Raw genomic sequence first — 57,671 nt, 5'->3', positions numbered from 1 at the left:
CCACAAATCTGATTCCATAATGTAGTCACCCATCTTAAACCCCCTTCTGATACTGCTCAACTAAAAACTCCAGCGTATCCTCAAGCTTATCCTCGCCGGAATACTGCTGCAAACACCGATAGTACCTGCCCCTATCCTCGAACAGTATGTTGATGGGCGGGTAATCATGCCGTAACAACACATAATTCAGCAGCAGTCTTCCGACCCTGCCGTTGCCGTCCTCGAAGGGGTGGATATACTCGAATTGGTTGTGGACTAGGGCGGCCAGTACCAGGGGCTTCAGGTCATTGGCATTGTCGTTGTACCAGTCTGAAAGTTCCACAAGCTCATTTTCAATCTCTTCCTTTGGGATGCCGCGGTGTACCACTTCACCGTAGGCGTTGCGTATCACCACTTCCACATCTCTCAGGTTGCCGGCAAACTTCTTGGAACCGTCAAAACATATCCTGTGTAGTTTTCTTATGAGTTCCAGTGACAGCTCTTCATCTGTGTTCTGTATGAAATCCACAGCCTTTGCGACATTCAATGCCTCGATTTCATCAGAATTAGTGGCCTCCTCATTGTGACTGAGCAGGTCATGGACCTCTTCCGGGCTGACCATTGAGCCCTCGATGGCATTGGTATTGAAAACGAACTTTTCGGTGAAGGCTTTCCAGCCCGCAACATCAAGATGGACGACCTCTATCTCCCTGTCGTACTCGTTCAGCTTTTCTATCTCTTTTCTTTTGAGGGAGAATTTTAACAGGTCGGTCTTAGCCTGTATCTGCTGCTCTATTTCCTTTTCAGCATCTTCCCTGCGCTCTTCAATTTCTTTCTCTGTCAGGTTAAGGCCCAGGTAGTGCCGTATCTTCTTCGTCTTTTTTCCGACACGGTAGGAGTGGGACAGGTAGTACTTTGTGTTCTGTCCCTGTTTTCTTTTTTCTATATGCATACTAAAATGGGTGACCACATTCTATATAGCACTTTTGTGGTCACCTATGAGGAAAAAATCCTTCTGCCTTCAATCACCAGTTCAATAGCCACTTTCATATTTTCAAGGGCTTCTTTCCTGGTATCTCTATCATTGATGACTTTTTCAGTTGCCAAGCCTTAGTAACAAAGGATAGTTCGAAAAACCCTCCTAACTTTTATCAGGACATGGAACTAAAAAGAAGAGTAACAAGAAAATTATACGGGGAATAATGTGATGAAGAAGGCGAAAGAACGTGTTGAATGTAATTATTGCGGTGAAATTTTCGGTAAAATTGCTATCAAAAAGCATCTGGAGAATTGTAAGGTCAGAATAGAACAAAATCATCCAGGGGAAGAAGTCTATTATTGCATTCAGGTAAGAGGCTACTATAAAAAACAGTATTGTATGTATTTGGATGTGTCTGCTAATACCTCTTTGAAAGATATTGATCAGTTTTTGAGGGATAGGTGGATGGAGTGCTGTGGTCACCTAAGTATGTTCAGGATTGGTAGTGAAATTTACGATTCAGATCCCGATCTCTATCCTGAATTTGATAGAAACAAGAGTATGGAAGTGCAATTGAAAGATGTTCTTTTTGAAGGACTGGAATTCATGTATGAGTATGATTTCGGGTCGACAACTAAATTGGAACTAAAGGTATTATCAATAAGTACAGGAGCAGGTCGGAATGAAAAATTAATACTTATGGCACGGAACCTTCCTTTTGAATTTGTGTGTATAAAGTGTGGAAAACCAGCAACACAGGTATGTATTTACTGTAGTGACGCTGGACGTGTATTTTATTGCGATAACTGTTGCGAAGATTTTGAATGCAGTGAAGAAATGGTACTGCCCGTAGTTAATTCTCCCAGGATGGGAATTTGTGGTTATTGCGGAGAAAAAAAATAGATTTATCCTATAATGCGGAAGAAATGCACATGTATTGATTTGTGGCGGGTTGTATTGATGTCCTATCTTCTATTTCCTTAAAATCAATTACTTAACCTTTATCATCCATAAATACATACTAAATATTTAGAATAACTCAGCTTTAGTGGCTCTTATGAACACAGGAAATCCTATTCCGCAAAAAGAACAATTGCTTCCTCTCCTCAAAGACTTCTTTAAGAAAGAGGAATACGTTGAGCTTGCTTACCTTTTTGGATCAGTGTCAGAGGGGAAAGCCGGTGTCCTGAGTGATATCGATATAGGTGTTTATTTGTCAGAATCAATGACAAAAGCACAGAGAAATCGTAAACGCATTGAGCTGATAGGCAGTCTCACCACTTTACTCAAAAGTGACAATATTGATCTTCTGGTAATCAATGACACATCACCGGTGCTTAGTTTTGAGATAATTAAACAAAACGTCCTTATCCATGCAAGGGACCACAGCCTGAGGGTGGATGTGGAACATCGCATAATGTCAATGTATCTGGACTGGAAATACTATGAGGACCGTCTGAATCAAAACATGCTTAAAAGAATTATGGAAAAGGGGCTGGTTTGAATGCGTGATGATGACAAGATCCTCCGGAAACTGAGTTTCATGCAAAGATGTGTCAGTTATCTTAAATCCGTAGATGCTGGCAGCACCGAGCTGGAGAATAATTACGAACTTCGCAGCGCTGTTGAGCGTAATTTCCAGCTTGCCATTGAAAGTGCAATAGATATTGGTGAAATAATAATCTCAAGAGAAGGATTTGAACGGCCTGAGATGTACAGAAGTGTGTTCCTAATACTTGGCAAAAACAGAATAATTCCAGGTGAATTTGCAGAAGAATTTGCTCAGGCAGCAGGTTTTAGGAATATTCTGGTTCACATGTACGAAGAAGTAGACCTTGATATTCTGTATACGTTCCTAACCGAAAGGCTGGATGACTTCGATACATTTGCCAGATATGTCGCAGAATATCTAAGCACACATTACTAACTCTTCCTGCACTATCTCATGAATTAATGAATAAAATCCACATTAGGGGGCTTGTTACAGGCCCTTCAGCCCTCCTTCATCCGTATGACCTCGCCCTCTTGCATGCCCTCAAAAATGCCCACGTTCTAATCGTCTTTTTGTGGTCACTTCTTATCACAAGTTTTGTCTGGGATACTTCAAGGATACAGATATCCTGTTTCTTTTACACCACAGGATGAAGTACTTACAAAATCAGCATTTGTCAGGTCTTATTGTAGCTGTTCCGACCAGGATGTTTGAGAAATCATCACTGCTGAATCACTTCTGCTTTTTTACTGGATTCAATATCATACGGATGGATAAATGAAATGGCCGTTACTGTCCACCCCTGCTCAATATCATGTAGCTGAAAATAGACCGGTATAACTGAAATATCAGTTTCCTTCCCAAGAATATTAAAACTGGATACAGTACAGTTTACTGCTATAACCGCTGTATCATCTTCGATTTCCTTTGACACAATGTCTATCTGTTTGATGCTATTCGGTTTAATTCCTTCGTTACTGAATAACATTTGAATACTTGCGGGAACAAGAACACCTTCTCCCTGATACATACTAAAAGCAATACTGAACTGACTTTCATTCACTGCATTGAGAAAATTGGTCACTATCAATTCCGTTTCATTGGAATTTGTTCCCACTATTCCATACTTGCCACCTATATTTTCTCGAATTATGGGGATTTGCATTAAGGAACCTGCAACAATGAAAAGAACCATGATGAATAACATCTGCTTGAGGACTTTCGTCTTGCTTTTTTTCTGTCCTTTTAAATTAGGTTCTTCTTTTTTACGCGGTGGGGCTGTGCTGCGAAGAATAGTAAGTTTCTTGTCAGAGGGATGCGGATTACGGGAATACGGAATGATACTATCTTCTCTTTTCTCTTCAGTCTCTCTTTGTTTGCTTTCGATCTCTTTCAGGTATGCATCATACATTTTCGCAATATCTTCATCTTGCGAGTTTTGCTTTTTTTTGCCAGCAACAGTTCTATCTTTTTTTGCATCATTTTCCTTGTTATTACTCTGGTCAATTTCTGAAATCCGGGTTAAATGGGTATTAGATTGCTGTACTTTTTTTGGTCGCATATCAACAATGTGTTTTTCCCATTTTGGGTCACGGTAGATTATGCTTGCTTCGATTTTTTCGTTGTGGATACGCCCCGTTGGTTTCAGGGTGAATTTAGCAGTCAGAGCTGTGCCTGGGGGGATGTTAGCCAGTTTCAGAATTCTGTATTCCTGTAACTTGAAAAGTGATTCATTATAATCAAGAATGACCTGTACATCAGAAATTACCAGATCTGTATTGTTTGTGACTCTGATTCCAAAAGTAACATTATTGTTAGGAAGAATCTCATAACCACGTTTTATGTCGATTTCCATTCCAATCTAAATTTAATTATTTAAAAATATAAATACGTTTTGATTTATGCCATGTATTAATGTTTAAAATGGGAGAAAGATTGTTACAAGGAACGCATCGCAATCCCTGTAATCATTGTCTTATCAGATTTCCTTTACCCGGATAACCACGCCTTCTTGCATAGCCTCAAAAATATCAAAAGCAACCTCCGAATCCGTCCTTACTTTGATATCACCGCGTCTGCCAACAGTTGCTGAGAACAGAAAACCCTCGTCTGCATAGACTTCTACATCGCGGCCTGCCACTTCAGGCACATTAAGAATGACGTGCTTTCTTGTGCGTTCGATGATAGGGTGATGTTCCTTGTTTTCCCGTGGGTTACGCTCCTCTTTACCTTGATATCTGCGCTCCTCTCCTGGTTCGAACTTACGTACATCAATATGAATACCAAGTATTTTCTCAATATCATCGATGGTTTTACCGCTCTTGCCTATCACTCTTGGCATGTCCTTGTCTCTTACACGCACCATAGCCCGGTTATCTGAGGTCATTTCCACTTCAACCGGACCACTGGCATAGTTACCAATGACTTCCTTGACCTGTTCTTCTGCAAATTTCCAGGATGGGTTTCTCTTCTGTTCACCACCAAGGGGCATAACAACTACCTGTTCGCCGTAGGTGTATATCTCAAATTCATTCTTGCCAGTTTCAAGGTCAGAAATAAGGATGACAGGTCTGGCAAGGTCTGCTTCCATCATACCTGCTGGAACCTTCACAGTGAACTCCAGTACCTGTACCTTTGCGATCTCTCCCTTGTCGATGAATATCACAGTATCCACAACCTGGGGGATTACACCAAGCTCAACCCTGCCGATAAGTCTCTGGATAGCGTCAACTGCGCGGTTAGCATGCACGACTCCGATCATGCCAACGCCGGCAAGTCTCATGTCCACAAATATCTCGAAGTCCTTGGTCTTGCGTACCTCGTCATATATAGTATAGTCCGGGCGCACAAGCAGGAGCACATCCGCCGTATTCTCAAGGCTGCCGTCAAGAGGTGCGTACTGGGTGATCTCCGGTGGCACCTGCAGGTCCCGGGGTGATTCCATGGTCTTGACAACAAATCCCCTGCCATTAAGGTATGTAGCAACACCTGCTGCAAAAGTGGACTTTCCTGCCCCAGGTGGTCCTGCAATGAGTATTCCCCTCTGGGATCGTATCCTTTCCTTCAGTATATCGCTCAGACGGTACTCTTCCAGTGACACCGAAGCTATCGGGCGAACAATAGTGATCTCCACATCATCGGAGAACGGAGGATTGGCTATGGCGATTCTCATATTCCGTATCTGGAGTACTGAAGCACCGCTAAAGGACATCTCTGTAAATGACTCCTGGTCAGCACGCGCCCTTTCCAGAAGTTCCCTGGATATTATTTTCAATTCCTGGTATGTGCATGGCTCATTTCTTATCTTCACATATTGCACATTCTTAATTGAACCTCTCTTTGCCATGGGACATACTTTATGTTTCAGGTGAACCGACATTGTGTCAGGCGTGAAAAACTGATCCACAAGCAATGGTCCGAACTCCTCAAAAGGAGGTTTTATAAAATCAACATCAATTCCTTTTGCCTTTGCAACAAGCGATTGTACTCTGTCGCCTGTGACAAAATTTGCATCAAGCTCCTCTGCAACCTCTCTTATTAGTGCATCTATCTCGCCGCCCTTGGCAAGCTTGACTTGATCAAGGTTTGGTCTGGGTCCGGTAAAAAATAATCGAATGATACCCTTCGATGCGTATCTCTGCAGTTCCTGTATCTCTTCAAGGCCTTTGTATCCTATTTCAAGTCTTCTGTTGGCCTGGGCTTCCAGCTCAGCCACCACAGCCTCAGGAATATGGATATCAACGTCCCTCAGTCCATCATTCTGTATCCTTCCGGAAAGGATTCCATCAATGACAGCACTTGTGTCAGGGACTACTTTTTGCCTGTTGTCTGCACATTCTTCCATAATCCTCAATATGTTTGCTGACTATTTAATAGTCGCCACTTATGAATCCGGTGCAAAAAAGAATATGAGTACCAGTGTATCTTCAGTGAAGTCCCTGCTCTTTGGGAATGATCTCAATAGACATTTTCCGGATCAAAGACCTTCTCTCCAATCTCTTTTCCATCGATTGTCCTATAAAAACATGAACGATACCCCGTGTGGCATGCGCCGCCTGTCTGCTCGACCAGCAATAGTACTGCATCCATGTCGCAGTCTATCCTGATCTCAATTACTTTTTGCGTGTGTCCGGAACTTTCTCCTTTCTTCCAAAGGCATTGTCTGCTACGGCTCCAGTAGTGAACTATGCCGGTATCAATGGTTTGCTCCAGTGCTTCCTTGTTCATAAAGGCGCACATCAGGACTTCATTTGTCTTGCTATCCTGTGCAATAGCCTGTATGAGGCCGTTATCATACTTCATATTTTCAGGTTTTACCATGTGAATCACTAATTGCTATATACTATAAAAACTATTATCTTCCATTATTAATATAATTGGTAACAAAATAATTGACTTATACAGGGTGTAATTATGGATTACAGTTTTGATGGTACCGGTGGATACAGAATCCCAACAGGAATAAGTGGGCTTGATGTTCAGCTTGGCGGAGGCGTCCCTCCAGGAGCAACTATTCTAATTCTGGCAGAGCCTGGGGCTAATTCTGATATGTTTGCCCAGCAATTCGTGTATGGCGGTCTTTTGAACAACGAGGATGTATTTTACTTTACTTCAGAACATCCGGCAAACGAGATTGCTAATGAGATGGAAATCATGAAATGGGATGTTGAAAAGTATATAGAGGATGGAAGCCTTGAATTCGTTGATGCATATCTTCCGCGCTTCTATAATGTACTTCCAAAGGAGTTTACAAGCGAGTTGTCTGCAAAGGATTTTCTCAAAAAGGGTACTGACTCCATGGGTCTTCTTAAGGCGACAGCCATACAGAAAAGAGATAACAAATACAGGGGTGTAATTGATTCAATATCATACTTCCTGCGTGCTTATAACCTCAATACGGTGGTCGATGTCATTGAAATGATTTCCTCAATTGGCAAAGCGACCGGGTCTATCCATCTGGTATTAATGACCAGTGGAATGCATGATTCTATCACCGAGAACACTCTGCGTCATATTTGTGACGGTGTAATTGAGTTCAGGATAAGGGAGCGTGGAAGCGAAATTGAACGTAATATCATGATACGTAAAATGCGTGGAATGCTCGTTCCAAACCGTACAATTTCCTATATGGTTACACAAAAGGGAATTGAACTGGAAACCACTACTCGTGTTCTTTAATTATGTTCATGTTTCTAAATATGGAAACATGATTTTTTGTCTTTATACTTTTTATTCACAGAAAACTATTTTACTTAACCGGCAAAATGGGTAATGATCATAATGAAACAGGACTTAGTGCGAATTTTGAGGGACATTTTCACTTCATCAGGTTATGAAGTCACAGAATCTTTCCGGTATGACCTTGTTGCAGAGAAGAATGGTTTGAAAACCATTATTAAGCTTTCATACAGTCCGGATCTTGCTGAGATTAGTGACTTTGCAAGCCAGGTTACAGAGGGGCAGGCTCTCTATGTCGTTGCTGATGACGCAGGCGAAAAAGTTCGTCGTCATGCTATAGCTTCAGGTGTTCAAGTATGGGGCCGTGATGATGTTGCTTTGAAAATAGGAAGGGCTGTACTTGCTGACATGGAAGGAAAAACCGCCGAACTCGACCTGCTTGAGACTGTCATAAAAAAGCCTGTAAGCAAAGTTGATGAAGTTGCAAAGGAGGCTATAAATGCCATATTTGGCACAGGTACATCCTCTCTTGTAGAACAGAGAGCCTTTGAGGACCCGGTTAGACCGCTGGCATCAAAGCCACATGTTCCTTCTGTTGAACGCGTGGCTGAAGTTAAATATTATCGTCCGGGAACTGCAGCATCTGTACAGGTTCCTGAAGATGATGGTGTGGAATTTCTCTCTAATGCCCCGGAGATTCAGGAAGATACTCCAGTAGCAGCATCTCCGGAACCGACTAAAAGTGTAACGTCTAACTCAATTATAATGAGTCTGAATTCCTCCCCGGTCAATATACCAAAGGACCATGCTTTTTCAATAGCAACTCCACATGTCCGTGGAGCTAATGCTGCATTATTGAAATTCGTGCCTTTCTGGAAATACAATTATTCCCTTAATGTTGAGCACCGTTACAAGTCCAAAATAATAGACATATCCGGTGATGGTTCAGGTTGCCTTAATGCACTCAATGGACATGTGGAAAGCATGCATCTGGATGATATTCAAAAGAAAATTGCTGTTCCTGACGTTGAATATGATGTGAAAATGCCTGCAACTACTGAAGATCAAGCCAGGAAGCAGCTTCTTGATATGGTGGTAGAAGAATACACCCGGAACCTTCGTTTTGACGCTACCCAGGGCGATGCTATTATCTCAGAGCACAAACGGTTTAAGCCATCAGCATCAGACATTGCCCTGATAATTGAACTTGTGTATGTGCCAATATGGGAAATTAAAGGTCAGAGAAATTCTGTAGAGATCAATGCATATAGTGGTGAGGTATTACAGAATCCTGTAGATGATGATGTTGAGTTTATATGAGATTTTTTTCTCATTTGATGTACAAACAAGTTCGTATTCATACGAATGGTTTATATATCAAAAAAGCATATAAGGGATTACCCAGTAGTCACCGTACATTTAATTTCAAACATATAACGAGGAATCAATAATGGTAGAAATAACTGACAATGCAGCAGTTGAATTAAAATCACTGCTTGAAGAACAAGATAAGAAAGATGTAGCTCTCAGAGTTTTCGTTGCAGGCATGAGCTGCTGCGGTGTGCAGTATGGAATGTCACTTGAAGATGAGATCAGTGAAGATAAAGATCTTGTACTTGAAGAAAAAGGTCTTAAGATAGTAATGAACAAGGATGATGCAGAAGGTCTTGCAGATGCAAAGATCGACTACGTAGATGGCCCATCCGGCAAGGGCTTTGTCATAGACAATCAGTCCGGCGGTGGATGTAACACATCATCATGTGGCGGCGGATGCTGTTAAATAACTATTTAATAGAATATACTAATTGGGTAATTAATTCATATCAAAGGTGATTACATGTTTCCGGGAATAGGTGGCAGGGGAATGAACCCTGCAAAAGTCAAACAGATGATGAAACAGATGGGTATTAACATCACTGATGTCGATGATGTTGAACAGGTCATTATAAGAACAGCTTCAAAGGATATCGTATTTAACGATGCCAATGTCTCAATAATGAACGCTCAGGGCGTAGATACCTATCAAATAGTCGGTACCCCGGAAGATATCGCCAGGGAATTACAAATACCCGATGATGATGTGAGGCTCGTTGCAGAGCAGACAGGCGTGCCAGAGGATAAAGCCAGGGAAGCATTAAAAGCTGCAAATGGCGATCTGGCAGAAGCTATTCTGTCACTCTCATCATAATTCTTTTTTTTACATTTTCCTGTTCTTATATTCATGAGTTCCTTAATTGGAAATCTCTTCTTCGACCGGTCTTAATACTTTCATTTAAAAATTAGTTCTTTTTGGCATACAAATTCTTTTGAGACCAAAATAGGTATATATTACCATCATTATTATACATGATAATTGAAACAATCCTGTTAGTTTACAGGTATATTTCAGGCCGGTTCCTTTCATGTCCCGGGGTTCTGCCGAATCTTTGTTTGTTCTTCAAAATGACATGATGTGGTTGCCAAAAAGAATTGGTTCGATTGTCCCTGAGATAGCTCAAGGTCATGGAGTGAATATCATAGTTAATGATTATAAATGGTAATAACATGTCTGAGAATTTTGATGTAAAACTGGATAGTAAAAGCTACCTTCCGGATTCTTCTGTAAAGGAAAAGTCATGGATACAGGATTATGAAACTGCTTATAAAGAGTTTCTGAAAGACCCGGAGAAGCACTGGGAGAATGTTGCAGAAGAACTTGAGTGGTTTGAAAAATGGGATGCGGTAAAAGAATGGAACCATCCGTATGCAAAATGGTTCACAAATGCCAAACTGAATATTACACATAACTGTCTTGACAGGCATGTCCTTAACGGAAAAAGGAACAAAGTCGCCCTTATCTGGGTAGGTGATGATGGGGAGGAGCAAATTCTCACATATCGCCAGCTTTACCGCGAGGTTATGAGATTTGCAAATGGCCTGAAGTCCCTTGGAGTTGAAAAAGGTGACAGGGTGTGTATTTATATGCCGCTTGTTCCTGAACAGATTATTGCAATGCTGGCATGTGCCCGCATAGGTGCAGTACACAGTGTCGTCTTTGGTGGTTTTGGTGCCAACGCGCTGCATTCAAGGATAAAGGATGCACAGGCAAAGATAGTCATAACTGCAGATGCAACTCTAAGGCGTGGAAAGCGTATTGATCTCAAGACACTTGTTGATGAGGCAGTGGTCAATTCCTCCTCTGTGGAAAAGATAGTTGTTCTTAGGAGAATGACCCCTCAGCTAGAACTTTTCTCTGAAATTGAAGTTGATTTCTATGAGATTATGGAGAATGTGGAAAAAGAGTGCGAACCGGAGGTAATGGATGCAGAGGATCCGCTATTCATTCTCTATACCAGCGGGACCACAGGACCTGCAAAGGGAATTGTCCATGCATGTGGTGGCTATATGGTCGGTACCTACTACACTACGAAGAACATGTTTGATCTCAAGGACAACGATGTTATGTGGTGTACAGCAGATCCCGGATGGATCACAGGTCACAGTTACATTGTCTACGGTCCGCTCTCAATGGGCGCAACGATCCTTATTTCCGAAACAACGCCTGATTATCCTGATTCCGGTGTATGGTGGAGCATGATAGAAGAGTTCGATGTGACGATCTTCTACACAGCACCGACGGCAATTCGTATGTTCATGAGGATGGGTGAAGAGTGGCCTGAAAAGTACAACCTGAGTTCACTGCGTATTCTCGGGTCAGTGGGTGAACCTCTAAACCCCGAGGCTTTTGAGTGGTACTATCGTGTTATAGGCAAAGAAAAGTGTCCAATCCTTGACACATGGTGGCAGACCGAGACCGGAATGCATATGCTGACAACAACGGTTGGCGAGCCTATGAAACCCGGGTTTGCAGGAAGACCAGTCCCTGGTGTCATTGCAGATGTCGTGGATGAGAATGGTGAACCTGTCCCGGCAGGAACAGGTGGTTTCCTTGTCATAAAAGAACCATGGCCTTCCATGATGAGGACCGTTTACGGTAATGATGAACGATATCGCCAGTACTGGAACACAATAGGGAACTATTACACAGCAGGTGACCTTGCCGTAAAGGATGAGGACGGTTACATAATGATTCTCGGACGTTCAGATGATGTTCTGATAGTTGCAGGCCATAACATCGGCAGTGCCGAGGTTGAAAGTGCCCTTGTTTCCCATGAAGCGGTGGCAGAAGCTGCAGTTATCGGCAAACCGGACCCTCTCAAGGGAGATTCCATCAAGGCTTTCATTATATTGCGTATGGGATTCAAGGCCAGCGCGAAACTCAAGACCGACCTTGTCTATCATGTCAGGATGAACCTCGGTCCCATAGCCATGCCATCTGAGATTGAATTTGTAGAATCACTGCCAAAGACGCGCAGCGGAAAGATCATGCGTCGTCTTCTCAAAGCACAGGAACTTGGACAGGATCCGGGAGATATTTCCACGCTGGAGGACTGATCTCCTCTTTTCATTTTCTTTTTAGTCTGGCCCGTTCTTTGTCACTAAAAACAGCAACTAGTCCAAATATCAGGATTCCAATGGTTGATGTGAACCCCGGTGATTTTTTCTCTTCCTGTTCATCGATGTTTTCGTCAACTTCCTGGATTTCATCTTCCTGTTCATCTACAGGGTCAGTTTCGTCTTCTTCAGTGATTACTTCATAATCCACAAAATCACTGCTACAAGTTTCATCTTGAGCATCATAGTAACCAACGTGCTGAACAGCATCTTCACTGGCAATTAAAGTGATATTGGTTTCATTAGTGATTGTTTCATAGTACCATGATCTTGATTTTGAAGTCGCTGAGAAGTTTTCAGAGTATTTTTCTGCTATCTTTATTGAATCCTGTGTAAGTACATCTTCATAAAAAAAGATTCCAAGCTTTACATCTCCATTCTCTGTTCTTGCCCACTTCGGCACGTTCACTCCATGATTTTTATCTTACTTGTTCTGCACAGGTATCTCCCCCATCCACCTCAGCCCACTCTCTGCCGGCAGGTCGGGTGCTGTCATGTCAGAGGCATTGAAAAAATAAATGTATAATCCATAGCTTTCTCTATATAAATGAGACCATATGAATCTAGTAATCTAATTTGCTCTCCGGTTGTATTTTCGTAAAACTGAAGCAAAACATGTTTTCTTTCTGTTCTATTTTCCTGAGTTAAATTGGCATTAAGATTTGCACCAAACTCCATTGGTTATGGTGTGTAAACCTCACCGCCGTAATTTTGAAAGTGTATTTGTCAGAATCGTTCGTTTGGTCTGCACTTGCAACTAGTGTGAATGATGCCATTATCAATGAAAATACAATGACCAGTTCTATCATTTTTCTAAACATCACACATCTATCCTTTTATTTTTCAAATTCATTCAGCCTGGTCGGGTAATGATAAAGATTAAATAAATCCCATTTGTAAGTATAAAATATTGCAAAATATATTCATTTATATCGTAAGTGGCGTTATACATTATCTATGGGACCATTATCTTATCGATAAAAAACACAAAAATAGCAATGGTTATGAACTATACTTTACCTATATTAACAACAGGTGAGCACCATGATAGACCTTTTTGACCTTTACTTTTCAGAGGATTGTCCTTACGGCGATGAGACTACAGAGTTCCTTGGTATAGAGGGCAGCGGAAGGCTCCGTATAAAATCAAGGGAACATGGGGTTGCAGCATGTATGGATGATCTTGAGGCTTTCTACAAAAAGAACGGTCTTGAAGTCGTTAACATGGTGAAAAATGGTGCTGAGTTCAATTCCAATGACGTGATATTTGAGGCTCAGGGTGATCTTCCCACACTTTTCAAACTCTGGCGAATATCACAGACATTCCTTTCACTTGTATGTTCAATTGCATCAAGTACCCGTTTTGCCGTAGAGCTTGCAAGAAAGACCAATCCTGATATAATGGTAGCAACAAGTCGTAAGACCCATCCCGGTTTTAGGAAATACGAGCTCAAGGCTGTAAAGATTGGGGGCGGTGATCATCATCGCAATTCTCTAAGTGACTCGATCCTTATCACACAGAACCATCTGGATGTCATGGAGAAGCGAGTGATGCTTAAGGCTATGCGTAAGATCGAAATTGAACCACGGACCAGAGAGGAGGCTTATGAGTCTGCTCCGGTTGCGGATGTGCTTCTGCTGGATCATTACAGTCCCGGGGAGCTGGAGACTCTGGTTCCTGAATTACGTGCTCTGAATCCCAAACTTGAGATTGCTGTGGGGGGTATCGATTTGGGAATGATCTCTGAATACGCAAAACACGTAGACTTCATTGTGACAACTGCGCTGTATTATTCCAAGCCACTTGATCTTACGTCCAAAATTAGAAGAGTTTAAGTATATAAGAAGAGCGCAACTCTTAAATAATATAATTGCTATGGTTGTGTGTGTAACTTGCACCACCGCTTAAAAGAGATATATTGTTTTGGGGACAATGTTAATCGGAAACCTCTTTCCTTATATGCGGTGCATGCTTGTATCGATAAGTAAAAATAATTAATTCATTGACTTACAATACAGAGGTATTCATATGAGCAAAGTAGAATTATTAGATTTTAGCGCAACCTGGTGCGGACCATGTAAGATGCAGAAGCCTTTCCTTGAGAAGGTTGAGGCAGAACTTGGTGACAAGGTTGAAGTAAAGGAAATTGATGTAGATAAGAATCAGGCTCTTGCAGCTAAGTATGGTATCCAGGCAGTACCTACTCTTATCATTCTGAAGGATGGAGAAGTAGCAAAGCGCTTTACAGGACTTACCACCGCAGGTATCCTCATCGAAGAGCTGAATAAGGTGCTTTAAGCACTGTTCTTTGTTTTTAAAAATATCTCCGGCGTATTTTTTGAAAAAGCGTAAATACCTTAAGATTAATCCAGTTCCGAGGGTTTAGAAAATTGAAGGAACTGGTCGATCTTGGTGTAATGGTTTTCAGGGAGAAAAACTCCCGGGGTTCCTTTAAGCCTCATCTTTCTGTTAAATTCAGGTCTGTTGAAGGGAACCTTGTCACATTTTCCATAGACACTACCAGAACCCCTGCAAAGTATCAGCAACCTGATGCATATCTTATTACTCATGCCCATTCCGATCACAACGGGAAATCCGCTATGCTTTCCGAACGCGCAGTATGTTCGGAGAAAACCGCCCTTGCACTTGAGATACGCCACCAGCGTAAATATGCAGGCATGACCTTCAAAGTTGGCGAAACCATAGATGTCAGGGGTGTAAAGGTCCAGACTTTTCCGAATTTCCATACCGTTGGTTCAGTAGCATTCATGTGGGAAAATGAACTTGGTACAAAGATACTTGTTACCGGTGATGTAAAGGACGCTTCCATGCTTCCTGAATGTGACCTTCTGATAACTGAGGCTAATTACGGAGACCCCGGGGATACAAGCTGTTATTTTGATGATGATCTCGCAGGGTTTGAGAATGCCTTTAGGGATAATTCATCAATTGCTTTTGGAGCCTATGCATTTGGCAAGGCCCAGAGAGCGGTGGAACTGCTTCGGGGATTTGGTTACCAGGGAACAATAGAGATGGAAGAACAATCTCTTTCACTGACCCGAACTTTGCTTGAGGATGCCGGGGAACTTACCTGTCTTGGTGATAGCTGTGAGGATTGTATAAGTATCGTTCCTCCATGGGACCTGGGCAAACTTCCTTCACACATGTCCAAGTATGTAATGACAGGACGCAGTGATTATCGCTATCCTGCAATACAGATAAGTGATCATCTGGATGCGAGGGGACTTGAGGCAATGGTAAAGAATATCGATCCGCAGTTCACAGTTGTATATCACCCTGGTGGACACCGCCCCGGAAAATTTGCAAAATATCTTGATTCCATAGGTTTTAATGCTCTTTCTATCGACATGATAGAGAATGTGCTGAGCAATGAATTTGTATGATTTTGCTCCCGGCAGGATAAACATTTATATAAGTATTGGTTTTTATAGTACCCACATCCAAGTTGTACCAGGAGATCAGATCAATTGTCAAAATCATCCAAGAAAAAGCAATCAGTAGCGGTATCTAAACCACAACCCACTGATGATGCACAACCAGCTCCTATTTCATCAGGTTCCAGAAAGACTTCATTCAAGGCGAAGACGCCGGAAGAAAGGAAAATAGCTCATATGGAGGGAATCATCAAAACGGCAGTTGCAGCTATTATTGGTATAATAGCAGGTATACTTGTCTATATACAACTTGGTGCAGGTGATGATCCTACAGTGAAGTGGTACGCAATATTGACCATTATTGCTGCGCTCTCTTACTATGCCATGAGGCTTGTATTCCCGCTTTTAAAAATCAAGACGAAAAAATTCGGAGTTAAGGACTGGTTCTATGTTGAGTTCATTGTTATAGATTTTTGTCTTGTAACATGGACACTGCTCCTTAATTGATCTTCTCTTTTTCATCTTTATTATTTACTTTATCACTGACAGGGATTTTAAATGCGAATTGCCATATTGAACAAAGACAGATGTCAACCAAGACGTTGCAGTCATGAATGTGAAAAGTACTGTCCTCGTGTAAGAACCGGGGATGAAACAATTGTTTTCGGAGACGATGGTAAGCCAGTAGTATCCGAAGAACTTTGTGTGGGTTGTGGAATATGCGTCCACAAGTGTCCATTTGAAGCTATAATGATAATCGGTCTTCCCGAAGCTCTCACAGAACCAACCCACAGATACGGGCCCAATGGTTTTGCTCTCTACGGTCTCCCAATCCCTCAGGTTGGAAGGGTCACAGGTATCCTCGGACCAAATGGTATTGGTAAAAGTACGGCAGTCCAGATACTTTCAGGTAACCTTCTGCCAAATTTCTCACAGGAAAGTGGTACATGGGACAAGGTGCTTGAGCATTATGCGGGAACGGCCCTCTATGATTATTTCAGCGATGTGGCAGACGGTAACATCAAAGTATCCCAGAAGCCCCAATATGTGGACATGATCCCCAAGGCTTTCAAGGGTAAGACCAGTGAGCTTCTCGACAAGACTGACGAAAGGGGCAAACTTCCTGAACTGATAGAACGTCTCAACCTTTCACATGTCCTTGACCACAAGATCACAGAACTCAGTGGTGGTGAACTCCAGAGGGTAGCTATTGCCGCATGTGCCGCAAAGGATGCAGATTTCTATTTCTTCGATGAGATAAGTCCTTATCTTGATATTTACCAGCGCATCAATTCAGCACAGCTCATACAGGAAATTGCAGAAGATAAAGCCGTACTCGTTGTAGAGCATGACCTTGCAATACTTGATATGCTTGCCGATGTTGTACACATTGCCTACGGAGAGCCCGGTGGATATGGTGTGGTAACCCATCCAAAGGGTGTACGTATTGCTATTAACCAGTACCTTAAGGGTTACCTGCCCGAAGAGAATGTGCGTGTTCGTTCTGAAGCCATCAAGTTCGAGGTTCATCCTCCGAGGGTGGGTACGGATATCAATACTCTGGTGGACTATGATGGTTTCTCCAAAAAATATGGTGATGCATTCTCCCTATCGACTGATGGCGGCTCACTAAAGCAAGGTGAGGTTCTCGGAATTGTAGGTCCGAATGGTATCGGTAAATCCACATTTGTAAAGATACTTGCAGGAGAAGTGCAGCCTGACGAGGGTGAACTTGACCTTAACATCAAAATATCATACAAGCCTCAGTACATCAAGGCTGACACAGCCATTCCTGTTCGATACTTCCTGAGCAGCGTGTCCAGCAGGTTCGACAGCAGCTACTATCAGTCAGAGATCGCTATACCTCTGCAGATAGAAAGGCTTTATGACCATCTAGTCACAGAGCTCAGTGGTGGAGAACTTCAGAGAGTAGCCATTGCAGCATGTCTTTCACAGGATGCTGATATGTATATTCTTGACGAACCAAGTGCCCACCTTGACGTAGAACAGCGCTCAATGGCTACAAAAGTGATAAAGAGGTTTGCAGAGAACAACCGTAAGACTGCAATGGTCGTTGATCACGATATCTATATGATAGATATGCTGAGCGAGCGTCTCATAGTATTTGAGGGTGAACCGGCTGTTTATGGTAAGGCACATCAACCTTCCAGTATGCAGGATGGTATGAACAAGTTCCTGGCGAACCTGAATATAACGTTCAGACGTGATGAGGACACTTCCCGTCCAAGGGTTAACAAACCGGATTCAAGACTTGACCGGGAACAAAAATCTAAGGGAGAGTATTACTACCACAATCTTATAGATGAGTGATATCTCTTCTTTTTCATTTTTCTTAGTTTTTTCAGGCAAGTTCTTTTTCCATCACCTGGTAAAACTCCTCATGAGCATGTTTTTCATGCCATGGGTAATGTCCGCAGTTGTCCAGAAGGATGAATCTGAAATCGCTGATAACCTTTGAAAGAGGTTCTTTTACTCCTTCAAATGGGTGAGGGTCATGATTGCCGTGAATTGCAACTACTGGACACTTAATTTGTTCTCCCATTCGGAGTAATTTTCCACTCTTTCTCAAAAAACTGGCTTCGCTCCATATGCTTTTATTAATATCATGTCGAAATCCTGAATATACTCCTTCGTATGGCACAAGATCAAAAGAGTCAGCAGCAGAGATAAGTTTTCCGAATTTTGCAAAGACATGGTTTTTATTTGTAACAGATGCATCACCCATACTTGAACTAAGACGAAGGTACTCTTCTATCTCGTTTTCATTCATACGATCAAGTCGTGTTTGCATAATTGTAGTCGCATATCTCTCTTCAAACGGTCCGCTTGAAATTAGTATGAGTTTTTTTACATAGGAAGGATATTGTGCTGCAAGCATAAATGCAAGCCATGCGCCCCATGAGTGTCCAGCCAGTGTAACCGGCAGTTTCCCATGTTTTTTTAGCATCCTTCTTAGTTCTTCTATCTGTCCATCGATGCTCATTGATGTCTGGAGCGGTTCCAGCACTCCATTTTGTTCAGACAGACCACTGGCAAGTTCTGCCACGGTTCCAGATGCTCCGGGTCCTCCATGTATGACTGCTACATTGTAGGGAGCTGCACCATATTTTCTGGGGTTTTGATTCATATTTGACCTTTACTATTTGTCCGGATGATGATTTTATATTTATTTCATTGCTTAAAACAGATATGCTTATATATTATATATCTATAAATATATTATAAACACATAAGGCACCATGTGCCTTGCTACTGTTTTTATTTGGATGTGGTATTATCGCAGAAACAAAATTTTATAACAATATAACTGTCCTTGATAGTGTCGATAAAGGAAACTTTAAAGCAGAGATCCTCCAGTATAATTCTTTAACCGGCAGTAAGAATCCATCTCTTGCAAGGAATCTCTATTATATCCAGAAGGCTGGCATGTCTCTCAAACAGGTAAAGATCACCCTTAATGACAGTGGCGTCATAGTAGAACCAGGTGCTCTTTATTTCCAGAAGGGCAACATCACATGTGATGCTAATATTGGCGGGGTTGGTGGCCTCGCAAAAAAGATGCTAAAGAACAAGCTTACAAATGAATCCGCTTTTAATCCTCTCTACAAGGGGACAGGCGAGGTTTTCCTGGAACCAAGCTTCAGTCATTTTCTGCCAGTGACACTGGATAATGGTTCAATTATCGTTGACAAGGGTATATTCTACTGTTCCGAATCTACTCTGGAAGTTGGTGTTGCAAGCCAGAAGAACATAACAGCAGGATTATTTGGTGGAGAAGGCTGGTTCCAGACAAAGATCAGTGGAACAGGGACATGTATTCTGGAAAGCCCGGTTCCAATGGGGGAGATCTTAAAATACAATCTCGACAACGAAAGGCTTCAGGTAGACGGAAACTTCGCAATTTTAAGATCAGATACAGTAAAATTCAGTGTGGAAAGGTCAGGAAGAGGCATTGCAGGTAAACTAACATCAGGTGAAGGGCTTCTGCAGACTTTTGAGGGAACAGGTGCTGTATGGCTTGCTCCTACGCAACAAGTTTATCATTTTATAGCTGGAGGCAGTGTTTCATCACTTGCTGCTGCACCGTACAACAGGAATAATCCTGCATAAAAAGGAGTTTCAACTCCTTTCTTTTCTTTTTTGATCTCAACCCTGTTTTTTATTCTGATGATTTCTGGCAAAAATAAATGCCTGATATATATTATACAGCCAGAAAATGATCAATATCAGTATTGGGAACAAAAGATATGATGCAACTATCAGTATAAAGGCAATTACAAAATAGTAAGCTCCTCTGCCTTGATCTCCATTGTACATCTGCCCAAGTCCGGGAAACACCATGGAATAGAGTGCAGACCTCCATGGGACCAGCTCAAGCTTCTCATTATCCATTTTATCGATGGAATACTTTTCTTTTTCTTCTGCCAGGACAATTCCTCCTTATGCAAAAAAGTACGTGTTTCATGCATAACAAATTTGCTGCATATCAATTAGCGCTTCAACAAACCATTTTTAACAGTTCCTATTGCAGTAGATGTACTTTCCTGTATAGTTGCAAAGGGATTAGCACTTTTGTTCTTATCTGCACCTTTGCTAATACTTCTTCCTTTTCTCAGGTACCAGGTAAGGAACTCAGTATACAGGATCAACCCAACGAGGGTTGACCAGAGCATCAGCAAGATATGGAAATTGTTTATGGGCACAAGTCCGTCTGCAAGAAGCATATGCCGGTGTGAAAGAAATGAAATTGCAATTCCAGGCATTAACAGGACAGGGATGACAGGTATCAAAAACAGGATAATAAGTGCAAGTCTGGCTGACATCTTTATCAGGACAAAGAGTACTACCAAGGTAAACAATGCGAAAAGAATTGCAGAACCTATAAATGCCAGAATTTCCATGTTATCTTTCTCCATTCAAACATTTTCATTTAGTTATATAGCCGGGATATATATAAATATGCGGCGGCAGGCACAATTGCGACTAGGCAGAAAAGGGTTACAAATGAAGATGCCAGAAAACCCGCAGCACCAAATCTTGTAATTTCAGACTGTTCCGGAGTTTCATAATCATATTCTAAGACATCTTCACCAATGTAGGTATTTTCTTCAGGGAATGTATCACTATCTACAAAAGCACTATCGATGTAAAGGAAAGGTTCACTGGATGTGGCTTTCCCTTTTATTCCATCTTCATCTGTAAAACTCAGTTCAGTTGCTGACAGGTAGAGTTCTCCTATATTTTCTGCCCTGACATTATAACTGAATTCTCGGACATCTCCTGCTTCCAGTGTTCCATGCCATTTATCGTCACCTTTTACAAAAACAAGTTCATCCGGGGTGCTTTCCTGAAATGAAGCTTCAATAGTCTTATCTCCATCATTGCTGATTCTAATAAGGACCGTTATATCCTCTCCAACAAGCATATAACTGGAACTGAGTTCCTTTGCTACTATGATCTTTGAACCACTTACATGGAATGTCTGAGTAATTTCTTCAGATTTGAGGGTGTATGTTTCTCCTCCATCTTTCCACATCACATTTGCAGGGCTGAATGTAAAATCACCTGGTTCTGTGGGGGATGCAAAGTATTCTATCTCCTTTGTTTCTCCTGGCCCAAGTATCACTGTCCATTCGGTGTCATCCAGATCATCTGGAATGAAAGATTCAGTAAGTTCATCGGTCACAGTAACAGCTGTCTGGAAATTTGCTTTGTTTTCAATTGTTAGTATTGTCTGGAAATACTGATTTGTTCCAAATTCCGGATTTTGCGATGATTTATCCTTGGAATATACTTCTTTTGTTATGGAAATATATGACTTGACATTTACTTTAGTTGTATACTCGCTGTCATATTCATTTCCTCTGTAATCGTAACCCTGCAATTTTGATACAACGCTTATGTTCCTGCTAGTGGGTTCTATTTCAGGTTTTACCTTTGTCTGGAATCTTTTTGCCTTTCCCGGTTCAAGTATTGAATGTTGCTGGCTAGATAGTTCTACGTATCCTTCATCACACTCGGTGGTGAGGATCATTCCATGGAGTGGTATCGTACCATTGTTTGTGACTATAAGTTCATACTCCACATATTCATCTGGTTCATAACTGTCTTTCAGGGTTGACACATCAATTTCTATTTTAGGTTCACCTGGTTTCAGTGTCTCAATGAAAACTTCATTTGTATCTCTTTTCAGGTAGACCACATTGATCATGAAATCCTCTGAATATTTCTGGTAATCTCCTGTTTTATAAGTGCCTTCAAAATTTACGCCATCATATTCTACTGCTATTAAAGCACCTTCTTCGTTGATGCCTGTAAGGCTGATCTTATAGTTGTTTTCTGTAAGTGTATCGCCTATTTTGAACGACGTTTTGGGTATGTCAGTTATCCATACAAGTTCTGTTTTTTTCTTGTAGATCTCCATGGAAACTTTATCTTTATTGATGCCAACGACGTTGATCTTGAGCTCATCGCCGTATATGTGCTCATTGTTCAATTCGGCATCTGCCACAAAAGATTCCTTAAACACTGCATTTCTATATATTAGCAGGATGGCAGAGGTTTCGTTCTCAGTGTTTATCTCATGTACCTTGAGAGTAAAGCCTTCAAGGTATGCCCTATCCTCTATTCCAAGCTCATAGGCACCCTGGAATATCCATATGTCTTCTTCCCTTATTCCGTAAGCACTAACAGTAGCTGTGAGAATAAGGAGGATGAATACCAGGAAAAACAGTTTTTTGATTGCCATCAATAATCATCTGTGCATTTTTATGTTTTAAATGTTATTTGGGTCTTGTTTTACAGTCATTATCATTGCAAGGTAAAGGAAAATTCCTGTTAACAGGTAGATACCAATCCATGCCCAGGATTCCAATGTACCTATACTTTCGATAGAAAGACGTGTAACCAGATTCATTGGAGAGTTTGTAAACAGGTAAGATGACATAAACAGGAATATGAGTATGAGTGAATAGAGCAGTTGTGCAACTCCCCTGTCTCTAAACAGCACTGATATTATAGTGCTTGCCATTACAAGGATGAAAGCTACGATTGTTACGAGTAATAGTATTTGCAGTGAGTTGTTTATACTGACTCTGTTTATCGAAAGCAGCAGCATCCACACAAAAGACTGGAACGGAACTATCAGTGTAGCCAGAAAAGCTTTTCCACTGACAATTTCAATCATGGATGCAGGGGACACGAGGAGTAATTCCATTGTCTTACGCTCGTATTCCTCTGTGATAAAGTCAACAATTAGTCCTCCTGATATGAATGCTGGTGTGAATACCAGCAATGGTAGGAGTGCTACATATATGAACTCAAAGTATGTAGAAGTTGTTTTGAGCCCTCTTTTTATAACATTGAATTCGATAGGTGTATATCCGGGCAGTCTCTGTGTTCTTATGTCCCTGACACTTTGCTCGTACTTTTCCAATGGCTCTTTCAATTGAAGCGATACAACAGTTGCTTTTATTTCTGATTTTGGAAGGTATATATCTACATTAAGGAGGTCTGTTCCACCAGAGCTTCCCACGGGAGTTACAATAATCGCATCTATCTTCCGGTCATAAAAGTCTGTATATGCTGGCTGGAAATCGTAGTACAGATTAGTACGGATATTACTTTCCTGCAGTATTTTGAATAGCTCGTCATTTTCGGTTCCAACTACGGCAATCGAAGTTCCTTCCATCTCCACATTTCCAAGTGTGCTTGGGTCGTAAAATGATGTAAGCCCAATAACCAGGAATGTTGAAAATGAAGCTATGAAAAGCTGTATTATTATAGCCAGTATGAATGTTTTTTCCCTCATAAGTTCTTTGAACTCTTTTTTTGCGATAGTTTTCATTTTCCGGCGGGAATTTCGGTGTTTACTCAAAAGAACAACCCCCTCAGAATAACTATGTTATATATGCTGTGGAAAAGAGTTGCCAGCACGACAGATACCAGATAGTAATGTGTTCCTCTTTTGTACATTACAAGTGAACTAATGAGTACTGTCGTAATATGTAGGAACAATGGTATCAACAACAAAGTTCCCATTGTCATTACAGATCCGAATGCTGAACTTGCAATTGGTGCCAGGGTTAGGAAGGCAACGGCTTTCTCTCCTACAAAGAAGCCAGCACCGGATAATATGGAATACTTGATAGCGTTTCTTAATGTGATGTCAGCAATCTTTCTTTTGAAAAGTGTATAGATACCAATTGATTTTACGAGTTCTTCTGCCATTGCAGACAAAAGGATCATGGCAATTATTGAATATGCCAGAGGCAGATTGAAAAGCATGACAATAAGCATTAATTGTGCCATATATACGAAAGGAATGAATATGATACTAAGAAGGAATACAGAACCATATGGGTATGAGAGAAATATTTCAAAGCAATCAACTATTTTTCCACTTATGGCTTTCTGTGTGAACAGGTCTTCCTCTCTGAAAATAAAAGTTCCAAAGGTATACACTGAGATGGCCACGAAGTAGAATGGAAGGGTTGAGAACAGGTATGTGTTTGTCAGGACAGCCTCGTTCTCGATGAGCCTGACGATAAGTGTTATTGGTGAAATAGAGCTTATCGCATGAATGTTTGCAAACATTGCAGGGAAAAATAGGTATCCTGATATGATCACTGACAGGAATACACTTGCAAATGTCAGTTCCTTAAAGCTCCTTGAAAGAATAGCGCTGTAGAATGAAAGTGCAAAGAAAAGCAGGACTACAGGAAATATAGCTGCGAGAACGAGGAATATTCTTTCTATGTCTGCAAAAGTTGAAGGTATTCCCAGGATGTAAATAGTAATAGCTGTCTGGATAATCATTGTGATTAAAAGATATGGTACTGTTTTGCCTATCACAACATCTCTTCCGGTAAGCGGTGCAGCAAGTACAAGTTCTCCTTTCTTGTTTGTACGTTCATCCATGAGGCTGGTTGAGTAGAACTGCGAGATGAAGTAGATAGGGAATATGAACAGGAATGCGTAGAGTATTGCTGTAAATGGTATTGGTGGTGAGAAATTAGATGGTGTGGCTATGGTCTGCTTTTCAAAGAAAGCCCGCCCTTGCATCTCATCAAGGGCTGCAATTTCTTCCGGGGATATTGTTGATGATCCGGTCTTAACTGATCCACTTCTTCCTGTGTATCCTTCTGCACCAGGTATATTTCCCGGGTAAACGGTTGTATTGGCTCCACGTTTTATGTTTTCTGCTGTTTCCTCTGCGCCTGCTAATTGGAAGTCCTGCGGTCTTTCAAGATCGTGAACAGTAATCCATACAGGATGACTATTGTTCACATCATTATATGCAGTGAGGACCAGTTCACGATATGTTTTGAAAGTATTCTCCAGTGCATCGCCTGCAGAAGCCGCTTTACGGGTGTCGCCAAGGTAAACATTGTTCCCTATTATGGCCACATCGGCATTATATTCGTAATAATTACTATCAGTGTACCGGTCAACTAAAACATAGTCAAATCTCTGGTCTGTCTCGATAATAGGCTGGACTTCAGGTTGTGAAACAGCTGCAAGATATATTTTCTGGTTCATGCTCATCCCTGTCTGGGATGCCGCATAGGAGGCTATTATTACCAGTATCAAAGATAATGTTAGCATTATCATCGATCGAATATCGAATTTGAGCTTGGATCTTAAAAGCTCCCATTTTGCAATAGTAAACCAGCCTGCCATCATTATTTTATTATGTACTTATTATATTAATAGATGATTCATAAAATGCAATACAATTGAACATTTTTATATGCAGGCCGCTGTTTGTAAGAAAGTGAATATTTCATAATCACACAAAGGAGTGATAGAATGGCAGATATTTTAGCTCTAACTATACCTTACACAACAATAGCGGTGGCAGACATTGTGTTTGCACTAGTGATATTGATAGCAGGTCTTTTGGTTACCGGAGTTCTTTCCGGTATGTTCAGAAACGGCCTGAAAAAGACAAAGCTTCCTGAACTTGTAATTGAATTCCTTGTACGTTTCCTTCGTGCATTGCTCTATGTAGCTGTATTGCTTGCAGTTGTAGCTACCCTGGGTGCTGATATTAGTTCAGTTGTTGTAGGACTTTCAGCAGTCATAGGTCTGGTCCTTGGGTTTGGTATGCAGGACTCGCTGAACAATCTGGCAGCAGGTGTGTGGATAGCATCTTTAAGACCACTTGACAAAGGTGAGTATGTCACTGTAAGCGGTCTTTCAGGTACAGTTCATGCAGTTGGCATTATGGCAACGGAACTCCTGACCCCGGACAACCAGTTCATTACATTGCCTAACAAGCTTGTATGGGGAAGTCCCATTGTCAATGCAACCCGCATGCCTACGCGCAGGGTTTCAGTTGACGTAGGCGTTAGTTATACAACAGACGTTCCAAAAGCAGTACAGATAGCTATGGATGTCATTAAACAGGATTCACGCGTGCTTGTTGATCCTGCACCAGCAGTTGTCACAACAGAATTGGCGGATTCATCTGTAAACCTGCAACTTCGTGCCTGGGTAAACACGGCTGATTTCTGGGGCGTAAAGAATGATCTTACTATAGCTATACATTCAGTTTTCGGCAAGGAAGATATCGAAATTCCTTTCCCGCAGCTGGATGTACACATGTACAATAACTAAATTGTCTTTGAGCATAGTGTTTTTCAACTATGCTTCATTTTATAATACCATTTATATATAGTAACGAATATAGTCATATTGTGGAACCTGGTATAATCGAAGTTAACGGACTCAGAAAAGAATACGGCGATTTCGTTGCCGTTGATAACCTTTCTTTTTCAGTGGGCAAAGGGCAAATATTTGGTATAGTAGGGCCTAATGGTGCCGGTAAAACTACTACTTTGAAAATGCTCAGTAGTCTTATCAGACCAAGCTCGGGTAACATCTACATGAAAGGTATGGATATCTCCCGGGATGCTGTTGGGATTAAATCTTTCCTCGGATTTCTTCCTGAAGAATCTCCTCTCTATGAGGGTATGGATGTGGAGGATTACCTCATGTTCTTTGCTGAACTGTATAGTGTTCCAAAGGACCGTGCAAAAAAAAGGATACATGATCTTCTTTTTGATCTTGCTCTTAATGCTGAGGGCAAAAAGATAGGTGACCTTTCAAAGGGTATGAAACGTAAGGTTGCCATAGCTCGTTCTCTAATCAATGATCCTGATATCCTTATTTATGATGAGCCTGCCTCTGGTCTGGATCCAATGACTTCCAGATATATTACTGACTACGTGCGGTCATTGAAACAATCAGGGAAAACCATTATATTCACTGCCCATAACCTTTTTCAGGTAGAAAGCCTCTGTGACAGGATTCTCATACTTAAAAATGGAAAGCTTGTAACACTTGGTACTGTCGAGGAAATAAGAGCAGAATATGGCAAGATTCAATATCGACTTGAATTTAAGGTGGATAACATTGGGGAATATACAATCACAGATGTCAAGGGAATGGATGGAGATTATGTGGTTGTAACCAATGATATCGCCATAATTAACGAGACTACCAAGTGGGTTGCAACAAACGGTGGAGATATAGTGGAGATGCGCACCATTGTTCCTTCACTTGAAGAGATATTCCTTGAGCTGATGGGTGTTGAGCTTTTCGTAGACTAATTTTTCTAAAATCCAGCTTACTTGAGAGAATGCTTTTTTATAGAATAGTTGCATATGCAACAATTGCATACGCAACAAATTGGTGATAGTCCTGACATATTCCTTAAAACATGAAAGTCTTTGTAGCATCAAAAAGCATGAGTCTATAGGCCGAGATATATCTCATCTTTTCAGGTCGATTAACATATATCTTACAAATGAAATGGAACCATATGGTATTGGAAGTGGACAATTCCCTTTTTTTATGCGTTTGATGCATCATGAAGGAGTGAGTCAGGAATCACTTGCCAGTTCATTGAAATATGACCGTGCAACTATCACTCGTTCTGTGAACAAACTCGAAGAAATGGGTTATGTTACACGGAAAAGGGACCCCTGTGATAAACGCGCCTATTGTGTTTATCTTACTGACAAAGGGCGTGAAATGAAGCCTGTGTTGCTCAGTATTAGCTCTAGGATAAATGATGTACTTTTGTACAGTTTTAGCGATGAAGAAAAGGCAATGTTCATTTCCATGATGGAGAAGGCTGCCAAAAATATAGCATCTGAAAACGAAATGAAGAAGGATTCAAATGAATAATGCTACAAATGATGAAAAACCGGATCCTTCATTAGGAGCCCCAAAGACGACCGCAGGTATGAGGGCTCTGCTTGGTGACCCAAAAAAAGCTATCATTAAACTGGCATTGCCAATGATGCTTGGTATGTCTGTTCAGACATTGTATAATCTCGTAGATACTTTCTGGGTTTCCGGACTTGGCTCAGATGCTCTTGCAGCAGTTGGTTTTGTATTCCCTTTCTTCTTTGTGATCATTGCGTTGTCAAACGGTCTGGGTGTTGGTGCCGGTTCTGCCATAGCACGAAGGCTTGGCTCAAAGGACAAAACAGGTGCGGATAATGTTGCAGTTCATACGATGATACTGATGCTTTTGATGTCTGCTGTTTTCACTTTGACACTCTTCACATTTGCAGAACCGATATTTGCCATTATCGGCGCCGGAAAGACGACTGCAATGGCAACTTCCTATGGTCGTATTATCTTCGGAGGCAGCATTCTGCTGTTCTTTACCAATGTTGCGAATGCGATACTTCGTAGTGAAGGCGACACAAAAAGGGCTATGAATGCCATGATATTCGGTTCTGTCCTGAACATAGTACTTGACCCTATTTTCATCTACCAGTTCAAGATGGGCGTTGCCGGTGCTGCCTGGGCTACGGTTCTATCAATGGGAGTTACCGCAGTTCTCATGTCCAACTGGTTATTCTTTAGAAAAGATACCTACCTTTCCTTTGATTTTAAGGATTTCCGGTTCGAAAAGGGTATTCTCAGGGATATATCCAATGTTGGGATTCCTGCTTCTGTTCAGCAGGCATCCATGGCTCTTATGATGCTTGTGATGAACGTGATCGTAATAGCAGTTAGCAATACTGATGGGGTGGCAGTTTACACTGTTGGATGGCGTGTTGCAACCATTGCTCTTGCTCCACTCATTGGTGTTTCTACGGCTGTTGTCACCATGACTGGTTTTTCCTATGGTGAAAGTTCGTATGACAAAGTATCTTTTACTCACATATACGCAATGAAGATGGGTCTTCTTGTAGAGACTGTCATCGCTGTTTTTACCTTTGTACTGGCTCCCCAGATAGCTTATGCATTTACTCTCTCAGAAAGTGCTTCTCATATCACGGACGACCTTATTATATTTCTCAGAATAATCTGTATATTCTATCCCACAGTCTCCCTTGGAATGATTTCATCCTCTCTTTTCCAGGGTGTAGGTAAAGGTCTTTATGCACTTATTGCAACGATACTGCGTGCTGTCATATTCGTGCCAATATTCGCTCTTGTTTTCGCTTTTAATTTGAAAATGGGTCTTATAGGTGTCTGGTGGGGAATGGTTGTAGGCAATATTCTGGGCTCGCTCTTTATTTTCGTGTGGGCAAGAGTTTATGTCGGTAAATTGTTGAAAACCAGTAATCTTGCGGATGTCTCGCATAAATTATCCGATAATGAGAAACTAAATGTGTGATCAATTGGTTTCATATTTATTCTCTATCCTCTATGTATCCACTATTTACTCCTTAATTATACTCCCTATTTATTCAATAGTGTTGTGATATTAGCTTGACAACTCTCACTTCGCTAAAATTCAAAAGATATTTAATACACACCGGGATATATTCATTAATGTTCTTTGATGTCCTGTCTTTTTTATGCGGAGATTGTTTCAGGGCAACGAGTTATAAAATATTGAGGATTCTATGGTGGCAAAATCCCGGAAAGCAATGGTTCAGGATAATAAAGCTGAATCTTCTGACAGAAGTACAGACGAAAAAGGGCTTCTTCTTTTTGAAACAACGGGCAAGGAGAAAGTCTACAGGCACAAGGATTCGATCGTTCTCAATCTGCCTAGTGGGAGGAAAACCCTTACAACTTCCTGGTTAAATGGCGGTTACAGGGAAGACCTTAAGACTATTTTCAATCACAGGGTACCAAAAGGCAAGCATGCTCCAAAGGATCTGGATGGTGGAAGCATTCCTGCCTATCTTTCTATTATTGCAAAAAGACTTGGTGCAGATCCAGATACATCTTCCGGGCTTCTGACGGCTGCAAATATGGAAAATGTGTCAATTGTTACAAAATCCTTCCGTGGTGTGGAAGTGACTGCTGTCATGACTGCAGGTATTGAAGTTAATGGTGGAAGAGTTGGTGATCCTGCTTCATATTATCAGGAAGATGGTTCACATCAGTTCATCCAGGGGACCATAAACACTATACTGATAATAGGTGCGGACCTTCCTGCTTATACTATGACAAGAGCAGTCATCACTGCCACTGAGGCAAAGACCGCAGCTCTGCAACAATTAATGGCTCCCAGCCGCTATTCAAATGGTATTGCCACGGGATCAGGGACTGATATGATTGCTGTGGTTGCAGATGGCACAAGTTCTCTTTTGCTAACGGATGCCGGGCAGCATTCCAAACTCGGAGAACTTATAGGGACTGTCGTAATAGAATGCACCCAAAAAGCTCTTGAAATACAGTCTGATCTGACATCTCTCTCCCAGAGGGATATGCTTGTAAGGCTTGAGAGGTTTGGAATCGATGAAAGTAGTTTTTGGAAAGTGGCATCGCACATGGATGGGGACAACCGTAAAGCTGCTTTCTTTAAAACAATGCGTGAAATGTCGAAGAATCCTGTGCTTGTCGGTGCAACAGGTTCAATACTACATATAGTTGACGAGATCTCATGGGGACTTATTCCGGAAACTGCCGGACGTAAGGTGGCTGTTTCTGTAATGAAAAGTCTTTCTGGAATGCTTGGTATTGAAGTTTCCATACCTTTTGATGAACTGACTGATGAAAAAGATAGTATTATTGAGAATTGGATTCGTGTTGTATGCTGGATGGCAAAGAATTGCAGTCATCAAGGGCTTTGTAAATCTGCTTAATGATTCTCAACAGGTGTAAAAATGAAAGAACTGATTAATTTTTCTCTTTACGAGAATGACATGAAGATGTTTGAGTCTGACTGGGGGCTAATGCGTAATTTTCTTGTCAGGCATGACCTTGACGGATTGGAGCTCTTTGTGGATTCATCTCCTCTTCCAGATGTACCTGTGGATTTGATTGAAGGTGTGCATCTTCCTTATTGGATGGGAAGGCACAGAGCCTGGGCTGATCCTTCTGCTTTTTCAGAGGAAATGGAAGAATTCGAGAAGGTCTATGTTTTTGGCGGAGGCAACCGTGAAGAAGTCATTGATAATTTCAGGAGATCACTTGAGAACGCTGCACAACTGGATACATCCTATGCAGTGTTCCATGTTTCTTATGCTGAATTGGAACAGGTTTTCACACGCTGCTTTGATTGTACTGATAATGATGTGCTGGCAACAACTGCTGAATTTCTGAATGAAGCAGTATCTGTATACCCTAATGGTGAACCACCTGTAAGGATATTCTTTGAAAATCTGTGGTGGCCTGGTCTTACATTCCTTGAGCCAACAAATGTAGAATATTTTGCCAGTCTGATCGATTTTAATAACTGGGCTTTTGTGCTTGATACGGGGCATCTGATGAATGCAACGATGAAGTGTGATGATGAGAATTGTGCTATAGATGTTGTACTTGATCTTCTTTCAACTCATTCCGATGATTTTATCAAACGAATTGAAGGGATGCATTTCCATTGCAGTCTTTCAGGAGATTATATGCGCAGTTCACTGGAAATGGAAGCTCCTTCAGGGTTTGATGCTAAGCCTTTCCATGATCGTCTCTCTTCTGTTATGACCATTCTTGAACAGATGGACCAGCATATGCCTTTCACTAGTGGTAGATGCTCTGAGATTGTTGAGTTCGTATCACCTGATTTCCTGACTCATGAATTTATTTCAACTGATCTGCGCTCTTTTGATGAAAAGATATCCATACAAAAGAGGGCGTTACATGGTTAATATCATTTCAGTGCAACCTTTTTTTATTGTACGATTTCTAGTATTTGATTTTTATATATCTGTTAAATGACTTGTTTTATGAACCGTTTGTGTGGGAAGATATATATATAACTCGACAATTACTTCTATTTATGAGCACTATCGATAACAATGATTCCGAGAACCCAGAGAATACTGATCGTTTGAAATTGTTCAGTGCCCTTGGGAGTGAAACAAGACTCAGGATGCTGCAAAAGCTTACCGAGGGTGAGATGCATATATCCGAACTTGCCAGGGAATTAAGTATTTCTGTCCCAGTTGCTGCAAAACATGCAAATATACTTGAAGCCGCAGAGCTGATTCTACGGAAAGTTTACGGTAAAACACATGTCTTGCAATTGAACAACAGGAGTATTTTCAATGCGTTGGACATATTTGCACCTTCAAGAACGGTTGAAGTAGAAAAGGGTGCTACTCTTTTGGAAGCACTTAAAAAAGCTGCCGTGGTGGAAGTTAAGAATGTCCATGGTCAGGACAATATTGTATCCACCAACGGTGAGGACGGTTTCTTTATTTATGAGGTGAACGGTGTATTCTCTGATCAGAACGTCAACGAGTATAAATTTAACAGTGATTCAACGGTCATGTGGAAGAAACTGGAGCCAATAAGCATCTTAAAAGTGAAGGTAAAAATCAAAAAGGAGTGATCTCTTTTTTAGTTTCCAGTACTAATTATTTATTATTTTCTTCTCCTCTCTTTTTTTATATTTTTTTTCAGGTTTTTGCTCTGCTTTTTTGTTATGGGAATACTTTCACTCCACTTGCTAGTTGCTTATATTCGTGTCATGCGTATTGGTCACTGATGACCTATAGAAATCCTGTTAATGAGCACCATATGACGCTTATGGAAAGGATGAGAGTATTGTCCGAGGGCACTAAATATGACAGTTGCAATCAGAGTGCTGTCTGTCATGCTTTCGGACCGGATGGCCGTTGTATTCAGCTCTACAAGACGCTGATGACAAATGCGTGTTCCGGGGAGTGTACGTATTGTCCTAACAGGTGTGGCAGGGATTCTGTGCGTGCATCATTGACCCCTGAGGAAATTGTAAAGATAACCTGGTCATTCTATCGAAGGAATTCAATAGAAGGCCTGTTCCTGTCATCGGGTGTTATAGGGGATGCTGAAAGGACGGCAGAGAAACAACTGGAGGTCGCAAGTCTTCTGCGTGGTCAGGGATTCACAGGTTACATACACATTCGTGTGATGCCGGGAACTCCAAAATATCTTCTTGAGGAAATAGCAGATTATGCGAACAAGTTTGGTGTGAATGCGGAAACAACGAGTTCACTGAACTATTCTGAAATCTGTCCTAATTTTGATTACAAGAATGATGTTCTCCAGCGTTTACAATGGACACGTGATCTCATAAATAAAAAAAGACAGGAAGAGGGTTTCAAGGGGCGAATAATTGGTGCAAACGATACACAATTTGTAGTGGGTGCACTGCAGGAACCTGACCGGGAGATCATCGGAACCGTTGAGAAATTCATGGACAGGTATGAACTGAGAAGGCCATATTTCATGAGTTTCGACCCGGTTCCATCTACGCCCCTTGAAAACAATGAACCTTCCCCTTTGTGGAGAGAAGTGAGGCTTTACCAGACTTCCTATTTATTGAAGGACTATGGTCTGACTGCCAATGATTTGGATAATGTTCTTGATGATAATGGTTTTCTCCTTGATGCAGATCCTAAGATGTTACTTGCATCATGCAGTCCTGACATGTTTCCGGTAAATGTAAATACAGCAAGCAAAGATGATCTTCTCAGGGTGCCTGGAATTGGTCCGGTTGGCGCCAGCAGGATTCTCCAGTCAAGGCCGATAAGTTCTGAAAAAGAACTTGCACGAATGGGTGTTGTACTCAACCGCGCACGTCCTTTTATTGAGATTAACGGGAAAAGGCAGACAAATCTCTTTTCATTTGCAGGGGTGAGCGCATGATAGTGGCTTTCAGGGAAAATGTAGGTGGTGTTCTTCTTGCCTGCGCAGAACTTATGGTGAATCCCGACTGTGATCTTATATCTGCAAAGGACAGTGATGATCTGAAGCAAAAGATGGACTTTACGGGTATCGATGACGTAAAAGTCCTTGGTTTCAGGGGTACAACAGATACCACAAAGCTTGTAAAATACATCTTTGGAAAACAGCTTCCAAGGATGTTCCAGGGTGATCCGGATGTAGAAGGATATGTATCAATGATACTCAGGCACCGAAGTTCAAGACCAATTGAACTGGTCAGTTTTCTGTATTCCTGTCAGGGCAATGTTGAGTTACTTTACTCCGGCAAGAGTGTTACAGGTAAGAAATATTACAATTATATGCGTGACGTTAATCGTTCATATCATCGTTTATGCATGTTTGCACGTCCTTATTTTGTCAACGGTGTTCTCTCTGTAAAAGTGGATTCTCCACACCGTATAGGTGACATGTTCTGTCGTTGGCTTGCACGAAAAAATCCCGATATTCCTATTTCGGTTATTGAAGGGAATATTGCCTGGATAGGTAATGGTGGTCATGTGGGGCTTGAACATTATACTCAGGTTCCTTCTTCACTGGTAGGCAGTCTGGAGTTCTCTAATGCATGTGATGATATTGATGATATGTGGGATATGTATTATGATTCACAATTCATCCCTAAAAGGAGAAACAAAAACCATGCCAGACAATTACAACCCAAAGCTTCGGCATCTATGAGTAAGATGTCGGAAAGAGACAGTTACAAGGTTGAAAGAGGTATTGCAAACTGTACTCTGGATAATTTTGTATCTCAGTCGGAGGTATAATGTTAGCTGATGTAAGGACTTTACAGGATATTCCTCGTATAGGGGATAAGATGTCAAAGCGTTTTGTTGAACATTTTGGTAGTGAGGACCAGGCACTTAGCGCTATACTTGCAGGTGATATTGCAAGTATTTCTGAGGTAGAAGGGATTGGGCAGCGCTATGCTATATCTCTGATACAGGATGTGGCTTCCAGGGTTGAAGGTGTTAATGTTTCCGACTTTTTGAGAACCAGGGAATCCACAGATATCTACGAAAAACTGCTTGACATTATCAAAGATTTTGCTCATACCCGTTATTCCAGGGATAAATTGCATGTGTTTTTTCCGTATCCTTCTACAAAAACTGAAAAAATATTACAAATACGAGAATCTGTTTCATATTACATGGAAACTGCCCATATTCTGGAAGGGGACAAAACAATTGCAGATCTGCTTCCAAAGATAGCCCAGCTCAATTTCAAACATCAGTACCCCAAAACCCGTGACAGGGTGATAGTAACCTCTGATCAGGATAGTTATGAGTATGCCAGAAAACGCTTTTCAGGATTAATAGATGTGCATTTTTCACGTTCCCTTTCGGAATTCATTGATATATCCAGAGGTTTTTCCCAGGTTATTGCTGTGGGGGATGATTATCTTGCATTTGATCTTCCGGAAGATGTGGAGCCGGAATTCTTTACAGATCTTCAGGACCTGGATGACTTTAAAGTAATACCGGAAAAGGAAATATTTGCTTTTTCCCGAAATTTGAAATCCCTGGAATCATCTATTGAAGTTGTAAGATTGCTGCGGTCCAGAGGTATTAATTTCTTTGACAGAATGGATGAGGATACACTTGAATTACTTGCTTCAACGCTGTCTTTGATAGATGAAGATGGTGATATTGTTCATGGAACTGACTTAGAAGCAGACCGGATTTCTGAAGCAATGGACAATCTTAGTTCCTGTGTAGGAGAAACTGTCGGTTTTGTCAATGATAAACTGAATTCCTGCCTGGAAAAAAGTCAGATGACGTTAAGCGGACAGGATATGCTGAAGGTCATGAACGGTTCCATTGAGATTAAAGATATGCTCGGGAAAACCTTGCATAAAAGTTATCAGTCCATTATTAAAGAGGGTGTTGACAGGATATGCAATGAACTCCAGCTTGAAAAGAAAGAGCGGTTGTTGGTTGATTCTCTTTTTCCGGAAGAAATAATGCATCCAGTTGAAGCAGATGTTGATAGTCTTGGTTCTTTGAAGCAATATCTTAATAAAAAAGTCCAGAATAAAAAGTTCAATCATAAACGTGAGGTTTCACGTATATTGTCTTCATATAGGGAAATAGCCGGGGAGATGGTGCGTGAGGTGCTTGATTTTGATGTGGGTTTCGCCATCGGTTCTTTCGCACTCAAATACGATCTTATCATGCCTGACATTTTGTATAGCACAGGTATTGGATTTAAAGGGGGGAGGAATCTTTTCCTGCTATCTCGGCATGGGGAAGTAGTGCCTGTTGATTATTCTATAGGTGAGAATAGTTTCAGTCCAGAAGGTGAAGAAAGCAAGGTTGTTCTTTTGAGTGGTGTGAATTCAGGAGGTAAGACCTCCCTTCTGGAGCTTCTTGCCCAGAGTATCATCCTTGCTCATATGGGTTTTCCTGTTCCTGCGCAGCATATGGAAATCTCTCTTACGGAGTCGATGTACTACTTTGCCAAATCCAAAGGTACGCTTGATGCGGGTGCATTTGAAACGACCCTTACTGAGTTTTCTGTAGTTGCTGATGAATCTGCAAAATTTGTTCTGGCAGATGAGCTTGAATCAATCACAGAACCGGGTGCTTCTGCAAAGATCATGGCAGGTATACTTGAAGTACTCAGTGAGAACAATGGTACTATGTCTGTATTTGTTTCACATCTTTCAGAACAAATAATGGAGAATACTGCTTGTGATATCAGGGTTGATGGAATAGAGGCAAGTGGTCTGGACGCCGATTTGAACTTGATAGTTGACAGAAGTCCTCGTTACAATTATGTTGCAAAAAGTACTCCTGAACTTATAGTAGAAAGACTCTCAAAAAAGACAAAAGGAAAAGAACAGGCTTTTTATGATAAACTGAGAAGCAAGTTTCAGGATTAAAGCACACCTTTTGTGCTTTTAATTCCTTCCCCTTCAATATTCACTGCTCTTCTAAGGGCATAGGCGAATGCCTTGAAAAGTGCTTCTATCTTGTGGTGGTCATTGTCACCATAGACATGAGCATGCATATTTGTTTTTGAGTTCTGTGCAACAGCCTCAAAGAAATGATCTACCATCTGTGTACTGAACTCTCCTACTTTCGGAGCCTTAAAATCTGCTTCCATCACAAGATAGCTGCGTCCACCCAGATCAAGTGCTACGGTGGCAAGTGCTTCATCCATTGGTATGCGTGCTTCTCCAAATCTTGCAATACCTGCTTTATCGCCAAGTGCTTCTGCTATAGCCCGTCCAAGGACAATTCCTGTATCTTCTATAAGATGGTGGTCATCGACTACGAGGTCTCCAGTGGCCTTAATAGTAAGATCAAAGTTCCCATGTTTTGTGAATGCAGTGAGCATATGGTCGAAAAAACCAATGCCAGTGCTTATGTCTGCAATACCTTTTCCATCAAGTTCCAGCTTGAGAGCGATGTCTGTTTCGCTGGTTTTGCGTGATATATTTGCTTTTCTCATGGGTGCACCTGGTTACTATGTTCTTTTATAAATCCGAACTGATAATATTTATTGCTTCTGGAAGTGTGAACTTTCCTGTATATAGTGCACTTCCAACAACAACTGCTTTTGCACCGGTATTTTTCAGGGCAACAAGGTCATTCAGGCATGTAACTCCTCCTGATGCTATCACAGGGATGTTGACGGATTCGACCAGTTCTTCTGTAGGCTTTGTGTTTACTCCCTGCAACAATCCTTCTGTGTCTATATTTGTAAAAAGGATGCTTCCAGCTCCGAGTTCTTCAAATCTGGTCCCCATTTCAACAGCTGTGAATTCGGATTGTTTTTTCCATCCTTCTATGGAAACCTTACCGTTCTTGGAATCGAGGGCAACGTTGATATGCTTGCTTCCAAAAGCATCCGCAAGCTCTTTGACAATTTGTGGGTTGTTTATGGCAGCAGTGCTGAGTATCACTCTGTCAACGCCGAGTTTCAGGAGTTCAGCTGCATTTTCGAAAGAACGTATTCCTCCGCCAACCTGTATTTCAACTCCAAGAGGTTTACATTCCTTTACTATTTTTTTGATGATGGGTGCATTTTTTTGCTTTCCATCGATGGCACCATCAAGGTCGATAAGATGCAGGGTTTTTGCACCCTGGGCTATCCAGTCTTTTGCCACTGCCACCGGGTCATCTATGGAGATCATTTCGCTGCCAGGTATTCCCTGGACCAGCTGTACACATTTCCCATTTCTCATATCAACGGCAGGGATTACTTCAAAGGTCATACTACCTCAGGGCATCATTCTTTCGATAGGCACTACCAGTATATCTTTGGCACCTACCTTTCTGAGTTCATCCACCGTTGCAAATATGGTGTTCGCATCAACAACAGCGTGAACTGCAAGTATTGACTCATTAGATTCTACTTTCATTACAGTCGGACCTGCCATTCCAGGCAGAACACTTTTGACGGTTTCGAGAGAATCAGCAGGTACATTCATCATAAGGTAACGTTTTCCTTTTGCTCTCAGGACACTTTCAACAGCAGTCTGGATCTGCCCGATCTTATTGTTGTTTGCCTGTGTCTTCTTGTTTGCAATGAGGTATACTGATGATGTGAATACCTTCTCTATCATTTTCAGATGGTTGGTTACAAGGGTTGTACCTGAGCTGGAAATATCTACAATTGCATCAGCAATTCCGACATGTGGTGTCATCTCGCATGCACCGCTGACTTTTATTACTTCGATGTTAACGCCAAGGTTTTTGAAGTACTTGGCAGTGATATTCGGGAATTCTGTGGCAACACGCATTCCTTCAAGTTCCCTTGCAGAGGTTATAGTTGAGTCTTCCGGAACCGCCAGCACAAGGTTTGCACCGCCGAATTTAAGGTCAAGCAGTATTTCCACATCAGATTCGGTTTCATCAATGAGGTCAAGTCCGGTGATACCTACATCTGCGGCACCATCCTGAACATACTCCGGAATATCTGCGGCTCTTGCAAAGAGATAGGTTATCTCAGGATCAGTTGTTTTGGCAAACAGTTTCCTTGTCCCCCCTTCAAGTACAGGTAGTCCTGCTTCTTTGAGGAGGGTTACGGTGGGCTCATGTAGGCGCCCTTTGTTGGGTATTGCAATACGTATCATGGGGATCCTTCTGTGAAATTATAAATCAGTATCAATTGAACGTTCTTTCAAAGACTTTTATAGCATATAGATTTCACGCTGAACTTTAATTTTAAGTTGTTATTCCAATAAAACTAATAGAATAACTATGGGTTATAATTCTGACGGGTAATATTATATATTTTATGGGTACATGTTACAGCGAAGGATACATACATAAACCTTAATTATCTATTCTTACCTTTCATTTGTCAGTTAATTATTCCAGAGGACTAGTAATGATTCGAAACATCAAAGTCGAACACCTGATTGAAACGCCGGTGGAGAAACAGCAGATTGAGCTTGTGGAGAGAAAAGGTGTGGGTCACCCTGACAGTATCTCCGATGGTCTTGCAGAAGCAGTAAGCCGCGCATTGTGTAAAGAGTATATAAAAAAATGTGGTGTAGTTCTTCATCATAATACTGATGAAACACAGATCGTGGCCGGAAGATCTAACCCGCAATTTGGTGGCGGAGAAGTTACCCAGCCTATTTATACACTTCTTGTAGGAAGGGCAACCAAGGAGTTTGAAGGAGTGGAAATTCCTGCTGAAGCTGTTGCTCTGCGGGCAGCAAGGAACTATATCAGGAATACTATCGTAGATATTGATCTTGAAAGTGATATCATAGTCGACTGTAAACTTGGTACGGGTTCATCTGATCTCAGGGATGTTTTTCAGCGAGACAGGGTTCCTGTTGCAAATGACACTTCTTTTGGTGTAGGTCATGCTCCATTTTCAGAACTTGAGCAGATTGTCTATGAGTCAGAAAGGAAGCTGATAACTGATCTGAAAAAGAAGATTCCTGGCATAGGAACTGATATCAAGGTAATGGGTCTGAGGGATAATGAGGATATAACCCTTACAATATGCTGTGGCATGGTAGGAAGGTATGTTGATGACATGGACCATTACATAAACATCAAAGAAGAGATGGCAGATTATGTCACGGACCTTGCGCTTAAACGTACAGAGCGCAATGTTAAGACTTTTATCAATGCAGCAGATAACGTGAAGTGTAATTCTGTGTTCCTGACCGTGACCGGTACTTCTGCTGAGATGGGTGACGATGGTTCAGTAGGCCGTGGTAACCGTTGTAATGGGCTTATTACTCCTAACAGGCCAATGAGTATGGAAGCAACCAGTGGTAAGAACCCAATCAATCATATAGGTAAGATATACAACTTGCTTTCCACCCAGATGGCAAGGGACATAGTAAAGGCTGTTCCAGAGGTTCAGGATGTTTATATTAAGCTGCTTTCCCAGATAGGGCAGCCAATAGATCAGCCACTTGTGGCAAGTGCGCAGATCATTCCTGAAGACGGCGCAAACTTTGCCTCTGTAAGGGCTGAAACAGAAGTTGTTATGGATGACTGGCTCGCTGATATCACAAAGATCACCAAAATGGTGATTGGTGGCGAACTGGATACTTTCTGAATATTGATATTGAAGTCGGTCCCGGGAATTCCGGGATGGTCTTCAGTTATTTTTGTTTATTCATTTTTTCGTATTTTTCTTTACTAACTTCTCTTTTGTACTAACAGACGGTGTGTTCTGTCTCCATTCTTTATATGCTTCCTTTTTCATGTGCTCTTCACGGCGAAAGAGCTAAGTATGATTGTGCGTATTGGAGTGTTGCTTCGTACGGCAACGTCGTGCAGGAGCATGATTTGTTAGACCCGCCTTAACTCAGTGGTAGAGTGCGCGGCTGTAGTTTGATTCATGTGACATGATCACATTACGCGCAGGCACCGCGATGTCCCCGGTTCGAGTCTGGGAGGCGGGACTTTCACAATCAAGAAAAAGCTTTATATACAAGAGCGGCCTTTTAGGGGTGCTCACAAGCGAAATATCATAATATGTCCGAATAGTGTAGAGGCCTATCATGGAGCCCTGTCGAGGCTCCGACCCGGGTTCGAATCCCGGTTCGGGCGTAAATTCCTAAATCCCGGTTTATCCGGGATTCTTTTCTCTTTTTGTTTTAGTTAAGATTGTTACATATATCTTCATTTATATCCTTGGGTTTGTATGCTGACTTTTTAATAAATTATCAATTTTAACTAGCTATTTATATCTTTTTTTGCTATGTTTTATCATTGTATGTATGGATGATTGCGGTGTTTCAAGCACATTTAAAATTCGAGTAATCGCATCGCTATATCTGGTGCTGTTATTGAGTGCATCTCTGCTTGCAGCTTATGCAAATGTGTGATTTGCTTCTCTGATCTTTTCCTTATTGTCTTTGCAAAAAATCAAAATTAGCTCAAAAACAACTCTTTTAACACTTATTTAGAGTTTGACAGTTATTATATAGGGGTGAGTTAATTAGGGTGTTGCAAAGCCAGATAATCCCCCACCAACTATCCCTTCTCATTGTCAGTATATTAACTTTAATATCTGCATTAATTGTTCAATTTGGCTTTGCAGATAACCCAAAACATTAACATCGCAACTTATGGGTGTAAGTTTGCCATGCTAGGAAATCTATTTATATCCAATATGTGTTTCTGTGGACTGTTATGTTTGGCAAGTCTGGTAATTCAATTGTGTCGAAAATTGTACTTCTGGTGTCTGTATATGCCCTTCTCATGTTATCTATTGGTCTGTTTTCAGCTCTTGTCAGATAATATCTTTGATACCGCAATAATTTCAAAAAAAGCTGTCCATAACTATTAATTGTCTGACTTCAATTATATGATATTGCCTGAATGAAAATGCGAATTTAGATACAATAAAGGTACTATTTGTTTTTATGTTGTATCTTCTGATGATAGTATCAGTTGGCATGCTGGCAGGGATAATGATTCCGTAAATTAAAAAGAGGAATCTGAAAAAAGAGCTGGATTTGTAATCTCTTCCTGTCTTTTTATTAATCTATGCTTTAATCTGCGTTAGCTTGGGAGATCTTAGTATCACAGATAAAATTATAGACAACAAGTTATCCTTTGAACAAAAGATAATAAAAAGTTGGGATAAAAAATAAATGGTGGATTTCCGTTTTTAACGTCGTTTTTCAATCCCGTTTTTCCGTTTTTAACGCCGTTTTTGATTTCGTTTTTCCGTTATTAATGCCGTTTTTTGATCTCGTTTTTCCGTTTTTAACGCCGTTTTTGATCCCGTTTTTCCGTTATTAATGCCGTTTTTGGTTAAAAGGTCATTATATGGATTATCTGCAGTAAGCTACATTCCATGAAATGACCATCAGATTGTTCACCACCAGGAACAACCCCACAAGCGCAATACTCTTTCTGGCAGTGACCCACAGAAGATCCGTCCATTTTGAATCTGAATCCTTGAGTATTTTGTAATTCCAGTAAACAATTACCAGGAACAATGTCTTCAATATAAGAAGAGAGCTAACACCATAGTCCTGTATTACTGCTGCAAGAAAATCATTTTCCTCGAATCCGTAATTAAGGGCGTGGGCGGTTGTCAGAAAGTCTCCAAGTACATAAAACACAATAATATATTTTATATCTCTCAGGAAATCTGAGATATTTGTTAATTGTGAATTGTACAGGTTTGCGTTGTGCATAATACTTACTTTTCATGGAGTTGTATATAATAGCGATGTGAGTATCTAGTATGTTTGTGTACATAAAACATGGTTAAATGTACTAATATAAGCAAAGTTGTGTACACAGCACTTCCTATAATATCATAAATATGTGACAATCCAGGATATCCTGTTGCTTTTTTAATCCATACATTTGATAACAATTTTGTACTAGTAACTACTAGGTACTAGTATGGCCTCATCAACAGTTCCCATTGACATTTCCAAATCACTGGAAAACCACAGGTCAGATGTATATCTGATGGTAGGGAATTCGAACAATGCAGACATCTTTTACGCAACCCATTTCTTTGCTTCAGATCAGTTTGCCTACTTCCATACAAAAGAAGGAACAGAAACACTGCTGATATCTGATATGGAAAAAGGACGGGCAGAGCTGGAATCAAGGGTGTCTGATATCCGGACATTGCAGGATTGTGATTACAGGTCAAAAGTAAAAGAAAGGCAGGACCCTGCACTTGCTTATTGTGACTGCATTGCAGAGATCTTGCAAAAAGAGGGTGCAAAAAAGGTGGCAGTACCACGGGATTTTCCATATTTCATTGCTCAGACCCTCAAAGAAGAAGGTTTTTCAATCGATTCTATTAAAAGTCCTTTTGCACAGGCACGTTCCAAAAAGTCTCCTTCGGAAATTAAAATCATAAAAAATGTTCAGGACGCATGCAACACCGCAATGAAAGCAGCTGTGGAAATGATAAGAAAGTCAGAGGATGTTGAAGGCATTCTTAATTATCGTGGTTTTGCCCTGACATCCGAAATGCTACGTAAGGAAATAGACATCACACTTCTTGAACATGGTTGTGAGGCAGAGAGCACCATAGCTGCTAACGGTACAGGTTCTGCAAATCCGCATTGGGAGGGCACAGGTCCACTCAAGGCCAATGAGCCTGTAGTTATCGACATCTTCCCGCGCAGCAAAAAGGAAAGATATTTCGCTGACATGACAAGAACCGTCCTTAAAGGGGATGCATCTGAAAAGCTCATGGATATGTACAAGGCTGTACATGCGGCACAGAAAGCTGGCATAGAAATGGTCAAGCCCGGTGTCAAATGCAGCGATATACATAACAAGGTATGTGACGTGTTCAAAGAAAATGGGTATGAAACCATCAGGGAAGGATCAAGTGTAGGTTTTATCCATTCCACTGGGCATGGGGTCGGACTTGAAATTCATGAATTTCCTTTTGTAGGCAACAGTGACATTGCTTTGGAAGAAGGAAACATTATTACCATAGAACCAGGACTTTATTATCCTGATGTAGGTGGTATACGCCTCGAGGATTTGATCCTTGTAACATCAGATGGTTTTGAGAACCTCACAGAAATGGAAAAGAAATTTGTATATTAGTCCTGAAAAATAACTTTCAACGGAGATTTTAAATGGTGGACAAAGTTCAGGAGATCGAAGAGATCATTGGCAAATATGTCAAAGCAGGAAAGATACTATCACAGGTAAGAAGCGAGGCAAAAGATCGGATGAAGGTAGGTGGTACCCTGCTTGAAATAGCTGATTTTGTTGAGAACAGGGCCATCGAGCTTGGAGCGGACGGTTCTGCATTCCCCTGTAATATTTCCCGTAATGACGAGGCGGCACATGCAACTCCACTCGCAGGTGATGAAACGGTTTTTGGTGAAGATGTAGTAAAACTAGACATTGGTGTTCATGTGGATGGATACATTGCAGATTCTGCCATCACAGTCGACCTTTCTGGAAATTATGGGGACCTTGTCAAAGCTTCTGAAGCAGGACTTGAGGTTGCAATTGATACAGTCAGAAACGGTGTAAACACCGCAGAGGTTGCTGCCGCCATAGAAGATGCAATAATTTCCTACGGTTTCAAACCTGTAGGAAATCTCACCGGGCATGGACTTGCACAGTATATCCCCCATGCACATCCCAGTATACCTAACAGAAGGGTAAGCAAAGGTGTTGAACTTAAGACCGGAGATTTCATTGCCATAGAACCTTTTGCTACAGATGGTGTCGGGAAGGTCGTAGATGGTACACTTACGGAGATCTTCCAGGTTGTAAACAAAAAACCTGTGCGTTTGCCTGCAGCAAGGGCTCTTCTTAAGGAACTCGAACCATACAGGACACTTCCGTTTGCAAAAAGATGGCTTAAGACCCCACAACTGGATTTTGCCCTTATGCAGCTTGAAAAGGCTGGAATTATCCATTCATACCCTGTTCTAAAAGAAGTAGGTGGCGGAATGGTTTCCCAGACCGAGCACACGGTAATTGTTACAGACGACGGGTGTGAAGTAACAACTAGATAAGCAATAACGGGATGAGATAATTTGAGAGTTGGATCTATATTTCTGTCAATCGTGTTATTTTCAATGTTATCCTTCCCGGCAAGCGCTGCCTATGAGTGGAATAATGAAATTACGTTGCACACAGAAGGCATGATATGGGAATACACCGAAAAATATTCAGATAACAGGTCCATAATATTCAAGGCTTTCATTGATGCTGAATTTGGGGATAATGATGGATTTGTCAGCGCATGGGAATTACTGAAAACAGATGTGCAGACAACTAAAGCCTTTTTCAGTTCAATAGAAGATAAAATGGACGTGAAAATTGATAATTCCTCGAAGAATATTACTCTTTTGAGTGTCGAATCCAATATGTCTTCTGAGCTTATAGGACCCATTAATGAAGAAAGAGACATAGTTAACAATTACCAGGTCTTTTATGATTTCAAAAAACCACTAAAAGAATCCGATTCAAGTATGTGGTTCCAGGGTGAACCTGAGACAGATGTTACAATAAATCTTCCTTCAGAAATCAATTTCATTTCCATAGATGGTATTGATGATGAGTTCATAATAGAAGATTCATATGGCACTCATATCTCTGGAGAGTTTGGTTTTATAGGTGAAATAACAATGAATATTTCAGCAGAGGCCCTACCAGTTCAGGATAAGGATGTTACAGAACTTTTTCATCCATGACATCAGAAGAAGACAGCAAATCTTTGCTTGACAAGGTATTTCCGGGGCTTACAAACTATCTATTTGGTAAGTAAAAGTCCGATACATTTAATATCTCTTAAACTTACTAAAAAATAGGTGATTAGTTATGCTGGTCGAAAAAATAAAACTTGAAAAAGGTTCGGCTATGGGTATGAGTTTCCATATGCAGAAAGCTCCATTGCTTGTAATCAGAGCAGACCGGGGGTTTGTGATGTGTGGTTATCTTGATATGGATATGGCAGGTGTCCTTGGTGATGTTGCAGTCAAAGTAAAAGGTGTCAGCACCTTTGATGACGTGCTTAATGCCCTGGTAGTTGGTGCAACACAGGAAGCCACTAACCTTGGTATCAAAGTAGGTATGACAGGAAAAGAAGCGCTGGAACTGATGTTTTGATCTATTCTCTCTTTCTTTATTTTTGTTGTCATTTATACGTTCATTGAAACGCTTTAAATAGTACTTCTATTCTCTATTGCAGTATTATGCTGTATGCCTTTGAGTTATCCGGGGAGCACGATTTCCTGCCATGCAAGGAAGTTTTTGCATGTCTTTCAATGGAAGGACTTGAGTACAGAGAACATGCCTTTTATGACCAATGTCTTGTGCTTGATATTGAAGGTCATTCCATCGATGAAAAACTAGTTTTCATCGCAGGCAGGCTTGCCATGTCCCATCACATACTGAAAGTAGTGGGTATCTGTGAAGTGAAAACAGATCAGATCATTGAAATGTGTGATAATTCTGATCTTTCCAGTCATTTGTCTGAAGGACAGACGTACGTTGTCCGGGCAAAAAGGGCGAGACACCATGGTGAAGTAAACCGGGAATTTATTGAAGGCAGACTTGGGGGGAGTATTTTTCGCAAAGGTTTCAGGGCAAACCTGAAGGATCCGGATGTGACTTTCCGTTTTATAATGACAAATATGGCAGTCCTTGGTTCAATCGTCGCTTCTGTTGACAGGGGTGCATATGAACACAGGGCACCACATAGAAAACCATTTTTTTATCCCGGAGTGCTCATGCCAAGGGTTGCAAGGGCACTGGTCAACATCTCTCAAGTGAAAGAGGGGCAGATTCTCCTTGATCCATTCAGCGGTACTGCAGGTATTCTGGTTGAAGGTGGTCTGGTAGGCGCTCATGTCATCGGTATCGAAGTGCGCAAAAAAATATCCCATGGTGCCAGAATGAACCTTGATGAGTACAATGCAGATTATTCCCTGCTGGTAGCTGATGCCTGTCATGTTTCTCTAAAAGACTCCTGTGTAGATGCAATCGTCACTGACCCTCCGTATGGACGTTCAGCAGCTATAAGGGCAGAATCCCTGCAGCATCTATATACTGATTCTTTTGCAGAGATGTACAGGGTACTCAGGCAGGGAAAACTTGCGGTTGTGGTTTCAGAGCTCAAGGTAGTTGAGTTTGCAGAAAAAGCAGGGTTTACAGTTGTTGACGTTTTCACCCAGAAGGTTCACAAGAGCCTCACCAGGACTTTTACAATTCTCTATAAGGGCTGATGTGCTGTTTTTGTATAAGTGACCAGTATGCTGCAAGCATAGTTTCAGCATCCTTATAGTTAGGGAACCGTTTTTTAATATGGTCCCAGAATCGTTGGCTGTGGTTTAGTTCGATTAGGTGTACCATCTCGTGGAACACAATATACTCTATCATCCTGTCTGGCAAATGCTTCATATAGATGTTAAAGTTCATGTTTCCTTTTGAACTGCAGCTTCCCCATTTTGTTTTCATCTTCCGGAAACTTGTTTTTTGATGTTTAACTCCCAGTTCATTTTCTGTTTTGGTAATCAGAGAATATATCAGTTCTTTTAGCTCTCCGATAGTTCTGTCTGTTACCAGTTCAATGTTCTGTGATAGCTCTTTTAACCTTTGTACCCGGGAATATCTGTTATAGATCCATCTGCGGTGCCTGTAAATTACTTTTTCATGATATTTATAAGCATGTGGGACTATAAGGTACAATTGTTTATCCCTGAATTCAAGCCGGGGATTTATCACATCTCTGCGGATAATTTCATAGTCTATTACTATGTCCTTGATATTTGCCTGAAAGTGCATTTTCACTAAAAAGGTAAGTGAAGAGTTTATTCTCTGGGTACTAGATGGTCCATTACTTCTGCCATTACTCGGTGTCGTACCATGTAATCATGCACATTCTCATCTGCTCTGCGTATAGCATAAGCATCTTCGCACCATTCAATGGGTTCCGGATATTCAACTTCCATAAGTGTCAGACCATATGCCGCAGCAGATTCCAGTCCCTCCTCATAAGATTCAGGGTCTAACATCTGATTTAACCATTCCTCATCTCTTACTCCACTTCCAACCATTGTAAGGGCAGTGACCATTTTCCTGACCATGTTCCAAAGGAAACTGTTTGCCTGGATGTCGATTTTTGTAAGAGTTCCACTGACTCGCACATCTATTCTTTCTACATTTCGGACTGAGCTCTTGTCCTCATCTTTGCTGCAGAAATTCGCAAAATTATGTTCTCCAACGAGTACTTTTGAAGCCGCTCTTATCTTGGAAAGATCATATTGTTCCCCGCTCATAATGTATCTGTACTTGCGGCTGACAGCCCATCTTCTTGGGTCAAAGTCATCAGAGACTTCTGCATGTGCCCATGCCCAGATAGAATTCGGGAGCTTGGAATTGATCACTCTTGGTATTGCAAGATTAGGCTTATCGGTATCAAATGCCACAATCTGTTCTCTAGCATGTACGCCAGCGTCGGTTCTTCCTGAACTTGAGAAACGTGCAGACTTTGGATCTCCGATGATCTCAAGGTCTGTGAGTGCACTGAATAGTTCGCCTTCTATCGTTGCAACATCAGGTTGGACCTGTGATCCATTATAACCTGTGCCTACGTATGCTATTTTTAGAGCAACTCTCATACCATTCACTCAGGCTTCATATGTTCTTTTTTCTATAATACATTTCTCTTACAAATAGCAAAGTGATAACGAAAAGACCTCCGAACAAGAACCATACACTGGCATGTGAAAAAATATTGTTCTGAATAATTCCATTTACAGGCTCGGCAACAGCAGATATATTATTGGCGGCAGTGTGCGACATCAAAGCAGGCTGGGTCTGTTTTGTCACAGTTGCGTTGAATCCCTCTCTAAGTACGTCCCCTGCTTCACTTCCGTTAGGGGCAGATGCAGTCAGCATTTCCGGTCTGGCAACGCCTGTAGGCACACTATCCATGCTGACATTTCCGTTTCCTGCAAATGTATCAGGTATACTTGTCTCCTGGGGCATATCCTTGCTCATGGCTGCCATAGGTCCCTCATTATACAGTGGTGCAGTAGCAGTATCCTGTGCAATTAAAGGCCCTGCTCCACCACCCAGGCTTCTTATTATGGCTTCCAGTCCGGTTGCGGCAAAAACAGCACCGGCTACAAGTCCGAGATACTTTTTCAGCATGCTTATGATAGATGTTCTATCGCCCTTCATACTTCCAGGAGCGACAACAATGAACTTCTGCACAGGCTCGTATATCTTAACCTCTCTACCTTTACGGCTCCACTTTGTTTCTTTCACCTTAATAAGGTCTACTTCAATCAGACCATCAAGATTATATTTAACAGTGGTAAGTGGAAGTTCAAGTGTTTCAGCCACATCGCTGGCAGACATGGGTTTGTCTGCAAGTATCTCAAGCATTTTCATTGCTTTTTCATTGGAAAGTATCTGAGTGATCTTTTTTGAGTCCTCATTGAGGGGTACAATGAGCACCTTGTCGGAATTTGTACTCTCGTCGTTCTCTCCCATATAGTGCAGTATATAAACATTGGCTTATATTGTTTCCTTTAACTTCAATTCTGTTTGAAGTCTTCATGATTGCAGGTATAACTCGTAAAGTTAAAGAATAGCTAGAACAATATGGGGTAAATTCTAGGGGTATTACAGTATGATTACTAAAGAACGAATAATGGAAATTGTTGAGAAATATGACCATAATAATCTGAGCATTGCCACTGTTTGTTCTCATTCAAGTCTTCAGATATTTTACGGGGCAAGGAAAGAAGGCTTTAGAACTATAGGAATCTGTGTAAAAGAACCTCCGAGATTCTATGATGCTTTTCCGTTGGCAAAACCGGATGAGTTTATTATTATAGATAGTTACAAGGACATACCAAACATTCTTGATGCACTCAGGTCCAAGAATGCAATTATAATTCCACACGGTTCCTTTGTAGAATACATGGGTACAGATGCATTTGCCGAGATGGCTATTCCTACTTTTGGTAACAGGGCGGTTCTTGAGTGGGAATCTGACAGGGAAATGGAACGTGAATGGCTGGAAGGTGCAGGTCTTGAGATGCCAAAGGTCGTCAAACCCGAGGACATAAATGGTCCTGTTATGGTCAAGTATCATGGTGCAAAGGGTGGACGTGGTTTTTTTGTTGCCAAGAACTATGAGGAGTTCAAGGAGCATGTTGATCCCAACGAGAAGTTCACCATTCAGGAGTTCATTGTAGGTACAAGATATTACCTTCACTTTTTCTATTCTCCTCTGAGGGAGGAAGGCTACAAACTGAGTACAGGTATTCTTGAGATGCTCAGTATGGACCGCAGGGTTGAGTCAAATGCGGATGAGATTTTCAGACTCGGTTCTCCCCGGGAGCTTGAAGAGGCAGCTATCATTCCAACCTATGTGGTTACCGGAAATGTTCCTCTTGTTGCAAGGGAATCACTTCTCCCTAAGATATTTACTCTCGGGGAGAAGGTAGTTGAGCAGTCCCTTGAGCTGTTTGATGGTATGATTGGTCCTTTCTGTCTGGAAACTGTAGTAACCGATAAGCTTGAGATCAAGGTATTTGAGATATCTGCCCGCATTGTTGCAGGTACTAACCTATATCTCGCAGGCTCTCCTTATTCTGACCTTATTGAGCCCGATCTTTCCACTGGCAAACGGATTGCCCAGGAAATTAAGATTGCAAGTTCCACCGGTCAACTGGATAAAATCTTATCCTAATACTTACAATATACTCATGTTCCTCTCTTTCAGGCGAGGATCATGGGTGTGTTACTATTTTCGATGCAACAGATGATTATGACGTTGTAATTGTGGGCGCAGGCCCAGCAGGGCTTTTTGCAGCTTACGAACTTGCAGTATCCGGTCAGAAGATACTTGTAGTGGAGGAAGGTAAGGATATTGATAAGAGGTATTGCCCGATGTCATCTGTTCTATCGTGTGAACATTGCACACCATGCTCCATTCTTTGTGGAGTGGGGGGAGCAGGTGCTTATTCTGATGGGACATTGAACCTGAGGCCTGACATTGGTGGTGATCTGGCAGAACTCACTGGTGATGAAAGGACTGCCTGGGAACTTGTGGGATATGTTGATGGTATCTATCTGAAATACGGTGCACCTCAAAAAGCCCACTCTGCTACAGGTGCAGATGCAGAGATGCTAAAGCGGAGGGCTGCTTCGGTAGGTGCCAGGTTCATAGATATAAAGCAGCGCCACATCGGTTCGGATAATTCTACAGCTCTGATTAACTGCTTGAAAAAAGATCTAGAATCCATGGGAGTTTCTTTTCTTCTTGAATCGAAGGTAAAGGATGTCCTTGTGGGTGAAGGGGAATGTAAAGGTGTGCTTCTGGAAAACAGGAAGATAAATTCAAGGTATACTATACTGGCTCCGGGGAGAGTGGGATATCAGTGGATGAATTGCCTTGTGAACCGTCATTCCATAAAATATTCATACAGCGGAGTTGACATTGGGGTTCGTGTGGAAGTTCCTTCCATAATCATGGATCCAATTACCCGGATAAACCATGACCCTAAGTTCCACATATATACTCGTAGATATGATGATTTTGTTAGGACATTCTGTACCAACGAACGTGGATTTGTTGTAAAGGAGGAGTATGGTGGATTCGTTGCAACAAATGGGCATTCAATGCATAGTAAGGAGTCTGACAATACCAATTTTGCATTCCTTGTGCATGTGGAACTGACACGTCCAATGGAAAATACCATCAAATATGCAAGGTCGGTGGCAAAACTTGCAACGACAATTGGTGGTGGGAAGCCTGTCCTGCAAAGGCTTGGAGACCTGAAAAGGGGACGACGGTCAACAGCAGAACACATTTCCAGAAATACAGTTATAAACACCCTCAAAGATATCACTCCCGGGGATATTTCCATGGCAATGCCTCATCGAATTGTGATGGATATAATAGAAGGTCTGGAAGTGCTAAGTAAAATCATTCCCGGTGTTGATTCGGATTGCACTCTTTTATACGCTCCGGAAGTGAAATTCTACTCACTTAAAATAGATGTTGACAGCACAATGCAGACAAATATTTTCAACCTATTTGTTGCAGGAGACGGTGCAGGTCTTTCACGTGATCTGGTAAATTCTTCGGCAACCGGAGTACTCGCTGCTAGGGGTATACTATCACATATCAATAAGAAGTAATGAGGAACCTCGCACAACGATGGTTTGGGTGAAGTTTGGGGTATGATACATTTCTTAAAAGAATCAATGCATCAGAGGGGAATGATGTGATGACGGAGATTCCTCGTCCACCTACATATGAATAGCCATATATATAATTTTTCAATTTGTTTGGCACTGTTTTTTTATTTTGCAATGTCTATTGTTCTGTGCGACGGTAAAGCGGTATAATGGATTGCCTTTGGAATGAGGTTATGGGATTCGTTCCCCGTATCCCCATTGTGACATGCGATACTATTTCAGACATAGTGTGGTATGAAGCTCACATGGAATGTGGCGAACCTGGTACCTTAATCCAGCTAGCTGCTAGGGAAAGATGGCATTGATGAACGTAAGTGAATCGTTGGTAAATCCATACAGGCGTCGTTATGACAGACAAGCGAAATAAGGTGATACGCTTGGGCCAAAAGGCAAGGAATCCGGATGTGGTAACCAGAACAGTGCCACATCGAATGAACATCGCATTCTCGGCGTAAAGACGGCATCTAAACCATCACTATCTATCCATCATACTGAAACCGGTAAGCCTGATATGCTCCAAACTACTTTGTAGATGGTGGGGGTCTGACCTAATGCATAGCAGGTAAAGGATTTGACATTAAGCGAAGGCTCGGGTGTAATGTCTGAGATAGGGACTATTATCCTAACCTGAAAGGGTGCTGACTTGTCAAAGGTGTGTCAAAAGCAAAGGAATAAGATTTCGGTGTATGTAAAAGAGCCAAAGACACTTCGGTGAGGCATTTACAAGTTGAAAGACTATCCGCCTACTTATTCATCATGCATGCGACATGCGTGAGCGTACTGCGGTGAAAATTGCACGGTGCGTTCTTGGAAGACGGAGTGGGAGTAATCCCACTCTGTTATTCGACTATTTTTAAATCTTTTTATACTAACTATTTTACAATTTAATGCCAAATGAAAAAGAATATATATTGTGGTATCGCTTTCCACATCATTATGTCAGGTTCTTTAAATGCAGGTGTTTCAAAACAGCAATATATCCTTGGTGGAAATGGTGAGGATGTTCTCCTTTATCTGGGAAGGTATCTTGCACGCGACAGGTCTTCAGGTTCCCATGTGTCCCTTGATGTGAATAAACCCCATGCAGTATTCATTGCAGGGAAAAGAGGCTATGGAAAATCATATACTATGGCGGTTCTCATGGAAGGGCTGATGATGCTCCCTGATAATATCAAAAATAGCGTTTCTTCAGTTGTCATTGATACCATGGGGATTTTCTGGACGCTTGGAAAGAGCAATGAAAAACAAAGTTCAGCCATTAATGAGTGGGGAATGGAGCCAAGAGGCTTTGACATAGATGTTTTTGTACCTGCAGGAAGTCTTGAAAGTTATCAGAAGAGGCACATTAAAGTAAAACCGCTTTCCATGCCAATATCCCAAATAGATGGGTATGAGTGGTGCAAATTATTTGGTATAGATGCTATTTCTTCATCTGGTGTACTTATTATAAGAACAATCGATATCCTCAAAAAGAACTCTGTTTTCTCCTTTGATGATATTCTTGCTTCTGTAATGGAGGACGAACGTTCTGATGCAGTCACAAAAGGTGCTGTAGAAAATCATTTCAGTACTGCTTCATCATGGGGTGTGTTTGCTGAAAAAAGTGAAGGCATAGAGGAAATAGTCAGAGGCGGTTCTACATCCGTTATTGATGTCAGTACTATCAAAAGCGAAGCTGTAAGATCAGCACTTGTCAGTTCAATTACACGGAGTATCTATCATCTTCGACTTGAAGCCAGACGTTCCCATGAGAGGATAATGATGGGGGATGAAAATGTCGAAAAAGGCATCCCTATGGTCTGGTTGTTTATTGATGAGGCCCAGCAATTTCTGCCTTCAGAGGGTAGAACTCTTGCTTCGGATGTCCTGTTAAATGAATGGCTAAAACAGGGGCGTCAGCCTGGTCTGTCGCTGGTGCTTGCAACCCAGCGTCCATCGTCCATACATCAGGATGTGCTTTCACAGTCTGATATTGTAATATGTCATCGCCTTACATCACAGGACGATATCAGTGTTCTTGAATCTGTTCGGCCAACGTACATGAAAGAGAATTTTGGTGATTCTATCATGAAAATGGGCTCTGAGAAAGGGGCAGCATTTGTTGTGGACGACAACACAGAAGCTTCTCATATAATAAGGATGAGACCACGTCTTAGCTGGCATGGTGGCGATGACCCGGCAATCATCTCTTAATTCTATCTTTTATTTTTTTTCTGCACAAAAAAGTCTATATATCTGCGGAATCATCAGATAACTATTATATCATTATAAAAGCTTCTTTATGAAGAACCAGGCATGTATCTATAGATATAGAAGATCAACCACTGGAAATTGTTTGTGGTGAACAATTGTTCCCAAGATTGGAACTATTTATTCTGTGGTATTCTGTTTTTCATTATCTTCTGTAAAGTAAAATCCTATATTGATAAGTGATTCGATGAAATCATACGAAACAAGACAACAAAACATTGTAGATAGAATTGATTCTGAGGAACCCCTCACAAAATGGAATGACTGGAAATGGCAATTGAGACATTCAGTCACAGATATTGATACATTTGAAACGCTTCTTAACATCAAATTTGAAGCAGATGAAAGGGAAGCACTTGAGAAGACGTTGGATACATTTCCTTTATCTATTACTCCTTACTACCTTTCGCTCATTGAAGTAGAAGATTTCAGGAATGATCCTATCTTCATGCAATCCTTCCCTTCACCTAATGAACTAATCCTTTCTGGCGATGACATGGAAGATCCGTTAAGTGAAGACCACGACAGCCCTGTACCGGGAATTACACACAGGTATCCTGACAGGGTGCTTTTCCACATCAGCAACGTATGTTCTATGTATTGCAGGCACTGCACCAGAAAAAGAAAAGTGGGTGATGTGGATTCCATCCCTATAAAAGATGAAGTTCTCAAGGGAATTGAATATATAGCCAACAATCCGGAGATAAGGGATGTTCTGCTCTCAGGTGGTGACCCTTTCATGCTCTCAGATGATTATCTGGACTGGATTCTCACAGAAATTCGGGCTATTCCACATGTGGAGGTCATAAGAATTGGCAGCAGGATGCCTGTTGTTCTCCCATATCGTGTGACCGACAACCTTGTGAATGTATTAGAAAAACACCATCCTGTGTGGGTAAACACTCATTTCAATCATCCACGTGAAGTCACTGCTTCTTCAAGGGAAGCCCTGCGAAAACTTGCAGACGGAGGAATTCCATTAGGTAACCAGACCGTCCTGCTTGCGGGTGTGAACGATTGTTACAGGATACTGAAGAGACTCTTCCATAGGTTGGTAGAAAACAGGGTCCGGCCATATTATCTGTACCAGTGTGACCTTTCAGAAGGTTTGACACATTTCAGGACATCTGTTGGCAAAGGTATGGAGATAATGGAAAATCTGATTGGTCATACCAGTGGTTTTGCGGTTCCTTCCTATGTGATAGATGCTCCTGGTGGTGGGGGAAAGATCCCTGTTATGCCAAATTATCTCATCTCCTGGTCCACGAACAAGGTTATCCTGAGAAACTATGAGGGTGTGATCACTTCATATGCGGAACCGGATTCATACGAAGCTGTGTATTGTGATCGAAAATGTGATAACTGCAAATTACAGTTAAAACTTGATGAGGCAAAGGAATCAAAATCAGTGGGAATTGCAAGTCTGCTATCTGACTATGATGATGCATTGAGTCTGGTGCCTGAAGATACCGCGCGCATGGAGAGAAGGAACGTTGTGTGACCAGATCGAAAAGATCGCAGGTTCCCTGATACAACATGGTCCATTCAATGACCGTGTTTATCTCATGAAGCTTGCGACAGATGACTTTGGGTATTTGCCATCCACGATTGAAGAAATTGCGCAGGAAAATAATTATTCTAAGATATTTTCCAAGATACCTATATCTGCCAAAGAATATTTTCTTAACAGAGGTCACATTGAAGAAGCTCTTATACCTGGCTTCTTCAATGGGAGTGAAGATGCCTGTTTTATGGCAAAGTATCTTTCTCAGTCACGTATGCAGGAGCTGACTTCTCACGAGAATACTTCAGTTTTGAAAGCGGCTGTCTCAAAGTTCAATGTTTCCAAAGATGTGAAACTCTCAGATGATGAACAATTCATTGTTTGCGGAGAGGCTGACACGCCCGAGATGGCCGATCTGTACAGGCAGGTATTTCCAAGCTATCCTTTTCCAATAAGTGATGCCACTTATCTGCTTGAAACAATGTATGAGAATTTTGTTTATTTCGGAATAAGAAAAAACGGAAAACTCGTTGCTGTTTCTTCATGTGAGATGGATACTGCCGACAGCAATGTTGAGATGACTGATTTTGCAACACTTCCTGAATTGCGGGGAAAAGGCTATTCCTATTATTTGTTGGATGAGATGGAAAAGAATATGAGCGACACCGGCATCAAAACAGCATACACCATTGCAAGAGCAAGGTCATATGGCATGAATACGGTTTTTTCACGCCATTCCTACATCTATGCCGGAACGCTTGTAAATAATACCAATATTTCCGGGGGTATTGAAAGCATGAATGTATGGTACAAAAAGCTTTGATCAGACGTAATAGATACTGTCCTTAATACTTCTGGTTATAATCTCTACACTGTAGTTCTGCACAGGTATCTCGTAGAGAAGATGATTGTTTATGAAGCTGGCCAACTCTTCTTCATCATTGAAAAGACCGAATGCTTTGATAGAGTATTGGCCAGTTGTCTGGTATATTTTGATGAATTCATCGATCTGCATGAGTTTCTTTATGCTTTCTTTTGTTTTTTTAGGCTCCATTTCCAGATTGAATATAGCAAAGGTATGTTTGCCAAACTTTTTAGGGTTCAATAACACGGTATAATTTTTGATATATCCTTCTTCTTCCAGTTTTTCAAGTCTATATCTTACTCCGTTCTCGCTGAGATCCACTTTCTTAGCTATCTCTGTTATTGGTGTCCTTGCTCCTTTTTGCAGCATGGAAAGTATGACTTGATCTTTTTTGCTGACCATCTACTTAAACTTGGGTTTGTTATTACTAATGATTTTTCGTTATGGCATTTTCTTACACATTTACAGTTTACTATGTGTGATATTTATGTAACTCTCAATTTGCCAGTAGTATTATTTAGTATAATGATATCTAAGGTATAGTTTCAACTATTAGTATTGATTATCATTAATATTCTTAATCAGGTGGAAATATGAACGGAAGAGTCTGGAAATTTGGAGATGACGTTGATACGGATGCTGTGATTCCGGGAAGGTATCTTATCATGAATACCCCCAAAGAACTTGCAGCACATGCTTTTGAAGGTGTAAGACCTGAATTCCCTACAGAGGTCAAAGAGGGTGACATCATTGTTGCCGGTAACAATTTTGGTTGCGGTTCTTCAAGAGAACACGCCCCAATTGCACTGAAAGGAACAAAGATAAGCTGTGTGATCGCTAAATCATTTGCACGTATCTTTTTCAGGAACTCCATTAATATCGGTGTGGCACTTCTCGAGTGTCCTGACACTGATAGAATAGATGATGGTGATGAGCTATCTGTTGATTTTGCTTCAGGTGAGATTACCAACGTCACAAAGAATGAGAAATATCAGGCGACACCTCTGCCGGACTTCGTAAGGGGAATTATGGATGCTGGTGGCCTGATTGAATACACAAGACAAATTATATGATCACATTGTAATCTCATATATTTGTTATTATTAAGAAGATCTTATCTTAGGAGTAATTATGACACAGTATAAAATACCTGTAATTCCAGGTGACGGTATAGGGCCTGAGATCATTGCCGAAGGTCGCAAAGTAATCGATGCTGCAGG

At 41.3% G+C, this 57,671-nt stretch carries 58 protein-coding genes and 2 tRNA genes (1 of these 60 only partly in view); 41 read left to right on the top strand and 19 right to left on the bottom strand.

What is annotated here, in order from left to right:
• Positions 1-34 precede the first annotated feature (34 nt).
• The gene (locus tag QZZ23_RS11555) at positions 35-931 is read right to left on the bottom strand and encodes a Fic family protein (RefSeq protein WP_292470265.1); all 897 of its coding nucleotides are present in this window, start codon (positions 929-931) and stop codon (positions 35-37) included.
• Positions 932-1,186: 255 nt separating this feature from the next.
• Between QZZ23_RS11555 and QZZ23_RS11550 the strand changes: the two genes are divergently transcribed.
• The 4 genes from QZZ23_RS11550 (at position 1,187) to QZZ23_RS11535 (ending at position 3,103) form a co-directional block, all read left to right on the top strand.
• Positions 1,187-1,861 carry a hypothetical protein gene (locus QZZ23_RS11550; protein ID WP_292470263.1) on the top strand — a complete coding sequence of 225 codons (675 nt, stop codon included), beginning with the start codon at positions 1,187-1,189 and terminating at the stop codon, positions 1,859-1,861.
• 154 nt (positions 1,862-2,015) lie between these two features.
• Positions 2,016-2,462: a nucleotidyltransferase domain-containing protein gene (locus QZZ23_RS11545; RefSeq protein WP_292470260.1), complete on the top strand. Its 447-nt coding sequence runs from the start codon at positions 2,016-2,018 to the stop codon at positions 2,460-2,462.
• Positions 2,463-2,885, top strand: a complete 423-nt coding sequence (locus tag QZZ23_RS11540; protein ID WP_292470258.1) for a DUF86 domain-containing protein — start codon at positions 2,463-2,465, stop codon at positions 2,883-2,885. It abuts the gene before it with no gap.
• Positions 2,886-2,911: 26 nt separating this feature from the next.
• On the top strand, positions 2,912-3,103 hold the full coding sequence (locus tag QZZ23_RS11535) for a hypothetical protein (RefSeq protein WP_292470256.1): 192 nt from the start codon (positions 2,912-2,914) through the stop codon (positions 3,101-3,103).
• Between the two features lie 68 nt (positions 3,104-3,171).
• Here QZZ23_RS11535 and QZZ23_RS11530 read toward each other — a convergent pair whose 3' ends face one another.
• The 3 genes from QZZ23_RS11530 to hisI all read right to left on the bottom strand — a co-directional run bounded on the left by QZZ23_RS11530 (position 3,172) and on the right by hisI (position 6,770).
• Complete coding sequence (locus QZZ23_RS11530) at positions 3,172-4,305, bottom strand: hypothetical protein (RefSeq protein WP_292470254.1); 1,134 nt, start codon at positions 4,303-4,305, stop codon at positions 3,172-3,174.
• Between the two features lie 123 nt (positions 4,306-4,428).
• A complete protein-coding gene (locus QZZ23_RS11525; protein ID WP_292470252.1) occupies positions 4,429-6,294 on the bottom strand; it encodes a PINc/VapC family ATPase in 1,866 nt (621 codons plus the stop codon).
• A 113-nt stretch (positions 6,295-6,407) separates the two neighbouring features.
• On the bottom strand, positions 6,408-6,770 hold the full coding sequence (hisI, locus tag QZZ23_RS11520; protein ID WP_292470250.1) for a phosphoribosyl-AMP cyclohydrolase: 363 nt from the start codon (positions 6,768-6,770) through the stop codon (positions 6,408-6,410).
• Positions 6,771-6,863: 93 nt separating this feature from the next.
• On the opposite strand from hisI, the gene QZZ23_RS11515 reads away from it, so the two are divergent.
• The 5 genes from QZZ23_RS11515 (at position 6,864) to acs (ending at position 12,062) form a co-directional block, all read left to right on the top strand.
• Positions 6,864-7,628, top strand: coding sequence for an ATPase domain-containing protein (locus QZZ23_RS11515; protein ID WP_292470248.1), 765 nt, complete (start codon positions 6,864-6,866; stop codon positions 7,626-7,628).
• 117 nt (positions 7,629-7,745) lie between these two features.
• A complete protein-coding gene (locus tag QZZ23_RS11510; protein WP_292470245.1) occupies positions 7,746-8,948 on the top strand; it encodes a hypothetical protein in 1,203 nt (400 codons plus the stop codon).
• 130 nt (positions 8,949-9,078) lie between these two features.
• On the top strand, positions 9,079-9,408 hold the full coding sequence (locus QZZ23_RS11505; RefSeq protein WP_292470243.1) for an iron-sulfur cluster assembly accessory protein: 330 nt from the start codon (positions 9,079-9,081) through the stop codon (positions 9,406-9,408).
• Positions 9,409-9,465: 57 nt separating this feature from the next.
• The gene (locus QZZ23_RS11500) at positions 9,466-9,816 is read left to right on the top strand and encodes a nascent polypeptide-associated complex protein (protein ID WP_292470241.1); all 351 of its coding nucleotides are present in this window, start codon (positions 9,466-9,468) and stop codon (positions 9,814-9,816) included.
• A gap of 356 nt (positions 9,817-10,172) precedes the next feature.
• Entirely contained in the window at positions 10,173-12,062 is a 1,890-nt protein-coding gene (gene acs / locus QZZ23_RS11495) for an acetate--CoA ligase (RefSeq protein ID WP_292470239.1), read from the top strand.
• A gap of 10 nt (positions 12,063-12,072) precedes the next feature.
• Here the strand turns inward: acs and QZZ23_RS11490 are convergent, their stop codons facing one another.
• A complete protein-coding gene (locus QZZ23_RS11490; protein ID WP_292470237.1) occupies positions 12,073-12,525 on the bottom strand; it encodes a hypothetical protein in 453 nt (150 codons plus the stop codon).
• Positions 12,526-13,166: 641 nt separating this feature from the next.
• Here QZZ23_RS11490 and QZZ23_RS11485 point away from each other — a divergent pair.
• The 5 genes from QZZ23_RS11485 to QZZ23_RS11465 all read left to right on the top strand — a co-directional run bounded on the left by QZZ23_RS11485 (position 13,167) and on the right by QZZ23_RS11465 (position 17,849).
• Positions 13,167-13,958: a nicotinate-nucleotide pyrophosphorylase gene (locus QZZ23_RS11485; RefSeq protein ID WP_292470234.1), complete on the top strand. Its 792-nt coding sequence runs from the start codon at positions 13,167-13,169 to the stop codon at positions 13,956-13,958.
• Between the two features lie 193 nt (positions 13,959-14,151).
• The gene (locus tag QZZ23_RS11480; protein ID WP_292470232.1) at positions 14,152-14,421 is read left to right on the top strand and encodes a thioredoxin domain-containing protein; all 270 of its coding nucleotides are present in this window, start codon (positions 14,152-14,154) and stop codon (positions 14,419-14,421) included.
• 119 nt (positions 14,422-14,540) lie between these two features.
• Positions 14,541-15,527, top strand: a complete 987-nt coding sequence (locus QZZ23_RS11475; RefSeq protein WP_292470345.1) for an MBL fold metallo-hydrolase — start codon at positions 14,541-14,543, stop codon at positions 15,525-15,527.
• An 84-nt stretch (positions 15,528-15,611) separates the two neighbouring features.
• Positions 15,612-16,025, top strand: coding sequence for a hypothetical protein (locus QZZ23_RS11470; RefSeq protein WP_292470230.1), 414 nt, complete (start codon positions 15,612-15,614; stop codon positions 16,023-16,025).
• 51 nt (positions 16,026-16,076) lie between these two features.
• Positions 16,077-17,849 (top strand): ribosome biogenesis/translation initiation ATPase RLI, encoded by a 1,773-nt coding sequence (locus QZZ23_RS11465; RefSeq protein ID WP_292470227.1) that lies wholly within the window; start codon positions 16,077-16,079, stop codon positions 17,847-17,849.
• A 31-nt stretch (positions 17,850-17,880) separates the two neighbouring features.
• Here QZZ23_RS11465 and QZZ23_RS11460 read toward each other — a convergent pair whose 3' ends face one another.
• Positions 17,881-18,666 carry an alpha/beta hydrolase gene (locus QZZ23_RS11460; protein WP_292470225.1) on the bottom strand — a complete coding sequence of 262 codons (786 nt, stop codon included), beginning with the start codon at positions 18,664-18,666 and terminating at the stop codon, positions 17,881-17,883.
• Positions 18,667-18,785: 119 nt separating this feature from the next.
• On the opposite strand from QZZ23_RS11460, the gene QZZ23_RS11455 reads away from it, so the two are divergent.
• Complete coding sequence (locus QZZ23_RS11455; protein WP_292470222.1) at positions 18,786-19,649, top strand: AIM24 family protein; 864 nt, start codon at positions 18,786-18,788, stop codon at positions 19,647-19,649.
• 36 nt (positions 19,650-19,685) lie between these two features.
• Here QZZ23_RS11455 and QZZ23_RS11450 read toward each other — a convergent pair whose 3' ends face one another.
• The 5 genes from QZZ23_RS11450 to QZZ23_RS11430 all read right to left on the bottom strand — a co-directional run bounded on the left by QZZ23_RS11450 (position 19,686) and on the right by QZZ23_RS11430 (position 25,223).
• Positions 19,686-19,931, bottom strand: coding sequence for a hypothetical protein (locus QZZ23_RS11450; RefSeq protein ID WP_292470220.1), 246 nt, complete (start codon positions 19,929-19,931; stop codon positions 19,686-19,688).
• Between the two features lie 98 nt (positions 19,932-20,029).
• Positions 20,030-20,455 carry a hypothetical protein gene (locus QZZ23_RS11445; RefSeq protein WP_292470217.1) on the bottom strand — a complete coding sequence of 142 codons (426 nt, stop codon included), beginning with the start codon at positions 20,453-20,455 and terminating at the stop codon, positions 20,030-20,032.
• A 14-nt stretch (positions 20,456-20,469) separates the two neighbouring features.
• Positions 20,470-22,287, bottom strand: coding sequence for a hypothetical protein (locus QZZ23_RS11440; protein ID WP_292470215.1), 1,818 nt, complete (start codon positions 22,285-22,287; stop codon positions 20,470-20,472).
• Positions 22,288-22,314: 27 nt separating this feature from the next.
• Entirely contained in the window at positions 22,315-23,415 is a 1,101-nt protein-coding gene (locus tag QZZ23_RS11435) for an ABC transporter permease subunit (RefSeq protein WP_292470213.1), read from the bottom strand.
• The gene (locus tag QZZ23_RS11430) at positions 23,412-25,223 is read right to left on the bottom strand and encodes an ABC transporter permease subunit (protein WP_292470211.1); all 1,812 of its coding nucleotides are present in this window, start codon (positions 25,221-25,223) and stop codon (positions 23,412-23,414) included. Before QZZ23_RS11430 ends, QZZ23_RS11435 begins: the two co-directional genes overlap by 4 nt.
• Before the next feature lie 126 nt (positions 25,224-25,349).
• Here QZZ23_RS11430 and QZZ23_RS11425 point away from each other — a divergent pair, with 126 nt between their 5' ends.
• The 10 genes from QZZ23_RS11425 to QZZ23_RS11380 all read left to right on the top strand — a co-directional run bounded on the left by QZZ23_RS11425 (position 25,350) and on the right by QZZ23_RS11380 (position 36,552).
• Positions 25,350-26,159, top strand: a complete 810-nt coding sequence (locus tag QZZ23_RS11425) for a mechanosensitive ion channel family protein (protein WP_292470209.1) — start codon at positions 25,350-25,352, stop codon at positions 26,157-26,159.
• 80 nt (positions 26,160-26,239) lie between these two features.
• The gene (locus QZZ23_RS11420; protein ID WP_292470206.1) at positions 26,240-27,154 is read left to right on the top strand and encodes an ABC transporter ATP-binding protein; all 915 of its coding nucleotides are present in this window, start codon (positions 26,240-26,242) and stop codon (positions 27,152-27,154) included.
• An 82-nt stretch (positions 27,155-27,236) separates the two neighbouring features.
• Complete coding sequence (locus QZZ23_RS11415; protein ID WP_292470204.1) at positions 27,237-27,734, top strand: MarR family transcriptional regulator; 498 nt, start codon at positions 27,237-27,239, stop codon at positions 27,732-27,734.
• Positions 27,727-29,184 carry an MATE family efflux transporter gene (locus QZZ23_RS11410; RefSeq protein ID WP_292470202.1) on the top strand — a complete coding sequence of 486 codons (1,458 nt, stop codon included), beginning with the start codon at positions 27,727-27,729 and terminating at the stop codon, positions 29,182-29,184. The genes QZZ23_RS11415 and QZZ23_RS11410 overlap by 8 nt, the downstream gene beginning before the upstream one ends.
• Before the next feature lie 232 nt (positions 29,185-29,416).
• A complete protein-coding gene (locus tag QZZ23_RS11405) occupies positions 29,417-30,607 on the top strand; it encodes an adenosylcobinamide amidohydrolase (RefSeq protein WP_292470200.1) in 1,191 nt (396 codons plus the stop codon).
• A 21-nt stretch (positions 30,608-30,628) separates the two neighbouring features.
• Entirely contained in the window at positions 30,629-31,609 is a 981-nt protein-coding gene (locus tag QZZ23_RS11400; protein WP_292470198.1) for a TIM barrel protein, read from the top strand.
• 131 nt (positions 31,610-31,740) lie between these two features.
• Positions 31,741-32,295: an ArsR family transcriptional regulator gene (locus QZZ23_RS11395; protein ID WP_292470195.1), complete on the top strand. Its 555-nt coding sequence runs from the start codon at positions 31,741-31,743 to the stop codon at positions 32,293-32,295.
• A gap of 155 nt (positions 32,296-32,450) precedes the next feature.
• On the top strand, positions 32,451-33,593 hold the full coding sequence (locus QZZ23_RS11390) for a radical SAM protein (protein WP_292470194.1): 1,143 nt from the start codon (positions 32,451-32,453) through the stop codon (positions 33,591-33,593).
• Positions 33,590-34,435, top strand: a complete 846-nt coding sequence (locus QZZ23_RS11385; protein ID WP_292470191.1) for a DUF4130 domain-containing protein — start codon at positions 33,590-33,592, stop codon at positions 34,433-34,435. The genes QZZ23_RS11390 and QZZ23_RS11385 overlap by 4 nt, the downstream gene beginning before the upstream one ends.
• The gene (locus QZZ23_RS11380; RefSeq protein ID WP_292470188.1) at positions 34,435-36,552 is read left to right on the top strand and encodes a helix-hairpin-helix domain-containing protein; all 2,118 of its coding nucleotides are present in this window, start codon (positions 34,435-34,437) and stop codon (positions 36,550-36,552) included. The genes QZZ23_RS11385 and QZZ23_RS11380 overlap by 1 nt, the downstream gene beginning before the upstream one ends.
• Here QZZ23_RS11380 and hisB read toward each other — a convergent pair.
• Genes hisB through hisG form a run of 3 tightly spaced genes read right to left on the bottom strand, consistent with a single transcriptional unit; the run spans position 36,549 to position 38,751 of the window.
• Positions 36,549-37,124 carry an imidazoleglycerol-phosphate dehydratase HisB gene (gene hisB, locus QZZ23_RS11375; RefSeq protein ID WP_292470185.1) on the bottom strand — a complete coding sequence of 192 codons (576 nt, stop codon included), beginning with the start codon at positions 37,122-37,124 and terminating at the stop codon, positions 36,549-36,551. The two genes, QZZ23_RS11380 and hisB, sit on opposite strands and share 4 nt — an antisense overlap.
• A 25-nt stretch (positions 37,125-37,149) precedes the next feature.
• Positions 37,150-37,890: a 1-(5-phosphoribosyl)-5-[(5-phosphoribosylamino)methylideneamino]imidazole-4-carboxamide isomerase gene (hisA, locus tag QZZ23_RS11370; RefSeq protein ID WP_292470183.1), complete on the bottom strand. Its 741-nt coding sequence runs from the start codon at positions 37,888-37,890 to the stop codon at positions 37,150-37,152.
• Positions 37,891-37,896: 6 nt separating this feature from the next.
• The gene (hisG, locus tag QZZ23_RS11365) at positions 37,897-38,751 is read right to left on the bottom strand and encodes an ATP phosphoribosyltransferase (protein ID WP_292470181.1); all 855 of its coding nucleotides are present in this window, start codon (positions 38,749-38,751) and stop codon (positions 37,897-37,899) included.
• Positions 38,752-39,008: 257 nt separating this feature from the next.
• Between hisG and QZZ23_RS11360 the strand changes: the two genes are divergently transcribed.
• From QZZ23_RS11360 to QZZ23_RS11350, 3 genes are all read left to right on the top strand, one after another.
• Positions 39,009-40,205 carry a methionine adenosyltransferase gene (locus QZZ23_RS11360; protein ID WP_292470179.1) on the top strand — a complete coding sequence of 399 codons (1,197 nt, stop codon included), beginning with the start codon at positions 39,009-39,011 and terminating at the stop codon, positions 40,203-40,205.
• Positions 40,206-40,446: 241 nt separating this feature from the next.
• Positions 40,447-40,554: transfer RNA gene (locus tag QZZ23_RS11355), tRNA-Tyr, on the top strand.
• Positions 40,555-40,629: 75 nt separating this feature from the next.
• Positions 40,630-40,702, top strand: a tRNA-Asp gene (locus QZZ23_RS11350).
• A 1,232-nt stretch (positions 40,703-41,934) separates the two neighbouring features.
• Here the strand turns inward: QZZ23_RS11350 and QZZ23_RS11345 are convergent.
• Entirely contained in the window at positions 41,935-42,228 is a 294-nt protein-coding gene (locus QZZ23_RS11345) for a hypothetical protein (RefSeq protein ID WP_292470176.1), read from the bottom strand.
• Positions 42,229-42,517: 289 nt separating this feature from the next.
• On the opposite strand from QZZ23_RS11345, the gene QZZ23_RS11340 reads away from it, so the two are divergent.
• The 5 genes from QZZ23_RS11340 to QZZ23_RS11320 all read left to right on the top strand — a co-directional run bounded on the left by QZZ23_RS11340 (position 42,518) and on the right by QZZ23_RS11320 (position 46,836).
• A complete protein-coding gene (locus tag QZZ23_RS11340; RefSeq protein WP_292470174.1) occupies positions 42,518-43,693 on the top strand; it encodes a Xaa-Pro peptidase family protein in 1,176 nt (391 codons plus the stop codon).
• A 32-nt stretch (positions 43,694-43,725) separates the two neighbouring features.
• A complete protein-coding gene (map, locus tag QZZ23_RS11335) occupies positions 43,726-44,622 on the top strand; it encodes a type II methionyl aminopeptidase (RefSeq protein WP_292470171.1) in 897 nt (298 codons plus the stop codon).
• Positions 44,623-44,685: 63 nt separating this feature from the next.
• The gene (locus QZZ23_RS11330) at positions 44,686-45,303 is read left to right on the top strand and encodes a hypothetical protein (RefSeq protein ID WP_292470168.1); all 618 of its coding nucleotides are present in this window, start codon (positions 44,686-44,688) and stop codon (positions 45,301-45,303) included.
• A gap of 127 nt (positions 45,304-45,430) precedes the next feature.
• The gene (locus QZZ23_RS11325; RefSeq protein ID WP_292470166.1) at positions 45,431-45,718 is read left to right on the top strand and encodes a DUF1805 domain-containing protein; all 288 of its coding nucleotides are present in this window, start codon (positions 45,431-45,433) and stop codon (positions 45,716-45,718) included.
• An 86-nt stretch (positions 45,719-45,804) separates the two neighbouring features.
• Positions 45,805-46,836 (top strand): TRM11 family methyltransferase, encoded by a 1,032-nt coding sequence (locus QZZ23_RS11320; RefSeq protein ID WP_292470163.1) that lies wholly within the window; start codon positions 45,805-45,807, stop codon positions 46,834-46,836.
• On the opposite strand, the gene QZZ23_RS11315 is transcribed toward QZZ23_RS11320, so the two are convergent.
• Genes QZZ23_RS11315 through QZZ23_RS11305 form a run of 3 tightly spaced genes read right to left on the bottom strand, consistent with a single transcriptional unit; the run spans position 46,814 to position 49,111 of the window.
• Positions 46,814-47,395, bottom strand: coding sequence for a M48 family metallopeptidase (locus QZZ23_RS11315; RefSeq protein WP_292470160.1), 582 nt, complete (start codon positions 47,393-47,395; stop codon positions 46,814-46,816). The genes QZZ23_RS11320 and QZZ23_RS11315 overlap by 23 nt on opposite strands.
• A gap of 26 nt (positions 47,396-47,421) precedes the next feature.
• Complete coding sequence (truA, locus tag QZZ23_RS11310) at positions 47,422-48,231, bottom strand: tRNA pseudouridine(38-40) synthase TruA (RefSeq protein WP_292470344.1); 810 nt, start codon at positions 48,229-48,231, stop codon at positions 47,422-47,424.
• Positions 48,232-48,247: 16 nt separating this feature from the next.
• Positions 48,248-49,111: a helix-turn-helix domain-containing protein gene (locus QZZ23_RS11305; protein WP_292470157.1), complete on the bottom strand. Its 864-nt coding sequence runs from the start codon at positions 49,109-49,111 to the stop codon at positions 48,248-48,250.
• A 139-nt stretch (positions 49,112-49,250) separates the two neighbouring features.
• Between QZZ23_RS11305 and QZZ23_RS11300 the strand changes: the two genes are divergently transcribed.
• From QZZ23_RS11300 to ablB, 6 genes are all read left to right on the top strand, one after another.
• Positions 49,251-50,318: a formate--phosphoribosylaminoimidazolecarboxamide ligase gene (locus QZZ23_RS11300; protein ID WP_292470152.1), complete on the top strand. Its 1,068-nt coding sequence runs from the start codon at positions 49,251-49,253 to the stop codon at positions 50,316-50,318.
• A gap of 56 nt (positions 50,319-50,374) precedes the next feature.
• A complete protein-coding gene (locus tag QZZ23_RS11295) occupies positions 50,375-51,772 on the top strand; it encodes an NAD(P)/FAD-dependent oxidoreductase (RefSeq protein WP_292470343.1) in 1,398 nt (465 codons plus the stop codon).
• A 209-nt stretch (positions 51,773-51,981) separates the two neighbouring features.
• Positions 51,982-52,137 carry a hypothetical protein gene (locus QZZ23_RS11290; protein WP_292470149.1) on the top strand — a complete coding sequence of 52 codons (156 nt, stop codon included), beginning with the start codon at positions 51,982-51,984 and terminating at the stop codon, positions 52,135-52,137.
• A 631-nt stretch (positions 52,138-52,768) separates the two neighbouring features.
• On the top strand, positions 52,769-54,025 hold the full coding sequence (locus tag QZZ23_RS11285; RefSeq protein WP_292470146.1) for an ATP-binding protein: 1,257 nt from the start codon (positions 52,769-52,771) through the stop codon (positions 54,023-54,025).
• 244 nt (positions 54,026-54,269) lie between these two features.
• Complete coding sequence (gene ablA / locus QZZ23_RS11280) at positions 54,270-55,583, top strand: lysine 2,3-aminomutase (protein ID WP_292470143.1); 1,314 nt, start codon at positions 54,270-54,272, stop codon at positions 55,581-55,583.
• Positions 55,576-56,409: a putative beta-lysine N-acetyltransferase gene (gene ablB, locus QZZ23_RS11275; RefSeq protein ID WP_292470140.1), complete on the top strand. Its 834-nt coding sequence runs from the start codon at positions 55,576-55,578 to the stop codon at positions 56,407-56,409. Before ablA ends, ablB begins: the two co-directional genes overlap by 8 nt.
• Here the strand turns inward: ablB and QZZ23_RS11270 are convergent, their stop codons facing one another.
• Positions 56,410-56,853 carry an Lrp/AsnC family transcriptional regulator gene (locus tag QZZ23_RS11270; protein WP_292470138.1) on the bottom strand — a complete coding sequence of 148 codons (444 nt, stop codon included), beginning with the start codon at positions 56,851-56,853 and terminating at the stop codon, positions 56,410-56,412.
• 191 nt (positions 56,854-57,044) lie between these two features.
• Here QZZ23_RS11270 and QZZ23_RS11265 point away from each other — a divergent pair, with 191 nt between their 5' ends.
• Positions 57,045-57,524 (top strand): 3-isopropylmalate dehydratase small subunit, encoded by a 480-nt coding sequence (locus tag QZZ23_RS11265; protein ID WP_292470136.1) that lies wholly within the window; start codon positions 57,045-57,047, stop codon positions 57,522-57,524.
• Between the two features lie 58 nt (positions 57,525-57,582).
• Positions 57,583-57,671, top strand: the 5' portion of a protein-coding gene (locus QZZ23_RS11260) for an isocitrate/isopropylmalate dehydrogenase family protein (protein ID WP_292470134.1). The gene runs 1,039 nt beyond the window's last position; 89 of the gene's 1,128 nt are visible here — the first part of the coding sequence; the start codon lies at positions 57,583-57,585; the stop codon falls past the right edge of the window.

This window comes from Methanolobus sp., assembly GCF_016278385.1.
Classification (GTDB): Archaea; Halobacteriota; Methanosarcinia; order Methanosarcinales; family Methanosarcinaceae; genus Methanolobus.
This window is presented reverse-complemented; position numbering and strand designations above follow the sequence as displayed.

What these genes read in the sequence shown, in the direction of transcription:
- QZZ23_RS11555 (WP_292470265.1), bottom strand. Translation starts at nt 931, where the DNA reads ATGCATATAGAAAAAAGAAAACAGGGACAGAACACAAAGTACTACCTG.
- QZZ23_RS11550 (WP_292470263.1), top strand. Translation starts at nt 1,187, where the DNA reads ATGAAGAAGGCGAAAGAACGTGTTGAATGTAATTATTGCGGTGAAATT.
- QZZ23_RS11545 (WP_292470260.1), top strand. Translation starts at nt 2,016, where the DNA reads ATGAACACAGGAAATCCTATTCCGCAAAAAGAACAATTGCTTCCTCTC.
- QZZ23_RS11540 (WP_292470258.1), top strand. Translation starts at nt 2,463, where the DNA reads ATGCGTGATGATGACAAGATCCTCCGGAAACTGAGTTTCATGCAAAGA.
- QZZ23_RS11535 (WP_292470256.1), top strand. Translation starts at nt 2,912, where the DNA reads ATGAATAAAATCCACATTAGGGGGCTTGTTACAGGCCCTTCAGCCCTC.
- QZZ23_RS11530 (WP_292470254.1), bottom strand. Translation starts at nt 4,305, where the DNA reads ATGGAAATCGACATAAAACGTGGTTATGAGATTCTTCCTAACAATAAT.
- QZZ23_RS11525 (WP_292470252.1), bottom strand. Translation starts at nt 6,294, where the DNA reads ATGGAAGAATGTGCAGACAACAGGCAAAAAGTAGTCCCTGACACAAGT.
- hisI (WP_292470250.1), bottom strand. Translation starts at nt 6,770, where the DNA reads ATGGTAAAACCTGAAAATATGAAGTATGATAACGGCCTCATACAGGCT.
- QZZ23_RS11515 (WP_292470248.1), top strand. Translation starts at nt 6,864, where the DNA reads ATGGATTACAGTTTTGATGGTACCGGTGGATACAGAATCCCAACAGGA.
- QZZ23_RS11505 (WP_292470243.1), top strand. Translation starts at nt 9,079, where the DNA reads ATGGTAGAAATAACTGACAATGCAGCAGTTGAATTAAAATCACTGCTT.
- QZZ23_RS11500 (WP_292470241.1), top strand. Translation starts at nt 9,466, where the DNA reads ATGTTTCCGGGAATAGGTGGCAGGGGAATGAACCCTGCAAAAGTCAAA.
- acs (WP_292470239.1), top strand. Translation starts at nt 10,173, where the DNA reads ATGTCTGAGAATTTTGATGTAAAACTGGATAGTAAAAGCTACCTTCCG.
- QZZ23_RS11485 (WP_292470234.1), top strand. Translation starts at nt 13,167, where the DNA reads ATGATAGACCTTTTTGACCTTTACTTTTCAGAGGATTGTCCTTACGGC.
- QZZ23_RS11480 (WP_292470232.1), top strand. Translation starts at nt 14,152, where the DNA reads ATGAGCAAAGTAGAATTATTAGATTTTAGCGCAACCTGGTGCGGACCA.
- QZZ23_RS11475 (WP_292470345.1), top strand. Translation starts at nt 14,541, where the DNA reads ATGGTTTTCAGGGAGAAAAACTCCCGGGGTTCCTTTAAGCCTCATCTT.
- QZZ23_RS11465 (WP_292470227.1), top strand. Translation starts at nt 16,077, where the DNA reads ATGCGAATTGCCATATTGAACAAAGACAGATGTCAACCAAGACGTTGC.
- QZZ23_RS11460 (WP_292470225.1), bottom strand. Translation starts at nt 18,666, where the DNA reads ATGAATCAAAACCCCAGAAAATATGGTGCAGCTCCCTACAATGTAGCA.
- QZZ23_RS11450 (WP_292470220.1), bottom strand. Translation starts at nt 19,931, where the DNA reads ATGGATAATGAGAAGCTTGAGCTGGTCCCATGGAGGTCTGCACTCTAT.
- QZZ23_RS11445 (WP_292470217.1), bottom strand. Translation starts at nt 20,455, where the DNA reads ATGGAGAAAGATAACATGGAAATTCTGGCATTTATAGGTTCTGCAATT.
- QZZ23_RS11440 (WP_292470215.1), bottom strand. Translation starts at nt 22,287, where the DNA reads ATGGCAATCAAAAAACTGTTTTTCCTGGTATTCATCCTCCTTATTCTC.
- QZZ23_RS11430 (WP_292470211.1), bottom strand. Translation starts at nt 25,223, where the DNA reads ATGATGGCAGGCTGGTTTACTATTGCAAAATGGGAGCTTTTAAGATCC.
- QZZ23_RS11425 (WP_292470209.1), top strand. Translation starts at nt 25,350, where the DNA reads ATGGCAGATATTTTAGCTCTAACTATACCTTACACAACAATAGCGGTG.
- QZZ23_RS11410 (WP_292470202.1), top strand. Translation starts at nt 27,727, where the DNA reads ATGAATAATGCTACAAATGATGAAAAACCGGATCCTTCATTAGGAGCC.
- QZZ23_RS11405 (WP_292470200.1), top strand. Translation starts at nt 29,417, where the DNA reads ATGGTGGCAAAATCCCGGAAAGCAATGGTTCAGGATAATAAAGCTGAA.
- QZZ23_RS11400 (WP_292470198.1), top strand. Translation starts at nt 30,629, where the DNA reads ATGAAAGAACTGATTAATTTTTCTCTTTACGAGAATGACATGAAGATG.
- QZZ23_RS11395 (WP_292470195.1), top strand. Translation starts at nt 31,741, where the DNA reads ATGAGCACTATCGATAACAATGATTCCGAGAACCCAGAGAATACTGAT.
- QZZ23_RS11390 (WP_292470194.1), top strand. Translation starts at nt 32,451, where the DNA reads ATGACCTATAGAAATCCTGTTAATGAGCACCATATGACGCTTATGGAA.
- QZZ23_RS11385 (WP_292470191.1), top strand. Translation starts at nt 33,590, where the DNA reads ATGATAGTGGCTTTCAGGGAAAATGTAGGTGGTGTTCTTCTTGCCTGC.
- QZZ23_RS11380 (WP_292470188.1), top strand. Translation starts at nt 34,435, where the DNA reads ATGTTAGCTGATGTAAGGACTTTACAGGATATTCCTCGTATAGGGGAT.
- hisB (WP_292470185.1), bottom strand. Translation starts at nt 37,124, where the DNA reads ATGAGAAAAGCAAATATATCACGCAAAACCAGCGAAACAGACATCGCT.
- hisA (WP_292470183.1), bottom strand. Translation starts at nt 37,890, where the DNA reads ATGACCTTTGAAGTAATCCCTGCCGTTGATATGAGAAATGGGAAATGT.
- hisG (WP_292470181.1), bottom strand. Translation starts at nt 38,751, where the DNA reads ATGATACGTATTGCAATACCCAACAAAGGGCGCCTACATGAGCCCACC.
- QZZ23_RS11360 (WP_292470179.1), top strand. Translation starts at nt 39,009, where the DNA reads ATGATTCGAAACATCAAAGTCGAACACCTGATTGAAACGCCGGTGGAG.
- QZZ23_RS11340 (WP_292470174.1), top strand. Translation starts at nt 42,518, where the DNA reads ATGGCCTCATCAACAGTTCCCATTGACATTTCCAAATCACTGGAAAAC.
- map (WP_292470171.1), top strand. Translation starts at nt 43,726, where the DNA reads ATGGTGGACAAAGTTCAGGAGATCGAAGAGATCATTGGCAAATATGTC.
- QZZ23_RS11330 (WP_292470168.1), top strand. Translation starts at nt 44,686, where the DNA reads ATGTTATCCTTCCCGGCAAGCGCTGCCTATGAGTGGAATAATGAAATT.
- QZZ23_RS11325 (WP_292470166.1), top strand. Translation starts at nt 45,431, where the DNA reads ATGCTGGTCGAAAAAATAAAACTTGAAAAAGGTTCGGCTATGGGTATG.
- QZZ23_RS11320 (WP_292470163.1), top strand. Translation starts at nt 45,805, where the DNA reads ATGCTGTATGCCTTTGAGTTATCCGGGGAGCACGATTTCCTGCCATGC.
- QZZ23_RS11315 (WP_292470160.1), bottom strand. Translation starts at nt 47,395, where the DNA reads ATGCACTTTCAGGCAAATATCAAGGACATAGTAATAGACTATGAAATT.
- truA (WP_292470344.1), bottom strand. Translation starts at nt 48,231, where the DNA reads ATGAGAGTTGCTCTAAAAATAGCATACGTAGGCACAGGTTATAATGGA.
- QZZ23_RS11305 (WP_292470157.1), bottom strand. Translation starts at nt 49,111, where the DNA reads ATGGGAGAGAACGACGAGAGTACAAATTCCGACAAGGTGCTCATTGTA.
- QZZ23_RS11300 (WP_292470152.1), top strand. Translation starts at nt 49,251, where the DNA reads ATGATTACTAAAGAACGAATAATGGAAATTGTTGAGAAATATGACCAT.
- QZZ23_RS11290 (WP_292470149.1), top strand. Translation starts at nt 51,982, where the DNA reads ATGGATTGCCTTTGGAATGAGGTTATGGGATTCGTTCCCCGTATCCCC.
- QZZ23_RS11285 (WP_292470146.1), top strand. Translation starts at nt 52,769, where the DNA reads ATGTCAGGTTCTTTAAATGCAGGTGTTTCAAAACAGCAATATATCCTT.
- ablA (WP_292470143.1), top strand. Translation starts at nt 54,270, where the DNA reads ATGAAATCATACGAAACAAGACAACAAAACATTGTAGATAGAATTGAT.
- QZZ23_RS11270 (WP_292470138.1), bottom strand. Translation starts at nt 56,853, where the DNA reads ATGGTCAGCAAAAAAGATCAAGTCATACTTTCCATGCTGCAAAAAGGA.
- QZZ23_RS11265 (WP_292470136.1), top strand. Translation starts at nt 57,045, where the DNA reads ATGAACGGAAGAGTCTGGAAATTTGGAGATGACGTTGATACGGATGCT.